The organism is Tardiphaga sp. P4_G1, assembly GCF_056401215.1.
Genome location: NZ_JBFUJU010000009.1, coordinates 1 through 50,324 on the forward strand (window position 1 = coordinate 1; position 50,324 = coordinate 50,324).

A 50,324-nucleotide genomic window follows, 5' to 3' on the forward strand; every position below is an offset into this window, starting at 1 on the left:
CCGATATCGAGAAAACGCTGGCCGACATCGATGCCGGCTGCGACTGCAAGCGCTTGAGCTGTCATGGGATCAGACCTGTATGCGGGCAACCGGAGTGCCCTTGCGACTGTTCGATCAGACAAAACAGGCGAGATGCCCATGCCGGGTTACGGCCGATTGGGCCTGGAATCTAACGGGCTATCTCCGCCTGCCGTCACTATGCGCGTGACAGATCGCCAGATACAGGAATCTCAACGTTGGAGTCTCCGTCAAGCCAAGCACTCCGGGATTCCGGGTTCGCACTTCAGCGGCTCCGCCGCTTCCGTGCGCCCCACACTGTCATTCCGGGGCGGCTGCGCGCCTTCGCGCAGGCGAACCCGGAATCCCAGCATGAGAGTCTCCGACCACGCCAAACATGTCGGGATTCCGGGTTCGCGCTATGCCGGGCTTCGCCGGCGACGCACGCCCCGGAATGACGAGCGCGGGGCAGTAGACAGTCGAGCTCTCCGCTGCCCCCCGCACCAGGAATCGAAAGTAAACGAGTCCTGAATCCCGGGGAAAATAAGGTTCGAGACTCCCTTGCCAGAATCGCTTGATGGTTATCGGGCGATGAGAATGATCGACAATATCCGCAGCGACGGGGTGCAGGTGGCACTCACGGTCGCCCTGATGGCCGCCTGTGCGGTCAATCTGCTGCTGCTTTACGCGTGGCTGTAAGCGCATGCGCCGGTTTGGCGCGCGCGGGAGTAGCCCTTGCCGGACAACTCTGATATCTGACTGCGCGACGCGGGCAGGCGACTGGTCCGGACGTCCCATTTCGATCTTGGGAAATAAATTAACCCATTGATCTTATTGCCGGTTTAGCTCAGCGGTAGAGCAGCGGTTTTGTAAACCGAAGGTCGGGAGTTCAATCCTCTCAACCGGCACCATCCTATCAAGGACTTAGCGAACGGTAATATTTGAGGTGTCCCTCAACTGTCCCTCACACACCAGGAATGGCGCAAATGCCAAGACATCCTCTTCCAGAGTGCGCCCGCTGTCGGCGTCCAATGAGCTTCGACGCACGCACCGGCAAATTTGTATGCCTGAAATGCGAAGCAAGCGAAGCGTGAGGTGACCTTAGAAAGCGAAAGCCCCGTCGGGGAAACGGGGCTTTCTACTGTCTAGGAGATGTGGGCTCGGGGATCACCCACGCTAGGTAGACGCAGGATTTCAGGAAAGGTTCATGCCTGCGACGAAATGGCCTTACGGCTGGGCGACGGGTGCCCATCCCAGTCTCCGCTCTCTCGACGATGCCAAAGTGTCTCCAAGCGGCCTGCTGACGTCTTAGGGCGGGTGGCCGTGGGGAGGTTCGCCGAAGGCGGACGGGCGTCCGATAAATTAGTTGGCTTTGCCGAGAACCGGCTCGATTGCGAGCGCCGTTTCCGGCGTGATGGAAAGCTGGTCTGCCCTTTGCCGATACTCGGCAGACAGGGTCTTCAGTCGGTCAATAGTCAGGTTGTCGCCCACTGCGCGAGCAAGCCGGTCGGCTCTCTCTGCCTTATCGCGCAAACTAATGATGTCGGTCATTGGTGTTCCCCCATTTGCCAATACAATTTGAGGCAAATGGTTCCGTTCCGCTGCGTCGGCAGAGACTAAAATCATGGTTAGTAAAGTCTGAACGTTCAGGGATAGGCAAAAGGCCCTGCTGAGGKGGTCAGCAAGGCCTTTCGCGCCGGGAGCCCAGGAGGCTCGACCGTCAGAGATTCCTAAATAGGCGCGCGCGGTCTGACTGCAAGATGGGGCCGGGCTCCAGCCGAAACGGAGGGGCTTACAAAAACCAGATGACGGCGGCGCCAAAGGCAAGCTGCCCGACAATAAGAATGACGGCTCCCGTCACCCACCACTTCTCCTGATGCGCAATCGGATTGGTGTCTGTGTTGCTGAAGTAATCCAGCAAAAGCCGGTCATCGCGCATGTTCGCCCCCATCGTTGAAGGCGATGGAATCTGCGTCGCGGGAATCCGTCAAGTCATCGGATGGCGTGTGATCTCTTCGTCACAGCAACGCGGCAGAGGCCGGCTCGTTCTGTTCAATCCGCATCGTCGCTCAACCTTTCGCGATTCTGAAAAAGCAACAGCGCCATGTCGCAACTGCGAGTCCATGGGCTCGGGTTACCCCTGACTCAACGCGCAGAAAAAAACGCGCGGCTCTAATCACTTATCGGCATAGCGATAAATAGCTGCCTGAAAACAGGGGCTTGGAAGCGTGTTTCGTAAATGAATTATGAATTTCTTTTTTCGCTGGATCGAATTTGAAACGGCACCGTCACGTTGCGATTCTGCGCGTTGATTCAAAATCTTGACGTATCGCCAAGAAAATCACGACACCATCGGGGCCGCACAAGCGAGGCATTTGCGAGGCACCTGAAAAATGATTCCGTTGCGAGAAATCATTTCCGCTGTAAGCCTTAAGTCATTGGCGGCAAATGATTTGCCCAGCGCCGCTACAGTCTAACTATCAAAACATCAGCGATGGTGCGCGATGTCGTTTCGCGCCACGGGAGAACTACGAGTGGACACCAAAGATCCGGCGCGGCGACCGTTGTTCACAGGCCAAAATCGACGAGCCCGAGGTTATCCACGCTAATTCACAGCCTAAGTCATTGATTTCTGGTGGTGTGAATAACGGGGGCCGAATTGCCCACATGGGCCTGCGATACTTTTTCCGGGTATAATCCGGGAATCGGCGTGTCGCACGACCGCGGCACTCTATAAAAAATATCGGGCGACGTTCTGACAAACGCCGCCCGACCGCCTGGAAGAGAATCTGGATATCTCCGCCCGAACAGCGAGATTGTCCGCTCTCCCCAGGCTCCCTGTCAACCTTGCGAGATGCCGTTTCTCGCCACGGAGAACCTGTGCCATGTCGGATAAGTTATCAGTGAGTTTTCTGGGCGCGAGTATCAGCGCTGAAGGGTTGTGGGCCATCGGCGCCACCATCCTCATTGTGATTATCGTGGCGGCGGTGAGCAAGCGGCGCGTTTGACTGCGACAGGCTGTCACTGAACTACATTTTGAACATAGACGGCGGCGCGGATATGCGTCACTTGGGATGCCTCAGCACTGGAGGCGCCTATGAAGTACACCACCGTTTCAAACCGCATAAACAAGATTGCAACCGTTCACCTGTCCACTTGCTCCTTCATCGGGAGCAAACCGGATGCGCAATCATCCAGTGCAGAGCGTCGCGGATTTGATGATGGTTTCGAGGCATTGGCTTTTGCCCAAACCGAACGGCCGGAGAACTTCGGTTGCTGCGGCCACTGCTTGAAGGGGCTACCGTTTCGCTTGGCTTCCAGATGATGTGGCAGCTTTGGGAGCGGTGAGGGCATCCAGCCTCCAGCATCGTAATATGTCTTCGCGATTGAATGTCTGGTCGCCTGTGTAAGCAGTGTCCCAATAGTCGCCGTTGATACTGAGCTTGAGAAGCTGCAAGCGCGTCTCTTTGTGATACCAATCCTGAACCTCAGCAAGGAACGGGCTTCCGTCCTTGGGCATCTCAGCTAACCTTCCCTCTGCCTGCATGCGGGGGATAGGCTGGGCTTCTGCGCGGTCGTTGATATCGGTCATCGTTTGAGCTGCGCCGATGACGGCGTCCAACTTTGCAAAAGCAGTCAGCTCCTTACCAGACAAGTGCCCGATATTGGTCTTGCGGAATACCTCGAAGGCGTCGCGAATATCTTGAAGGTGATTCATACTATCGGCCCTCTGCTTTGGCGATAGCGCCATTTAGGAGTGACTTTACGGTCTCTCCATCGGCTATGGCCGGAAGTCCGACTATGCGAAAGACGGCTACGTAGCCACAGGCCCCGTTCATCTCAGTGCCGTTAAGCTCCCAACCACGCGGAAGAGTCCAACTCTTCGCGGCGCGCCAAATTGCTTCGTCGTGAATGAAGATGTCGAAGGCAACCTTGCAATCATCCCAAGGCGTGGTGGCTTGTACGTTTTCCAAATCCTCTCTTTCTCTTATGCGTTGTTCTCGAAAACCATGGCCTTGAGGATGGCATGCGCCTCCCAAGGTGTGCTGTAGCTGACGTTGGCAACAATCCATGAAGCCACGTTCTCGGGCGTCAATTGCTCCGGCCATTCGCGAACGCCAAAGTCCGCCGCATAGGCGGGATTGCGCATCGACTTGTAAACTTCGGCATTGAAGGTTTTGGCGCCGACGCTGATGGCTTTTGCCATTGCGGCGCGGTGTGCAGAATTATTGTTCATTTGATTTGGCTTTCCTAGACCACTGAATCATGTGCCTAGGAATAATAGCCGTCAACCGAAATCGGAAAAATAAATGGGGTGCGGCCAACTAGCTGTCTAGGAAAGTGGCAGGCACCCCGGTCCCTGTGTAAGGACACCGGAATCTCTCACAGCATGTGAACCCTGACAAGCACCGTGTAGACACACTCACGCAAGCCTCAAACCCATAGCGTTGAATGATACTGTACATCTGCTTTCCGCTATTTGCCCTGCTGATACTCTACGCGGTCAAAGCAAGACAAAACGGCGTGCGCGGCTGGGAAGTGGTCGGGAGGGTGATCCTTGGCAGCCTCCTCATCATCCTGGTGATGTTCGGGCTGCTGATGTGGGGCTTTTGGGACGGACACTGATTTTGATTGCCTCCTAATGCCCTGACACGCGTGTTGAACGGCAGCCCGCCAAAACTATGCTGCCTTCAACAGGAGGGCGCATGGCCACCACAGATATCATCACAGCATTTAAAGCTCTTCCCCTCGAACAGCAGACTTCCACCTATCAGCACATCACCGCTGCGTTCAGCGCGGCTAAGGACGCTCGACGGATGGAGCTGGAGGCAGAGATCCGCCAACTTGGCTTCCGGCCGGGGGATGCAGCCAAGAAGCCGCCCGCTGCGGTAAAGTATCGCTCACGGAAGGACACCACGAAAACATGGGCGGGCAGAGGTGCGGAGCCAACCTGGTTGAAAACAGAGATGGCGGAAAGCGGCCTCAAGCTTGAGGACTACCGCGCTACTTAGGAGGACGTTTGAACAGGTCATTCATGGGAAGATACTTGGTCGGCTGATTTTTTGGGAAACCGCTTATCCCTTTGCGAAACCGCCCGACATACATGCCGTCATCGTCTCGCAGCGCGCCCCATTTCAATTCGGGATGCTTCTTGAGGATGGCGGTAACGTCCTTTCGCAATTTGTCCCATTGATTGCTGGAGAGAATGCGGGTCTTTCCTGCGCCGAGATAAATCGAGCAATAGAACATGTGCCACCCCCGGAATCCCGCAAGGTGAGTCACGCGAATCCGGGGCACAACGAATCTGGGGTTGTCCCCGACTCGCATAGCGTGTGGCCGATAAGGTGGGCCTGGGGAGCCGCAGCCGGGCTTATCGTTTCGGGAGCTTGCCAGACTTTTGCATCTGCAGCGCCTCGGCTTTCATGGCGTCAAAGCACCGCGTGGCTTCTCTTTCGACGGCGGCGTCGACTGCGGCAGATTTCTCTTTCCGTATCTCGGTGATCGGAAGCGTCTGCGCGATGCCTTCGGAATAACACTCGCAGTAATGTAGGACGATAATGTCAGGAAGGCGATTTAAGGTAGGCTGACTGACCTTGCCCCGCATACAGGAGGCGACCGCGCCCTTTATAAAGTCGTCCCTATCGGAACCGGTTAAATACTCCGCTTTAACCTCCGACGCTATGGACAGCGTCAGTATCGTTGTACCGAGTATGACGGGGAAGCCACTCATAGTCGCCCCTTGTCCTGCACGCCGGCGATCATTTTCGGCGCACGCTTCAGTTAACAACCGTGGGCAGCATGTCAGAGATTAATTGGTTCAGGAAGCGGGCGGGGGCATGGAAAAACACCGTGCGCTAACTTGCAAACCGACCATTGGACATCATCTATTGGGTACTCCCAGAAGCGACGCCTAGAGCGCCCATAGCCCTGTCTCATTGGCTTTAGAGACGCATTGCCATGCCTACGACCATCACCCGCTTTCCTCATTGGACCGCGGAGGAAGAACAGATGCTCCGCTCGATGGCGGACGCAGGTAAGAGCCTGACGTTGATGACCGTGAAGTTGAAGCGACCTATCAGCATCATCAAGCGAAGAGCCCAGGATTTGGGTATCCCCCTCGCTAAATGTCAGCGAGAACGAGCGTAAGCAAAAGCCGCCCCGTCACAGGGCGGCTTTTTCATTTCGTTTCCAACAATGCGTTTGCCGGATGGTCCGGCGGAAAGCGCGCCGGGAAGGGTGATGTCCCTTCATCGAAGGTGACGATGATGTGGGGATTGATGCCAACCGCGAAGCTGGCAAGCTCCTCCGCCGCGTCGTACTGCGCCTCGGTGGGAAACTCCTTCTCGCACATGATGCCGACGCGGGCTTCATGGATGGTTTCGAGAGGATAGAGGCTGGCCACTGTGCCGTCGCAATGGATGAAGTGAGTGTATCGCCCACGGTTATTCGCAAGCTGAAAGCTGATGCGTTCAATCATTTGAGGTGTCTCGCTGTGTGAGTGAGACCTCATGCTGATTCAGATAATCGTATACCGCAACGGACATTGCGCTGCATCACAAGTCGCGTGAGCGCGCGCGGAACCAAAACAACGGCTGCGATATATTTGAGAAAAGAAGGAGGTCGTCATGTCTATGGAAGAGGTGTTCTCCCGAGTTACCGTAGCACCGCCGTTGGTTGTTGACGCCTTTGGCAACCGAGCCATTCTGGAAATGGAAATGGCCCTTACCAAAGCGTGCGAGGTCTTGCCGCGCGAGCTGGACAATCACAAGAACCGCTGCTTCATCGCCAAGAAAATACTTAAGCGCGTGAACGCGGGTGAGTACACGTTCGGCGGAATGGTCTCTGCCGGTATGGCGGCTGTCGAGGAGCTACGTCGGAAACACGATCAGGTCTAAGAGAAATCTGTTGAGGTATACGATTGTTGCCCGCATGATTCATTCAAGGCCGGTGACATGCACCTCATCGGCCCGTCGTTTACTGCCGGTGCATCGACAACTAACAGAAAGAAGGTGCAGTGGATGACGGCACAAATTTTCAATTAGAGAAGCCTACGGCAGATTTCACGATGGTCTGCAACGCGCTTTTGCGCGACAAATCAATAAGCCTGCGGGCAAAAGGTCTTTACGGCCTCATGTTCTCCAAACCTGACGGATGGATCTTTCACGAAGCCGCGCTTCTTACGGAATCGACGGAAGGCCGTGACGCGTTGCGCGCAGCAATGAGGGAATTGCTTGTCCGTGGATGGGTTCAGAAGTGCCGACCACGCCAAGGTGGCATGTTCGTTGGTACCATCTATCGGATGATGCTTACCACTGACTGGAAAACCGTCGACGGTTTAACCGGCGACGGCAAATCCACTACTAGTAATACTGATCTTATCAAAACAGACACAGTAAGCCCCTCTGTATCTCCCCAATCAACGAAAGTCCCCAAGCGTGGATCAACGCCTCTCACAAGTATTGCAGTCCTTCTCGAAGACCTTACCGAAATCCCTGACGAACTCCGACGACGAGCCGGCGTCCTCGCCAACATCGATGACGAGTGGGCACGCTTCCGTAATCACCACATCAGCATGCGCTCCAAGCACACACGCCTTGACCTCTGCTGGGACACCTGGTGCCGTAACGCGACCAAGTTCGCCGCAAGAAGCTCTGCTCCTCGTTCAGCAGCAACCGGACAAGGCGGCACTGGCAGCCGTGACGTCATGGCTTCCGCCAAGCGTGCAGCACTGGCTGAACTCACTGGACAGTGCCCCGAAGGACTTCGAGGGCAGGCTGCTTTCACCGATTGCCCCACCGGCGATCACACCCGAGCTGCAGGAGGGCCTCAAGCAATCGGTATGGGTGCTGGCGCAAACCACCAAACCCAGCCGGGACAACATGCCGGAGCTGATGGATCTCATTCAAACGCTGCTGACCGGGCACAAATGGAGGACATTTGGGGGCGAGGAGAACGTCAAGATGAACCTCAAGGTATGGTGTGAGGCTGTAGGTGACTTCCCGATCTACGCGGTGTCCAAGGCCGTCCGTTGGTCGATATTGGGGGAGGCAAAGGAGCCGAGCGTGGCGGAGTTTGTTCGCAGCGTCCGCCAAGCCTGTGGTCACCACGTCCTAGAACGCAAACGTGAACTGATGAGGTTGGCAGGCTAGTTGGCCCGCGGAACTCTTGCTTGGGAACCGCATTATTTGGGCTGAAAAACTGGAGGTGTGTCATGTCCACGAGACGAGACGATGCCCTGAACAACCAGTCCGAAAAAGGCCCCACCGAAAAGTCCGGAGGGAAGTCGGAAGGCTCCGGCAAAAAGATAAAAGATGAAGTGGATGAGCGCTCCAAGGGGTGGCGGAATTCGAGTTTGAACCCTCCCAAATGATTACGGAACGAATTTGCTATCGGGTACTTCAATCCTAGCAGAAGTGGCCTGTTATTCGCCCACCCCGGGAGGCCCGATGCCAACAGTGTTGATTGTCGAGGACGAAGTCCTCATCCGGGATTTCGTCAGCGAAGAGCTGATGGACGCGGGCTTTGAAGTTATCCAGGTTGGCTCTGCTGATTAGGCCATTGCGGTCCTCGAAGCACGCCAGGACGTCCATCTCGTCTTCACGGATATCGATATGCCCGGCTCCATGAACGGGCTGAAGCTCGCTGCCGCCGTTCGCGACCGGTGGCCGCCGGTCCATATCATCATCACGACCGGCAAGGAGAGGCCGATGACAATTCCGGCCAATGCGCTGTTTATCCCTAAGCCCTATCTCGGCAAGAACATCGTCACTGCGATGCGGACATTCGAGAACATGGGCTAGCGCTCCGGCCATGGAGAGGGAGTCTCAATCGGTGGCCTTGCTACCTGTTCGACGATCTCTCCACAGTTTGGGCACTCAAATGTCCTGAGTTCAGCGCCCGCAGCCATTGGCGACCGTCGCATCAAATAAGTGCGCGTCGAGCATTTTGCGCAGTCCGGGCGGGTAATATGGTCGGTGTTCGGAAGCATTGCTGTGTCTCGGGCATTGCGCGAATTTACACCTGCAGAGCACCGAAACCACCAAAACTTTTGCCCCTTAAGTAATGCGCCTTCAGTCCCTTGGGATTCTGGTTGACTCCAGCGTTCTCTTTTTGTTCTATCGGCCATCATCAGGAATGGGCTCATGGGACTCGACCACATCAAGGCCGAGATCGCGCGCATGCGTGTGCAGATCAAGCGGCAGCAGAAAGACATCTCATCCCTTCAGAAGGCCGGCATCAGTAGCACGTCTGCCGTCGCCCTTCTGGAGCGGATGCAGGACAAGGTCGATGGGCTTTGCCAGGAGCGCGACCGGCTGAACGGCGAGGAGCGGCTGAAGCAGCGGACCTATCCCAACGGCAAAGCCATCCGGGGCGTACCAGACCATCGCAGGATGTGATGGACAACCTCCGGCGGTTTCCGGCGCCTTGGGTGGCGGAAGAAGATAGGGACTGCTTCCGCGTGAAGGATGCCAATGGCTTCATGATCTGCGTCGTCCTGCACAGGGAAGACCTTCACGCTCGTAACTACCAATACGCCAACGAGTCCCTGTCACGTGACGAGGCCCGGCGGATTGCTAAGGGCATCTCGCGCTTGCCTGAGCTGATGAGGCGCCCGCCCTACTAGGGAACCCGCTGACAGCGTTGGCGTTATGCTTTCATTTCAGGTGCGAAAGATGACGAACAAGGTTGCATGGTCTGAGGACCAGCTCGCCAAATTGAAATCCATGGCAGAGGCGGGGGCTTCTCCTGTACGAGTGGCGGCAGCACTGAACCGCAACACGGCGTCGGTCAGGGTTATGGGCCGCAAGATCGGCGTTACCTTCAAGGGTGTGCGCGAAGCCAAGAGAGAGCGGGACGCTAAGATTGCTGCTGCTCAGCAAGCGGAAGTTCGTGTCGCGGAACGTTTCTAATAACCACACATTCCATCAGCGAGGCTGCACCCCAACGTGGCTTCGAAACGGCCCGTCGCATTGGAGTCCTCCGGTGCGGCGGGCTTTTTTGTTGATCAGTGAGTGTTGGTGTCTTTCCACTTCTCCAAGTCCGGCTTTGGCGTATCAGGCAGGCTCGGGTCAGTGGTATTCTGAGCGTTCTGTTTCCAGGGCTCGTTACTCTGTGATTGCTTACCCCAGTCCTGCTTATCGCGGTCGTCATCGCTTGGCGGGTTTGTTTTCTCGGCGCTCATGGTCTGTCCTTTCATCTATATGTTCGTAACCTCCGGTTTAATCGTGTGTTCCCCGTTTGGGCGGAACGAATCCAATTTGTGCCGTTTGAATAGGCATGAGAAACAACCCTGGCCAACTGGTTCACCTCGCTGTCCTCATGGAAGAGGCGATTCAGATTGCATGGGATTATCTGGAACGGGCAGGCGAGATCGAGGACGCAGAGTTCTGCTCGCACATTCTACTCCGCTCGGTTGAAACCATGATCGGGCAGGGGGTAAGGAGCCGCCTGCTGCTCTCAAACAGAGCCATTACTCAATACTTGGAAGCTCTCGAAGCGCGCACGCTTCAAGCGGCCTCGTAGAAGGGTCATGACGATGGTGATGGGTGGAAATCAAATATATCTCAGGCGCCAGCAGACGGGCGTTGGATGGCTCGTCGATAAGTGGCTGGCTTATTGTCAGGCCGAGAAATGTCGACGGTCGAACCGACGGCTGCAAAAGAAGTAAAAGGCGACGACAACTTGGGACTTGGCGTCCTCGTCATTTTCCTGCTGGTGCTTGGCTTGCCCTTATTGCTCTTGTGATATTTAGAGCCAGGCCACTGACAGCAAAAAAATTGCGGTCGCTATAAGCGCCACAACCGTCGCCGCCGCAATCGTCATTGAAAGCACGCGCATGCCGTAACGAAGCGGATGCGCACCCGATCATCAAGAGCGTATTGCCAGGATCAGATATGCAGAGCAGAATCGGTCAATGGTGGACAGACACGCACGACCAGCGACTAGAGGCGGAACTCGCCGCCGCGCTGGCCGTCCAGCTGGCAGCGGTCGCCACGGTGAGCCTACGGTTACTGTTCGAATCCCTGTGAGCCTGACTGAGAAGGTCAACGCATTAGTTTCGGCCAAGGGCCGGAAGCTTCCACTCATCATTGTTGGAAAACCAAGCGAAGCCGCCGTGATTGGGCCGTAAATTTATTCTCGGCTTGGATCTGGGGACGACTCTGGGGGTTGCCAGAGTATTCACGGATGGAGGTCTTGATGCCCAGACAATTCGGCTTGAAAGCAACATCGGCAGTCGCACGGTCGGCGTCGCCGGCATCATCAATCGCTTTGCGGGACCGGATTGCGTCGGGGTGTGCATTGAGGAGCCGTTCTCTGGGCAGTTCTCAAGCGTCAAAGCCCTCTTACCCATGCTTGGAGCTGCCGTACTCGCCTGCGAGTTGGCGGGGCTCCCGTGGTCGGCGATCCATCTCGCTCGATTGAAGATCCACGCGACCGGCAAAGGCAACGCAAAAAAGCCGGATATGCAGGCTGCGGCTAAAGCCAGATGGGGGGCCGATCTTAAAGAAGACGAGGCAGATGCCGCTTGGGCTGGGGCCTACGCACTTGATTGCGCTCTTTTCGACGACGGATTACGTTCGAGCGCATAGGTCATGCGTCGCGGGAACGTCTATCGAGTAGCCTGTATGTTCGGCATTGAAAATTCCATCGCCTTTTACGGCAAAATGCTTGAAGACTACGACGATTTTTACGAACAGTCTGGCTCCCCCAGGCATGCTATCAATTGTATTCTCTCAGCATATCATATGGCTGAGTGGATATGGGGTGATTGGCTACAAACAGATTACGACACATGGGCCGCGCTTGGAATAAAAGACAAGGCCTCGTTCCTGTCGTGGGTAGATAGGTCTGAGCCATATTTCTCAATCGTGCAGGACATCGCTAACGGTAGTAAGCATTTTGCTCCGAAGCTCGCGAAAACGACGCCTCCCTCAGTTTTTACTCAGTTCGATACCGAAGGAAAGCGACACGAAAGGTACGTTCTGGATGTGAAAGTAAATGAAACGTGGTGGCTTGAAGCTATCGACGTGGTTCAGCAGATTGTCGGCTTCTGGACCAAATTCTTCAAAGACTACCGACCAAATACTGTGCTTCCGAAATCCAGAAATCCTATTCGTGAATTACCATATTAGTGCGTGCCAGAAATCTTTATATCCTTCCACCAGCGCCGCAGCGCTTGATAAACAAGGTCGGCAGTGAACACGATGCCGGTCTCGGCCTTCAATTTCTCGATAATCTCAATTAAGTCAGGCCTGTTCTTGGTATTGATGAACACGCCGGTTCGTTTTTTGTCAGCCACTTACCGACCTTCCTGTTTTTTCGCATATCGGTCGCGCACCTCTTCCTGGATATCGCGCAGCTTTTGGGCCGCGCGTTTCCAGGCAAGGTACGTGTCATGCTCAAGCTGATGTGCAGCGATGAGCATGTCTTGGTCGGCCTTCTCCATGGCGATGGGAGCAGCCACTAGAACGGGATTTCGTCGTCGAAGGGAGCAGCCCCGCCAGCGCTACCCAGCGCGCCGTCGATTGCGTTTCCATTAAGCGCCTGGAATTCAGGCGACTGACCGATGGTTTCCTTTGTCTTGTCGCTCAGGCCATCAAACACCGTGGCATCGAACTCGCCGGGGTCTAGGCTAAGATAGACCTGCTTGTTCGTCAGGGTTGGTGCCTGCATGCCTGCAATCAAGCGGCTGATTCCATTGATAACCCGGTACTCGCCGTCTTCAACGATGGTGAGGATTGCAGGCTTGCCCAGCATATTCTGAAGGTCGAAAGCTTCGAATTCTTCATCGCTGAACGCTTTGCCGCGCCAGCTCTCCATGAAAGGGCGCAGGTTGCCCTTAGCACTGGAGCTGAGGGTGAACGTCTTTCCAATGGACATAGGACGTCCATCATCAAGCTTAGTGTCCTCGCCGTGCAGCTCGAAGCGCATCGCAATCTTGCGTTTGGGATTGGCGGGCTTGCCCTGATAAGTGCCTTGCTGGGTGCCAAGGTCGATAAGGGAGTAGAGGACGGCCGGATGCGGGCCTTCCGGAACTGGTTTGAAATTGCCTGCTGACTTTTGTGGTTTCATGAACCTCTCTTTCTATTGGTGATTTCGATAAAGCGCTGAAATTCAGTCTCCAACTCCTCGCTTGTCGGCTCTGGGTGGCGTTCGTCCAGCCACTCGTCCAGTCCGTCCATGCGTATACAGTGGTCTTCGTAGTCTCGTTTACCCCTACTCATTGTTTGTCTCCTGTTGTGTTCTCAGATTCGCATGAGGAAATATTCCTGTAAAGCAGAAAATATCTTTACAAGGAATAAAAGCCGTGTCAGCTTGGCTTCAACAACAGGAGATAACGACCATGAAACTCACACTTACTATCGCAGCGGGCTTGATGCTTGGCTGGTTTGGAATGGGCGCATGCATCGCCCATGCAATCGTCAATCAATAGAAAGCGAGGGAATTGAAAAAACCAAACATCTGCAATGAGGCTCCGGCCGTTGCGAACATCGTAGATCCCTCCATCAACAAGGTTGTTAAAGAGGCGACCCAGCGCGTATTTGAGTCTGTCATTCGGCTCGACCGTCTCGGGCAAATCGCAGAAGACATCACAGCCCTACTGACCGCCGAGCTGAAAAACGCGAGCTTCATGACTGTCCAACTTGAGTTGGCGGAAGCTCAGCGCGAGAAACTGATGGAGTTTGTCAGCCGCGCGACGACAACGGCAAAAGACCGTTACGTGGGAAACCTCAAAACTGACCAACGCACGAAGGATACCGTGGAATTGGTCGAAGGCGCCATGAAGTCGGTCGTTGAGGAGGCACTTTCTGCTATCGGACAAGAAATCAACCGTGGCGCCATTATCTCGTCCACGGCAGTGAGTGCAAACGCCAAAAAAGAGGACTTCAACAGCATTGAGTTGAATTACTCCAAGGCGGCTGGCGACATCACCATCCCTACCAAGGGGATCTTCATCAGCACTAACTGTGTCCAGGTCATTCAGGATAGCTGCAAGGTCGATGTCGTGAACCCCGAGACCGGCGAAATCATCGAAGGTCAAGGCTTCGATGGGAGCGCCCGATGAATGGCACGCGACCGTCTACCGTTCTTCGCCAGTGACCGTTGCCCCCAAATCGGTAATGACGGCCCTCACGACATCGCCAGCCGCGCCGCAGCCAACCGGGCCTACAAACTTGTAAAGGCGCCGGTTGCTGAGCGGGCGCGACTGTGGATGGAGCAACACCCCACAATCTACGCCGCGTTCGTCCTGGCTGCGTTTGACGAAGCCGCCTACACCAAGCGTGGCAGTGCCAAGTTCATCGCAGAGTGTCTGCGGCGGCGCCGTGACCTGCTGGCCGGTAAGCCGTTCAAAATTCCGAATGCGTACGTGACCTATATGGCGCTGCGCTTCATGGAAGAGCACCCGGCACATGCCGGGCTGTTTAAAACAACCAAGAGAAAGTGAGGGATGTGTGTGCATTCAAGATTATTGGCCCTGGTGTCTACCGGAATCGCAATGGCGAAATCGTTGAAATCGTAAGGAACGCAAGCAAAGGGGTGTATCCACCTAGAGAGTGGCCATGGGTCAACAAGGAGTTCTCCGATACGGAAGATCTCTCTTAGGTGTTTCACACGGACGGCACTTTTCTCCCCAGTCGTAGTGTATCCCACAATGACATTGTCGAGCGTGTCGCTAGCAAAATGGGTTTGCGTGTTAAGCGCAAACAACAAAAACCAACCAAGAGGGAGAAAACCCCCATGTCTAAGACGACCAACAAATACTTCGTCGGCCAGCTCGACAAGGTAAAGCGCGGCTCCGCATTCCGCATCTTCCGGCAGCGCAAGAGCCTGCTCGGCAACATCATCGATGAGGTGTCCACCAAAACTGGCTTCAAGCGCATGAAGACTGGCTATCGCAAGGTCGGCCCATTCATGTACAGCCAGGCGGCAGTCCGCGCAGATAAGCGGTTCTGGGAGGGCAAGGGCGCACGGTAGTGTTCGCGTTCTCGAACGACCCGTTCAAGCCTCTGACCGAGATTGAACGGGTTTTTGCAAATGCTCAGTACCTCAGGACGAGTGGGCGTGTTGTCATCGACGGGCAGGTCTACGTCACCTTCCAGACGGCTATTCGCCTGCTGACTGTAGGTGAGGATCTCGGACAAAGGCTCTGGCAGACTGAAGGATGGCGCACGGAGAAATGGCCTATACCCGGCGACCGGCCAATCAACGTCTACGCGTTGCAGGACGTCCGGCGCACTGCAAAAAAAATGCGCGTGGTCGGTGCGACGATTTCCCAAAGCAACTAAATCCCAATAGACGTATTATATGCGGTGGTCGGGTGATGGGGTTGCGTTATGCGTGCGGTCATTGCCGGTATCGTATTGCTGTGGGCCGGGCAGGCGTCGGCTCAACCCATCCTCGCCCGTGAACCACTCACCCTGAACCCCTTCGCCGTGGTCTACGTCCAGAGCGGCACCTGTGGCTTCGGCAAGGTAATGAAGGTCGTCGGCTCCTTGAGGGGTGTGCAGCGCAAACGAACCTGCATTTCCGTGATCTCGGCCCATGCAGAGTTCTAATCCGCCGCGCCGACGGATTGCCCCCATCGCAGTGTTGGCCGCCTGGCTGATCGCGGTCACGGCTGTGGGCGTTTTCTTAGTAAGACTATAGGGCACGTTGAGCCGTACCATGCTTCCCGTTAGAGTGGCTTCGGGGGAAGCATCATGAAGCACATTTGGATCGCACTGTGCTTGGCCGCTGGTCCAGCTCACGCCGATTTCTTCGATGGCAATGATTTGCATGATATGTGCCAGAAGATGCCCGTTCGCGTAGATGGCTATGTTGCCGGGGTCTACGATAGGAGTGGGGCATCCGCAGTGCTCTCTGATTTCTGGGCGCCCAACCCGGAGAGCAAGGCACAGCTTCGAAAAGTCATCGTTCCCTTCTGCGTGCCTGACGGTGTCCGACTTAGCCAGCTCCGCGATGTCACATGTAAGTACCTCGCAGACTTTCCTCAAAAACGGCACATGCCGGGCAGTCTCATTGTTGTCTCGGCAGTTGGCGACGCATTTCCCTGTAAATAGTCAGGTAAGAATATAAGCCTCATAAATCCGCCGCAATCCGTTCCGATTATGTTCCTAACGGAATGGAGGCGGCGATGGGTGAGCAGATCGGAGATTTACTGAGCCATGTGCCGGCGCTCCGGCGCGCATATGGAAAGTGGCCAAGCCTGGCTTATCTCATCTTCGCCACGGTGTTGACGCGACGGCGGGCGTTGTTGGGCGGTTCCGCGGTCGGCGCGGTAATCTATTGGCTGGTGACGGTCATCACGCGCTAACGCTATGCGTCAACCGGCGTTGACCAGAATCTGCGAACGGATTACTACGTTCACAAGCACTACAGCCCACCAGGCTATGGACACCGGGCGGGCTGCAGATCTTACCCCTGATGGAGGGGGGCAGTACGGGATCGGGTGACAACTGTCACCTATTCGGTATCGTCCGGCTGATGGTCCACATCAGGCTTCTCCTTTCTCTCCGGGTTTTTTGGAACGCTCCCTCGCTTTGCAGGGGAAGGGGCCTTCCGAAGCGTTGGCTTTCTGAGCGACGGCAGTTTCTTGACTGCCGTCGTTTTCTTTGGTGGCTTCAGAAGCACGAGTGGCTTCTTTGCATCGGGGTACCAGGCCGTCAGTCCCCAAGTGCCCTGCGGCAACCGGTGGAAGACGTTAGGCTGGGTGCGTAGCAGAGCACGCATGCCGACCAGCGCCACCTCGGCGTCTTTTGCCTCGAATACGTAACCGCCCGCCTTTAGCGCTTCGTAGATCTCGCGTGGCGTAGCTGGACCCAAATTCTGCGCTTTGCGCATTTCCAGATAGCTGCGCATCGCGGGCGTCTGCTTCTGTCCGTAGAAGGTGTCGTCCGAGATCTGCGTCACCTTGTTGGCACCCGCACTAATGGTGTTCTCGGCATAGCGCGGCGGATACCCGGCCTCCTTGCACAGTGCGTTGATCGTCCGCTCGCAGTCAGCAGCCGTCGATAGCGCTTCCTCACGGCGGCGCTCGAAGGCTGAGATGGCGGGATCGAACTCACTGGGCATCTGAAAAGGGCTTCCTCAAATCAAGGTAACTGTCCGCACCGTACATGGGACTCGAACTACACCACAAGGGCCGGATAAGAAGATTCTCGAAAACAAATCTCAGGCAAAGCTACCGCTTTTGTTCTTTTCGAGAAGTGACTGTGCCGCAGTGGTTTCTCGCATCTAGTAAACTTACAGTTTACATTTGCTGCCGGGGATAACCCGGTCGCCGGGGCGTAATTTGTAGGATTTAATCTATCCAGTTGGCTGGCAAAAACGCGAATCGGCGGAATCTGGGACCGAAAATCAAGTCTAGACGCGGCGTCGGGAGCCCTGATTCGTGATCAGGGTGCATTGTACTACTGGCCGGTGTTTCGCGTGAAGGTCGCTACTTGGAGAGCGAGAAAATAGGCTCCCGATCGAGGGTTAAACCCCTCTAGAGTTTAGGCCTAAACCTAGATCCAGACTTAAACCTCCGGGTCTTATTTTAATATGTAGCGCCGTCGTCTAGGCCGGACTGAGAACGCTAGCCATTCGCAGTTTGCGTAAGCCATTGAAATGGTTGGTTACAGATAGATCCGGAACGATCGTGTGGCTCTAGATAATTTCCTATTATCTGAAGTATAGTATTCATCAGAACTGTTAGAGACCTCGCACGTTTCCCAAGTGGTAAGCCTCATCGGGTGAGGCTGAGGAATAGTTTTTCTAAGGATTCCACCAATGACTCAATTAACGCCTGAGAAGGCGCCGGGAGACTTGCGCCCAAAATTCGGCATCGGCCTCGTCGCGCTGTTGTCGAGGTCTGACGTTGTCGCAACTCACTTCGGGCAGGAGAGGGGCTACAAGCTGATGAGGCTGGCTATCCTGTGCATGACCGCGATTGCATTGGGCGTGCCGGGTCTATTCTTGCTGAAAGTCTGGCTACACTCGTAGAGATGCAGGGATCTGTATCCCGGTCGGTATGAGTCAGGGCGGCTAGAAGCGAGATGGTGGTTTATGGAGCGGATTAAGAGGGAAGAGTCATTCCGCCGGTCTTACTGGCCTGTGGTCGTCTATTTTGAAGACCTAGAAGATATCGTGTCTGCCATGGAGAACGTTGGCAAAGAGGTCAGCATCGCGAATGACGACTACAAATTTGCGTCACTTAGCGAGGCAAAAGAGGTGCTCGGCAAGAAGGTACAAACGCGCCTCGCAATTACATGCTCTTATCCCTCCGCGGAAGTGTCTTTTAAAAAGGAAGAGTCAGTTCTCTATGTGACCCGCGGCGAAAAAGCCGCCCATCTTCGTCTCGAGCTAGATTCAATCGTGGCGCGCTGCCAGAGAAAAGGCAGGCGGTTATACAGCATTTGGATTGGATCGTTCGCAAGCGCTTTAGCTTTCTCTCTTTCTGGATTTAATGGCCAACTGAGCAGCCCTTGGGATTTGGTCGCGATCATAGTCATGATCATTTCAGCATTGTGGCTCATATGGGCGAGCTACATTAGGTTGATGAGGAACTCCGTCGTCAGGTTTGAGCGGCGGTCTGAGAGGCGTGGGTTTGTCGAACGAAATAGCGACCAGATTGGCATGATTATCGTCTCCACAATAATTGGCGGCCTTCTGACGTTCGGAGGTCTGAAGTTCAAAGAGACATTCTTTCCTTCGGCGCCGACCACTGCATCATCCCCCAGCACCAAATAGTTGCCAGTACGCCCTTAGGTGTGAGCAAGATGGTGGAGCCTCGTCCAAGCGGTCACACCGCACGGGGAAGTCCGATATCGGGAAACGGCCATCGGCTAGGTAGACATCCCGGCATAGGCTAGCCAACTAGCGAAGGGCGGTTGGATTGGGACAAGGCCACCGTGTCCAGCAACGGAGCTAAGGAGAGGGCGCCAGGAGCAGCTTTGGCCGTTTGTCCTTGYCGCCGTCCTCAACAAAAAGGCCCCACACCGGGGCCTTTGTTCATTCTAGGCTTAGTTCTTCTCTTCAATCGAAGTGAAGATGTTCTTGGTCTCCGGGCTGCGTTGGCCTGCCTCGAAGCTAATGGCGCCAACGCCAAACACGGCGGCGACTACGATTACGAAGATGAGCATTGTAGGGTCTTCTCATTGATTTCTATCCGCCTTGGGGGCGTGCAGGGATCATGAGCCAGCGGCACAAACTTGTCACGGCTTAGATGCGTGTTCGCGGTTTGAGTTCAAAGAGGCCTGGTGAAAGCTTCATGTCGAACCGAGACAAATAGGTCATACCGAGCAAGCCGTCGATACCTGGGCCGAATGTGTCCGTACTTCCAATTGCGATCAACAACGGGACGTTGGCAGCGGTCGCGTCGCCCACTCGAATCGTTTGAGCATAACCGCTCGCTTGCTTCATGCGGCCACCCACCGTTTTGACGTCAACCAAATCGGTGGCGTCAGGGGTAATACGAGCGCGGGCGGCCATTTCAGGCGTCATTGAGACAGTGCTTGCTCCGGAATCGATAATCATAGTCGCCCGGACACCGTTAATTATTACTTCGACTACATTCGAAGGCGGAATAACGACACGCGCCGAGCCCGTAGCGTAAGTCGCAGCACACTTCCCGCGTTGTGAGTAATCCGAAATTAGCCTTGCGATTTGCTGTGTCTGACGCTCTTTCACGTTGTAGGAAATGAAAGTTTCGAGCGGAGCTATAGCGTCACACGGCTTGCCAAGCTTGTCGTACATCAGTGACACTTGGTAGAATTGCGATCCGGCCACGTTCGAAAGATCGGTGAACAGTTCAAGGGTGCTTTTATAATCCGCCAACGCCAGTTTGTACTCTTTGGATAGCTCATAAGCATTCCCGCGCCAAAATCGATAGTGCGGACTCCCTGCGTCTGTTTGCACTAACAGGTCAGCGACGCGAATGGCTTCCTTATGGTCACCGATGCGATTGTAGGCGGAGAGCGCTAACTGCAGCATGGTCTCTGAGGCGGCGCAGCCATGGTGATAGGCCTCGGCCGCCAACGCACTTTCTCTCGGATAGCCCGCAGCCTCCATCGCTTTAACAAGGCCATCAAAGGCAATCGAATCGCAGGGCTCACGGCGCAATTGAGCGAGATAGCGAGAGGACTGACCGTACGACTCAAACGAGCGTGGTAGTGATATTCCCATGCTCTGGTAATAGCTCTTGTTCGGATCGAACATGTCGGAAATTGTGTAGAAGTAATAGCCGGCGAAAATCAGTGCGCCAACACCGGCTGATATTGCTGCGGCTATGACGAAGCCCCAATTCCGCTTTTCTGGTGGCTGTGTGTATCTATCAGCCCGAAAATCGGGTCTGAATTCTGCTCCCCGAAGAGGGTTATTGGAATTTGGTCCGCCTGCAACCGTCATGTTTTGCCCCTCAACTTCAGATAAATTACCAGCAAACATGCTCGTGACAAGCTTGGCGAGAAAATATGATTAGCGGAGAAATTAATCCTGATACTGCTTGATCAGCTTGCGTGGTTTGTGTGCATAATCAGCGGGTGAACAGCGGAAAATCAGTGGCGAAGCGACCGGATGGGATGCCGGTCATTAAAAGCGGGCTGGTCCCTTTGTCCCTTTAAAGCGGTTCTATGACTTTCGGCTTGGCAATGGGCTTCGAATTGCGTCCCCCAGAGACAAAGCACACTTCGACGCCTCCGCCTGCCTGACCGAACATTGGCACAACTGCGCCGCATGCGACCCGCACCGGGTCCGGTTCCAGCTTCCATACGAACACTGCGGGAAACAAGCTAGGCAATGCGTTGCGGGCCACAGCGGCAAAGCCCGTCGGGTTCATCCTTAGTTCAGACGATGGATTCGCAAATGTGTCCTTATCATACGACCCGGACACGCGGTTTATCTTCAAGCTCGTTGGCCATGGCTCGTAGCGATAAAAGGTCTCTCGATGACGAGTGACAACGGAGAAGGGTAGATGACCGTAGGCTGGAGGCGGCGTAGTCGTAGTTCTCGGTCGGAGGCCAGGCCGCGTAGGAGGAGCAGGTGGGATCGGCTTTCCTGTCAGGATCATCGCTAGGGCGATGCTGCTACGATCCACATCCAGTGGGTTGAGTTTGGCCGCGCGCAACGGTGAAGGCGGGTTGAGCCATTTATCGTAGAGACTGATTACTGTCAGCCTGCGGGCTTGAGTAGAGATTCCAGGCTGAAGTGCTCCCCAGGTACTGTCCCAAAAATCGCGCAAGTCCGCGTCCAGCTTGTCGTCAAATACCAGAGCGACCTGACATCCCACGACAAGGCACACCTCGCTGTGAGTTTCGTGCTCGATTACTCCTACTTGAACCGCTGCATATATTTCTGGCTCAGCGCCAAAGCGAGATTGCTGTTCCTTGGTCAGGCGGTAGATGGTCATTCTCGCTCCGACTATTCGGCTTGATCAAAGGTTACCTATTGTGAGCATAATTAGGCAGTGAACGTAAAGCCCGCCCGCAAGGCCGGACGTCCGTCCGATTATCTCCCTGAGTTTGCTGACCAGGCCGCGAAGCTCTGCCGCCTTGGTGCCACGGATGCGGAAATTGCGGACTTTTTCGAGAAAGATGAGCGGACCATCAACCGCTGGAAGATTGACCATCCCGAGTTTTGTCAGGCCCTAAAAGACGGCAAGCTTGTTTCCGATATGGACGTGGCCGACCGGCTGCACCAACGCGCTCTCGGCTTTGAGTTCGAAGAGGCCCAAGCCCATAAGCTAAAGACCGTCGAGTACAAGGACGGCAAGCGCCTCAAGGAAACCGAACGGCTTGAAATCATAATGGTGAAGCGGGTGGTCCCGCCGGACACAACCGCCTGCATCTTCTGGCTCAAGAACCGCCGCAAGGTCGAATGGCGTGAACGGCAGGAAGCTCCGCAGAAGGGAGAGGATGACGCCAATGAGGTCATCACCCTGGAGATAAGCGACAAGTAACCGGGTGGCAAAGGTCTATCGCCGCCCGAAGCTCTACCCCAAGCAGACGGCTGCCTTCTTTGAGCCGCTCGATGCTCAGGGCAACCCAGCCCGCTATTCATGGATTGAGGGTAGCACCAAAAGCGGCAAGACCGTTTCCTGTATGGCGTGGCTGGTTGAACAGGCCATGCTCAAGGGGAAGGAGGGCAGGGAGTTTTGGTGGGTCGCACCAGTGTCCGGCACTGCCAAGATTGCCTTCGGTCGCATAAAGCGCGGTCTCAAGGGCAAGAAGATCGTCAACCACACCGATATGACCATCACCATCGGTAACGGTGCCGTCCTTCGCTTCAAATCTGCCGAGAAGCCGGACAACCTTTACGGGGAAGATGTCTGGGCCTGCGTGATGGACGAAGCCTCACGCATGCGGCAGGAGGCTTTCTACGCCGTCCGCTCCAYGCTCACGGCCACTCGTGGGCCGGTTCGCATAATCGGGAACGTCAAAGGCCGCAAGAACTGGTTCTTCCTGGGCTGCCGTAAGGCTGAAGGCGGAGAACCAAACCACAGCTACCACAAGATCACTGCACTCGATGCCGTGAATGCCGGCGTCTTCCCAATGGAGGAGTTGGATGATGCAAAGGCCGCATTGCCAGAGGCAGTCTTCAACGAGCTGTATTTCTGCATCGCCAGCGACGACGGCGGCAATCCATTCGGCTTGAAATATATCCGCTCCAACATTGCAGAGATGTCCAAGAAGCAGACCGTCGCATTTGGCGGCGACTTGGCGAAATCCGTTGACTGGACCGTCTTGCATGGCCTCGATGAAGACGGCTGCACATCAGAACATCACCGGTTCCAGATGCCATGGAAGGCGACCATGGACCGCATCCGTCTTATCTGCGGCTACACCACAGCCCATCTGGACAGCACGGGTGTCGGTGACCCTATCGTGGAACAGCTGCAGGGGGGTAATGAGGAGACCTCCAACTTCCGCGGCTATAAGTTCACCCAGGCCAGCAAGCAAATGCTCATGGAAGGATTAGCAGTTGCCATCCAGCAAAATGAGATTCAGTATCCTGACGGAGTGATCGTGTCCGAGCTGGAGAGCTTTGAGTACGAATACACCCGCACTGGTGTTCGCTACACCGCGCCGGAAGGTCAGCACGACGACTGTGTGATGGCTCTGGCACTGGCCGTGTACGCGAGGAATCACAGGGGCGCCCAACCGCAAGGAATGCTGCTGTAGTTTGAGACTTTGGAATTTCCGCAAGAAGGCCTTACCTGCACCGGGCTCTTCAGCGTTCTTCGTCACCGGGCTGTCCATCTCCGTCACCCGCACCATCAAGACATACGCGACCGAGGGGTATGAGCAGAACCCCATCGTATACGCCTGCATCTCCCGCATTGCCGAGGCATGCTCCAGCGTAAAGCTCGAAGTCCACAAGATGGATGCCGAGGGCAACAAGAAAGTCCAGACCGCTCACAAGCTGTTGGATCTGCTCAAGCGGCCCAATCCCACGCAGACTTGGATTGAGTTTTGCGAAGAGATGGTCGCCTGGCGCAAGATTGCGGGTGAGGTCTTCATCCTGCGCTTGCCGGAGAAAGGACCAGCTGCCGAGCTGTACCTGCTCAATCCCTCCGACATGGACATTGAGAAGGACAGCAACGGCAGTGCCGTGCCTCTGGCTTACATCTATGGCACCGGAGAGAAGCGGCGCCGGTTCCCGGTCAATGTCGTCACCGGGGAAAGCCAGGTGCTGCACGTCAAGACCTTCAACCCGTCCGACCCCTTCCGTGGCCTGCCACCCCTGAAAGCTGCGGCCCGTGCCGTGGATACCCACAATCACGGTGCGCAGTGGAATTCCAACCTTCTGCTCAACGGTGCCCGGCCATCCGGCATCATCGAGTTTGCCGGGACCGTCGCCGATAACGTGCTTTCCCAGCTGCGGGAGTTCTTCAAGAAGGCTTGGACCGGCGTGATGAATGCCGGAAACGTGCCCATGTTGACCGGCGGAGCGAAGTTCACGGCACTGTCCCACACCCCGAAGGATATGGACTTCAAGGAAAGCATGGGTGAGGCGGCAAAGAACACGGCGCTCGTCCTCGGCGTGCCGCTGCCTCTCGTCACCATGGAAGCCTCCACCTTCGCCAACATGGAAAGCGCGGAGGAGCGGCTATGGATAGATACGGTCATGCCGCTGCTGAACATGTTCATGGCGTCGCTGACCAACTTCCTGATGCCGCTGTACGGCACCGGCAGCACGGCGACAGAGGTCTTAGCTTATAATTCCGACAGTGTGCCTGCTCTGGAAGCCCGCAGAGAGCGTTTGTTCAAGCGGATGGGGCAGGCCATCAAAGACACACTGATAACTCCCGATGAAGGCCGGGCAGAGTGCGGGTTTGAAGAGAAGGGCGGTCCTGCAGCTGGTCTGCTCGTATCCGGCACCATGAAGAGCCTGGAGCACATCAACGACAAGCCGCCTGCACCCGTGGCAATCCCGCCCAAGGACATCGGCAAAAGCCTGAAGGCCCTCGGCTACACCGATGAGGAAGTCACCGGCATCCTTGCGGAGCAGTTCGGTGCGTGAGCATCAAAGCCGCCCTTGAGAAGAGCCGCTGGGAAGCCCTGATGGAGTCGGTGGAGGGGCCATACGCCTCCGCCGTCTTCGATGAGAAAAACCGCTACATCGCCGAATCCGCGACAGTCTTCCGCAGCACATCGAGGCTTGAGGACAAACTCTTCGATTATCACCGCGCCGCAATGGCCGAGATTGCCATGCGCTATCAGGGCATCGCCATCCGTATCGCGCTCGTAGAGGCGGTCAAGCAGGTCAAAGCCCTCCAGGCCAAAGCGGATTGGGACAAGCTGTGGCTGTATCTGCTCCGTAAGTGGACGACGGACTACGGATTCCAAGCCGCCAAGGAGACTGCACAGACCACCCGCGACGATATGCAGAAGATCATCGACACTGCGCTGTCGCACGACAACGAGTTCAACCCGGTTGCCGTTGCCACCTCATTGCTGCAGGCCCGCGACCTGTCTGCCCCGCGTGCCGAGACAATAGCTCGCACTGAAACCCACAACGCCATGATGTTCGCCAGCGTGGAGGGTGCCAACAGCGTTGCCCGGGAAGATGGGCTTGTGCTGAACAAAAAGTGGGTGCCGGTGCAGGACGGCCGGTCTCGCGAAGATCACGCCGCGATGGCCTCTCACCCGGCAATACCTATGGGTAGCGATTTCAACGTGGGCGGCACAAAGATGTCTCGGCCTGGAGACCCTAGAGGCGGAGCGAAGAATTGCATTCGGTGTCGCTGCACATTGGTGTTTGAGGTCGTTGAATAATTTCTTGCGCGGTTTTTATGTTTGTGAGTCTAATGCATCAACGAAAGAACTCCGATTGAGCTTGAAGACGAAGCACTTTGAAGTAGCAGCCGAGTTGAAGGCGGTCGGCGACGGTTCTACTGGCGAGTTTGAGGGCTACGGCTCGATTTTCGGTAACATCGACTCCTACCGCGATATTGTTGCGAAAGGCGCTTTCGTTGAGAGCCTCAAATCGAAGAAGCCCGTTCTTCTTTGGCAGCACGACTGGAAGCAGCCTATCGGCATTTACACCGAGGCGCGTGAGGACGAGCGCGGGCTTTACGTCAAGGGCAAGCTTGCGATGGGTGTCCAGCGAGGCAAGGAAGCCCACGAGCTTCTGCTGATGGATGCCATCAAGGGAATGTCTATCGGTTACCGCACCATAGAAGATCAGTTTGATGCGAAGACCGGCATAACCACGCTCAAGAAGCTGGATCTCATGGAAGTGTCCCTTGTGACGTTCCCTGCGAATGACCGTGCCAACGTGACGGGTGTGAAAAGCGCGCCGGACACCATCCGCGAATTTGAAGAGTTTCTGCGAGAGGCAGGAAAATACAGCCGTGAGGAAGCGAAGTTGATCGCCTCCAAAGGCTTCCGTGCAATCGAGATCCACCGAGAGGGTGGTGATGAGGCATTGGCACTGGACGCGCTTACGAGCGCAGTAGAAAAACTAAGGAAAGCCACAATGAGTGGAACCAGATGAAATCAAAAAGCTGACCGGTTCGGTTGAGCAAATCACCAAGAACTTCGATGAACTGAAGAACGCTAACGAGCTTGCCCAGAAGGGCGCAACTGCTGCGAAGGAAGAGGTCAACAAGCTCGCTGAAAAACTTGGTGGCCAGCTCGAAGCCATCCAGCTTAAGCAAGGCCAGATTGAAGCCGCAATGCAACGCCCCGGCGTTGGTGCTGGCGATGACGCAGCCAAAGCCCGCAAGGAAATGGAAAGCAAGGCCCTCAAGGCCTACCTGACCGGCGGTGACCGCGGCTACGCCAACCTGTCTCCGGAAGAGCAGAAAGCTCTTTCCACTGACAGCAACCCGGACGGCGGTTACTTCGTAGGCACCGAGAACGCAGGCATCATCAACGGTCGCATCTTTGAGACCTCTCCGATGCGCCGGATTGCGAACGTTCGCGCCAGCTCCATGAAGAGCATCACGTTCGACCTGGACGATGATGAAGCTGATGCGACTTGGGAAGGTGAAGGCACCTCTAGCGGTTCCAACGTCACCCCCGGCACCGGCCAGATCGAAATCGCCGCCAAAAAGATCACTGCCGAGCCTTCCATCACTGAGGAAGACTTGATGGACAGTGCGCTTGACGTCGAAGCCTGGCTGAATGGCAAGGTTGCCGAGAAGATGGGTCGCAAGGAAAACACCGCCTTCGTCAACGGCAACGGCGTTATCCAGCCGCGCGGGTTCCTGACCTATGGCAACTGGTCTGTGGCTGGCGCTTACGAGCGCAACAAGCTGGAGCAAATCGCTGGTGGCAGCACCTCTGCCATCACCGAAGCAGCTCTCATCGATCTGCAAGGCTCCCTGAAGGAAGACTACCAGGCTCGTGCCACCTTCGCGATGAACCGTGCAGTGTTGACCCACATCATGAAGAACGCAGGAACGAACAACTACCGCTTCCTGAATCTTCAGCCAGCCGTTGGTCCCTCGGGCCAAGTGTTGGGCGCTGTGATGACGCTGCTGGAGAAGCCGGTCGTGCTGTTCGCCGACATGCCGACCATCAGCTCCAACACGCTGCCGGTTGCCTACGGTGATTTCAGCCGTGCCTACACCATCCTCGACCGTGTTGGCATCTCCGTGCTGCGTGACCCGTTCACCAGCAAGGGGCGCGTCAAGTTCCGTAGCATGAAGCGCACAGGTGGGGCGGTCACCAACTTCGACGCCCTCAAGCTGCTCCGTGCGAGCGTCAGCTAAGATCAACAACAGAAAGTCACGTCTATGCAGTTCGATATGCACAACAACGTGTTGATGGCGATGGCGCGTAACACCGCTGCGATCTCCTCGAATACGACCACCGTGGGGATCATCATCGATACCCTGGGATACGAGTCTCTTGAATTCGTACCGTTCTCCGGCGCCCGCACTGACGGCAGCTATCTGCCGTTGATCGAGGAAAGCGACGATTCCGGCATGTCCGGCGCCAACGCCGTCGATGATGAAGATCTGCTTGGCACAGAGGCGGCTGCGACCATTGCAGCCGCCAACACCGTCAAGCGCATCGGTTATCGCGGCGGTAAGCGCTACGTGCGCCTGTCCTTCGTCAGCACCGGGGTTTCCTCCGGTGCCACGCTCGGCGCGGTCGCCATCCTGGGTAAGGCGATGGTTCGCCCGACGCCCGCAAACTAAAACCGGGCGGCTCCGGCCGCCCACCTAATTGAAAGATACAGCAATGGTTCAAATCAGAATGCTCGGTAACAAGACCGGGTCGCCTGACGGCCACTCCGTCAAGCACTACGAGAAGGGCGAGGAATACGATGTGCCGGAAGGTCTGGCCAAGGTATTCATCGAAGACGACAAGGTTGCAGAGCTGGTAGAGGCCAAGGCCGAGAAGGTCGCCAAGCCTGCGACTGAGAAGGCAGTTCCTGCGGCTCCCAAGAATAAGGCCGAGAAGGTCGCCGAGAACAAGACCGTCTAGTGAACCGTCGTTCTCCCGTCCTCGTCAGCGCACCGGCCTCTGAGCCGGTTACGCTGTCGGAGGCCAAGGCATTCGTAAAACAGGACGGGAATGACGACGACGCCCTCATAACCTCCCTGATTGCGACGGCCCGCCGTGCCTGTGAGGAGTTTACGAAGCGGGCATTCATCACGCAGACCTGGAAACTCGTCCTCGACCGCTTTCCGCTAGATGAAGATGCCGACGAGCTGGAGTTCATGCTTGGCCTGGCTAGCCCGCGCGCCATCCAACTTTCCCGGCAACCAATCCAGTCCATCACCTCGATCAAGACCACGGACACCACGAATTCCCAGACAACTGTTGCACCCGCGACATACTCCCTCGATCAATCGGGTGGCCGCGTTCTGCTCAACGATGGGTACAGCTGGCCCTCAAATCTCCGCGCGGATGCCGCGGTAGAGATCACGACCGTCAACGGCTACGGCGATGCAGCCGCGGTGCCGGAGCCCATCAAGCAGGCCATACTGCAATACGTCGGCACCATGTATTGCAGCCGCCAATGCGGCAGCTTGCCGGACGGCGCCAAGGATCTTCTCGGCCCGTACATGGCCGCCGAGGCCTTCGGCGCATGGTAGCCTGCAAGTGCGGCGATGATTTCGTCTCCAGGGCGAACAACCGCGTCACCATCCAGTCAGCGACCGTAACACCGGACGATGCCGGCGGACGGGATGAGGTGTGGGTAGATTCATCGACCGTGTGGGCGGTCATGGAGCCCATGGGCGGCAAAGAGGTGTTCCTCAGCTCGCAGCTTCAAAGCCGCGTGGATGAACGCATCACCATCCGCTATCAGGCTGCTCTGTCTGACACGACCGTTGCCGCCAAGAGCCGGGTCAAATTCGGCTCCCGCATCATGAACATCCGGTTCGTGAAGAACCTCGCCGATGACATGAAGACGGAAGGAAAGGTCTTCCAGCAGCTCCTCTGCGTAGATGGGGAGCCATCCTGATGGCCGTCCGCAATGCCGACAAGCTCATCAGCCAGCTCAACAAGCTGAAGCTGGAAGCTCGTGCAGGCATCGGCAGGGCTCTCGCCGCATCCGTTGTCGAGATGCATGCGTACGCCGCACAGAAGATCCAGAGCGGCGGACGGAGTGGGCGGGTCTATCGTCGGCGGTCTATCACCCACCAGGCGTCGGCGCCCGGTGAGTTTCCGAAATCCGACAGTGGGCAGCTCGTCGCCTCACTCTATTTCCGGGTGGCGGCGGATAAGCTCTCCGCATTCTTCGGCACCAAGCTCAGTTATGGGCGATACCTCGAATACGGCACCTCCCGCATGCCTGCTCGGCCATGGCTAGCACCGACGTTGAAGGCGAATGCGGAGAATGCTCGCCGCCGCGTAATGGAGGCGGTATCGGAAGCGATACGCAGAGGGCAGGGCCGTGGATAGCGCGCTCCCCGTCGTCCAGGCTGTCATTGTTACGCTGAATGCTGTGCCTGCTATCAACACGCTAGTTGCCGGGCGCATTTACACCGATGTGCCACAGAAGGCGACGTTTCCCTATGTGGCGTTGAGCATCAACAGCGCGCCCTTCGCTGCGAACGACTTCAGCGGACAAGCGCATGGTCTCCGTGTGCAGGCATTCAGCCAGAAGGCGACAACGAAAGAGGTCATGCAGCTTCGCAAGCTCTGCCTCGACGCGCTCGACCGGCAAGAGGCGAGTATCTCGCTCGCCAGCGGCACGCTCGTCAAGTGCGAGTACCTCAGCAGCGACACACCATTTCAGGAAGACGACGGCAAAACATGGCAGGCCGTTGGCGAGCTGGAAGTAATCGTTGTTTGAAGTTGCGCAGATGAAAAATCTGCGAGACGATGAATCATAAAGAAAGTCTCAGATAGTGGCCGCACAAAAAGGACGTAACGTACTTCTCAAGTATAACAGCACTGGTTCTACATATGTCGCCGTAGGTGGCGCGCGTGAAGTAACGCTCACCATCAACAACGAGCCGGTAGACATCACCAACTCCGACGATGCCGGTATCCGCAAGCTGCTCGAAGGCGCCGGTGTAACTTCGGTGAGCATCAAGCTTCAAGGCGTCTACGTCGAAGATGCAGCAATCAGCGCCATTCGCGTCGATGCTCTCACCAACGCTCACCGTAACTACCAGTTCGTGATGCCCGGTACCGTGGCAAAGACCTACCAAGGCAGCTTCATGGTCGCATCTTTCGAGGAAGCCGGTTCTTACAACGGCTCCGCAACCGACAGCCTCACGTTTGAGAGCGCTGGCGCAGTAACCCTCAGCTAGAAAGGCAGTCCATGTTTATCAAGAAGCTCATCCTCTCTACCTCGGCACTCGTCGCCCTGGCTGGCTCCGCAGCCGCACAGGTCGCCAACGTCACACCGACCGACCTCACGCCTGCCGGGTTCAACACCACCCTCAACATGGCGACAGCTCCTAGCCCGTCGTACATCCCGAATGATGGCGAGTCGCTGATCGTCGCACGTACCGCCGCCGCCGCTGTCACCCTGACCATCCGCACCAAGGCGACCACCATGAGCCAAGCAGGTTACGGCTCCGTGACCCTGACCGACCAAGTTGTGGTCATCCCGTCCGGCACGACTTTCGTGATGGGGCCGTTCCCGCCGGGCCGTTGGAACGACACGCAGTTCGGTACGATTAAGGTGGACGCCAGCGCGCCTATCAGCCTGACCACCTTGCGGGTGCCCCAATAATGGATAACCCGCTCCGCAATGAAGTGAAGGTCACGCTGGATGGCAAGGAATACACGATGCGCGCGACCTTCGAGGCTATCTGCGCCATCGAAAGCGATCTGCGCATGAATCTCGTGCCCATCATCGGGAACATCAGTCAGCACAATATCGGTGTTCGCCAGTGTGCCGTTGTCATCTTTCACGGCCTTCGCGGCTATGGGGATAACGGGATGACCCTGAGTGAGGTCGGCGACCTCGTAATGATGGAAGGGGCGGGCGCTGTTGCTAACGCGATTACGGACTTCCTCAACAAAGGTATGGATGGCGTGAAGGTGGGAAAGTCCGTCGAGGTGGAGAAGGCCCCGGTCTAACCACGCTGCCATGGGAGGACATCATGGCGTCCGCCCTTGGTGTGTTGAAGTGGACTCCCGCCGTATTCTGGAAGGCCACCATGTTTGAGTACACCGTCGCCATGAAGGGGCACTTGCTTTCAAAGGGTATCAAGCTCGATGGCCCCGTAGACCGAAGTGAGTTCCTGGAAATGGTGCGCGAAGACGAAGCGCGCGAACGTGAAAAGAGAAAGCGAGGAACCTGAGTTTCGGTCCACCCCTCCTAATTGAAGTCAAGGCGACCGACCAAGGGTTCAGCGCTGCCATCGTCAAAGCGCAGTCACAAATCAAGCGCTTCGAGAGCGAGACTAATTCCAGCCTCGTCTCCATCAACAACTCCCTCGGGCGCCTGCGTGGTCAGATTCTTGGCGTCGCGTCTGTCTGGACGGCCTTCAGCATGGGCAAGGGCGTCGTCGATGCCGGCGTGCAGATGCAGGCTCTTACCTCAAAGATGGGCGCCGCGACCGGGAGCGCACAAATCGCCGCTGCCTCGATGCGGTTTGTCCGCGAAGAGGCTGAACGGCTGGGGCTGGACTTCCGGTCATCCGCGGATGGCTTCGCGAGCTTCGCCGCGTCGGCTCTCCGCTCCGGTCTAACCTTCCAGGAGACAAAGGACATCTTCACGGGCGTAAGCGAGGCGGCGGCGGGGATGCGCCTGTCTGCCGAGCGGACAGCCCTCGTGTTCCAAGCACTCTCACAGATGGCCAGTAAGGGCACCGTGAGCATGGAAGAGCTGAAGCAGCAGCTCGGGGAAAGCCTGCCAGGCGCGTTGCAGGTGTTCGCGAAGGCCATGGGTGTCTCGAACGACCAATTCATCAAGATGATCGAAAACGGGCAGGTGACGACCCGTGACCTCATCAAACTCGGCCAGGGGCTTAAAAACGAGTTCGGGGCTGCCGCTGAGGAGGCCGCAAAGGGCGCTCAGGCCGCTTTCAATCGGTTTGGCAATGCTCTCTTCGACCTGAAGAACAAGATCGCTGAGGGCGGCTTCCTGGACTCCGTGACCGATGGAGTAAAGAAGCTCACCGACCTTCTCAATGATCCGCAGACTCGGGACGGCCTCATAGCGTTCGCAAGCGGCCTCGGGCAAATCGCAACGGCGGCGATGTCGGCGGCGTCAGCGGTGGGTCGCTTCTTCCAAACCTCTGACGACCGTGCTGCCGCGATGTTGGAGCTTGCCAAGGAAGGGAAGTCCGCCACCCCCGACGCCGTGGCCGATAAGGTCAACACCATCCAGCTCCGCCGCGACGCCATCAATGCGCCGTTCAATGCCGCAGCCTATGGCATCACCCCGGCACAACAGGCGGGAAGCCCCAGCTACACCCTCGGTAAGACCAGCAACCCCGGCATCTCTGCAGCCGCCACACGCGCCGCTGAAGCCCGCGAGAGGATGCGCCAACAGTTACAGTCTCAGAGCGCAGGTCTCATCAATGAGACCGACGTCAACAAGGTGGACAGCGCCAAGGCGACGGCGGCGCTGAATAAGCGGTACGAGGAAGAGCAGGCCCTTCTTGAAAAGGCCCTCGCGAAGAAAGCCATCACCGACCAGGAGTTCAAAGAGGAATCCCTCAAGGTCGAGCTGGACTACCAGGCGCGTATGGCGGAGATCCGTCAGCAGTATCGCGACGAGATGCTGTCGGAGGAGCAAGCCGCCGCTGAGGGCTTCCTCGGCATCCGCACCGACCTTCAGGACCGCACGTCGGCGGAACAGGGTTCGAGCTTCCGTCAGGCCATCTCCCAGGCAGCTGAACACAATCGTGCATTCTTCATGCTGGAGAAAGCCGCCGCACTTGCCCGCGCGCTTCTCGCAGCCCGGCAAACTGTCGTCGATGCATACCGCTGGGGTAACACCCTCGGAGGGCCGGTAGGTGGCGCCGTGGCGGCTGGTGTGGCAGCGGCGGCCCAGGCTGTGAACATCGCAGCGATAGCGTCCACCTCCTTCGGGGGCGGAGGCGGCGGTGTGTCATCCAGCGGAGGGGGTGGTGGCGGCGGCATCGGTGACAACGGCTCTTCGTCGGATGGCGGCAATGTGGGGGCCGCGCAGAACAAGAGCATCACAGTCCATCTCACCGGCGCCGACTTGACGCTGCTGAGCAAAAACCAGATTCGGCAACTCTTCGAGCGCCTGAACGATGCCGGGGCCGATGGCAGTCAACTCACGTTTGTGTCTGCGTAATGCCTACCAGCGCCGCCCGCCTCGGATTTGAGAACCTGTTGGAGAACGGGACCGTCGTTGCATCCAGTGAGGCCGCAGGATTCCCGGTCGCGAACGTCTATGACTGGCGCCCAAGCGATTTCTTCAAGCCTGCATCCATCGCCTCCGCCGTTAACATCACCCTGACGCTCTCGGTGGCGGACGGCGCCGACTATTTCGCCTTTTACAACCACAACCTCCACCTCACCGGCGGGACCATCAAGCTGCAATGGTGGAACGGCTCTTCGTGGGTGGACTGCTTCGGCGCCATCACGCCAACCGACAACAGCCCGCGCTTCATCAGCTTCACGGCTCAGTCGTCCACGCAGTGGCGGGTGGTCATCACGGCCACCAGCATCTTCTCCATCGCGTGCATCAGCTTTGGCACGCAGCTCGCCCTTGAGTACGGCATGTACCTCAACTGGACGCCGCCGGTGCTGGCCCGCGATACGAAGGTCATCAACAGCCAGTCGGACTCCGGCAACTTCCTCGGTCGCAGCATTATCTCGACCGGCATCAAGTCCAGCATCATTTTACAGGGCGCAAGCGATGCGTGGGTGCGGGCGAGCTGGATGCCTTTTGTGCGGCACGCCGAGCAGAAGCCCTTTTTCTTCATCCCCAACATCACAGCCTATCCGCTGGAAGCCGTGTTTTGCTGGGTCGAAGGGCAGGTGCCCGTTCCTGCGCACACCAATTATGGCTTCATGGGTGTGACAGTCCCCATCAAGGGGATGATTGAGTGAGCTTCGACACTCTCCGCGTGAAGGTCGGTCGTCGCCCGCTCACCGTCGTCGAGCTGGTGCTGGACTCGTGTGCGAATACTTTCGGAGTGGCCCCATGCACGGCGGTCGGCAGCGGTGATGCGAAGTGCTTCAATACCTTAAGCACCTGTAAGGACACACCCAACTTCAATAAGACGACCAAAACCTACAAGTTATGCTCGGAAAATGCGTTCCTGCCGGTGGGTGAGAATATCTACCCGTGCATCGAGAGCGTGGACATTGCTGCCACACAGCTCAACCCGAAAGGCGTTTCAGTCAATGCCTCGGTGAGTGTGGTGATGAATGATTTCCCCGACCATGATCGGGGGATAGACCCTTATGTGACAGGGCGGACCTATAACCCGATGCAGCGCGGCTCCTTTTTCGGAAAACTTCGCGCTCGCAACGCCTTCATGCGCAACCGGGTTATCAAGGTCTACACCGGCTACATCGACAATGACCGCACCGTTTACACCCAAACGCGCACCTATTTCATCGACCGGATGGAAGGGCCGGATGCGAACGGCAAGGTCAAACTCATCGGGCGTGGCATCATCTCGTTCGTCTCCGATGATAAAATCACGGTCCCTGTCCAAACGACCGCCTCGCTGGCAACGGGAATAACCAATGCGTCCGGCTCCCTCACGCTACAGCCGGCGGGAGTGGGTGCGAAATTCGCTGCAAGCGGTCGCATTCGCATTGATAATGAGGCCATCCAATACAGCTCGAAGGCCGGTGATGTCCTAACCCTGAGTGTGCGCGGAGATAGCTCGGCGGCGGCGGCGCACGCGGCGAACGTCGCGGTTCAACAGGTCTACAGCTACACCRCTGGCACCACGCGGACCATCACAGAGTTGCTATACGACATCCTCACGAACTATGGGCAGGTGGACCCTACATATATTGACCTAACCGACTGGAACGCTGAGGCGACGGCGGCGGGACTGAGCGGCAGCGCCCCAGACCAAGCCAAAGGCTTTGTAGCTGGCCTTATCAGCGAGCCAACGGGGGTGGGCAAGATTGTGAAAGAGCTTTGCCAGTTCTACGGCGTGTTCCTCTGGTGGGATGAAGTCGCTGCAAAGCTCCGGTTTAAAGCGGTTGGACCATACGGCGGGACAGTGCCAGTGCTGGACGAAAGCAGCAACATCCTTCAAAACTCGCTCTCGGTGAAGGATTTAGAAAAAGAGCGACTTACCGGGTTCGCCTACTTTTATGACCAACGCTCGTATGTGTTGAGTTCGGTGCAGCGCTCCGATTGCCAGTTCTACAAGCTCACCGTCGATGCAAACGCGGAATCGGCGACGCAGTATGATGAGTCAGCAACCAGCACCCTCATATCTCGCTTTGGATATGCGACTGTCGCCTACGGCACCTTCAACACCGTGACCGACGTTCATAGCCGGCTACTCGCATGGTTCGGTTTCACTCCGCGTGAGTTCTCCTTCATGCTCGATGCGAAAGACTCTGACAAAAAGACGGGCGACCTCATCGACATCTCCACGCGCCTTGTCCAGGCGGCGGATGGGTCGAAGGCGGCAGTTCGCTGTATCATCACGGAAGCGCAGGAAGTCGAGCCTGGCTCGCAATGGCGCTACAAGGCCCAACAGATCAAGCCCCTCTAAGAAATCGTTGCCAGCGAATCCGTTTGCAGTTCTAATGAGGCAACGAAAGATAACGGATATGAAATTCCGAATTGGTCTCGCAGCACTATCTGCACTCCTGCCGCTTGCAGCTCATGCTGCAGAAGCAGATAAGCAATCCATCTACCAGATCAGCAGCACAGCGCCCCTGACGGTCAGCACGACCGCCAGCGTCCGCAGTCAGGTGTTTCCGAACACCACGGGAGGCGTCCGCATTGCCCCAAAGGTGGATGTTCACTGTAAGGCTGGCGACGCAACGGTGGTAGCAACGATCAGCGACACCATTTTCTTCGCGTTCGCCGCGGAATATATGAAAATCCAACCGACCGATGGCAATTACGTGGCCTGCCTTGCGGACGCCGCTGCCGGATTGGTGTGGGTCGATCCGATCAAGCCATAATGGTACGCGCGGGCTCTCCTGGACGAATGGGGCCTACGGGCTCCAGGCGGCGTCGTTCAACTGTCTGGACTGCCGACTTCATCAACGGCGAGACCTTACCGGCCGGGATAACGTTCAGTCGCACAAGTGGCGCTAACCGTACCAATGCATCGAAGGTGCTGGAATGGATGGGAAGCGATGTCCCGCGCTTCGACTATTATCCAGACACCGGGTTGCCGCGGGGGCTCCTCATCGAAGGGGCCTCGACCAACATTTTCACGAACTCCGCCGAATTCAGCAACTCCAACTGGGTCAAGTCCGGCATCACGGTCACTGATGACAGTAAACTTGCACCCGATGGGACCAACGGCGGGGATACCGTTACAACGACCACATCGAATGCCACAGTCAGCCACCCCTTCTTCAATGCAGGTAACCAGGCCTACGTCGTCACAGGGTGGCTTGCGAGAGCTGCGGGTAGCGCCGCCATTTCGTTCTCGGTCGGAGCAAGCTCTCTCACACCGACCTTGGCGGCAGATCTCAGCAATCGTTACACGGTCGTCGATGCGACGGTGACGGGGACATATACCTGCACAGGTGGCGCCTACACGGTCAACATACCCGGCGTTACAGGCCATGGACTCGCGACCGGCGAATATATGAAGTTTAACCCCACCAGTGGCGCCGGGGTTGGTGTGCAAATGCAAGTTACGGCTTCGGATGCGAACAATCTCACATTCACCAACGGCAGCGCTACCTCATCTGGAAACTGCACCATTTATGCCAGACAGGCCCGTGTGGCCGTGGCGAACAACACCGACGCAGCTTACGTCTGGGGTTTCCAGGCTGACGCGACGACCTTCCCGACATCATACATTCCAGCGCCTGTGAACTCGGTGACCCGTACGCAGGACAACGTATCCATCCCAGACCTTTCCACCATTGGGTATCCCGGAAGAGGCACCGTATATCTCGAAGTAGAGCCGATGTACGGCTCATCCAGCCCGAGCTATTCCGGGCTGTGTGACTTTACTGACGGAACGAATGGCAACCGTTGCGGCGTCTACAAGGGCGCCAACAGCAACGTCCTCAACTTCGAAGTTCTATCCGGGGGGGCGGTCCAGGCATCCATAACAACCGGCAATAGCATCAACTTCGGGGCGGTGAACAAGGTCGCCATCTCCTTCGATACCAACTACTTCGCCATCTGCTTGAACGGTGGAACCCCAGTTACCGACCTGTCCGGCACGGTGCCGACCGTAACAAAGCTCAACCTTTTCAACTCATGGAACGGCAACAATCCTGCGTGGGCTCGGATTCCCAAGTTCTCGTTTGATAGTACGGTGAAGACTCCCGCGCAATTACAAGGAATGACGGCATGACCTGGAGCGAAACCATATTTCTAAAGGCCGTTGACCAGGAAGCGTTTGAACTTGCGATGCCGGCGGAATGGCTCTCATCCCCGTACACGCATGAGCGCTCCCTTGATGTCGTCGGCCATGACGGCGTCCTGACTGGCTACTGCGCAAACCTGAGCCTGCGGGAAGGGCAGGAACTCCCGGCGAGCGTCGCCGCCCTGGTCATTCCCAAGCCTGCCGTGGTGAAGCGGGACTTCGCATAATGACAAAATCCACCTGGCACGTTGATAAAAAGGTGAATGTCGGCTTCTTGGTCGGCATGGCGATGCAAACCTTCGCCTTCATCTGGTGGGCGGCCTCGTACACAGCATCGAACGACGCCATGAATCTTCGCCAGAACGATGACATCCGCGACCTCAAGGTTGCTGCAGCCTCGTTGAGCGACATGAAGGCCGATGTGGCCGTCATCAAGTCCAGCATGGGGGACATCAAACTGAAGCTCGACAAGATCCGATGAAGCACTTCAAGCCATCGGAGTTTGACAGCCCTGACGCGCCGGGAAGCGGCGCCAACATGGACCCGTCATTCCTGGCGAAGCTGGACGATGCCAGAGGCCGTTGTGATTTTCCGTGGAGGGTATCGGCAGGTTTTCGCACTAAGGCGCATAACAAGAAATTGGGAGGCGCCGCGAACAGCTTCCACCTGACCGGGGAGGCCGCAGACATTGCCTGCCGTGATAGCGAGCGCCGCTACCATATAGTGGCTGCGGCAATCCGGGCGGGGATAAAAGGCATCGAAGTCTGCGACGGCCACATCCATCTCGATAACCGGGACAAGCTCACGCTGTGGTCCGACAAGAGCAAATAGTGGACAGTCACGCAGGCTCGTGAGAACTTGCTGATGCCCGCCGCGCAGCTCCTGTTGTAAGCGCTGTTAGACGGGTAGGCCAATTGGGGGTCTTAGCCGCTCACTCTATGGGGCGGCTTTTTTGTCGCATCACTCATCCACACATTTGCCGAAGATGCAGGGTTAGCTCAACATGGGAGCGACCCCATGCGCAGTATCATCATCCTCGCCCTTGCGGCGACAGTCTTGCTATCCGCCGGTCACATACGGCAGCAGCCGTTGATGTTGCCGACTGGACCGCTGCCTGCTGTGAACGTTCCTTGACAGGTTCCGTTGCGCGACTCACCATATCCTCAATGAAAGGGTATGGAGTTGGACTGGTCTGAGTTTTTCAAAAGCCGTGTCGTTTGGACGAACATTCTGAGTATTGCTTCGGTCATCCTCGTAAACTTCGGGGTGACATTGTCCCCCGAGCAACAAGCCGAAGTGCTGACCGCCGTTGTGACGCTGTCCAACGTTCTGTCTCTCGCTTTCAAGGCCACACCTAAGCAGTCTTAGTGAAAGACCTCATTGATGCGCTCCGGCGTCTTCTTGAGCTTGCTGCTGCGTATATCGCCGGCTTTGCCAAGGGGAAGTCAGAGAGCAGGGCAGATCGGGCTGAAACCGATCTTTCTGCATATCGGCAGCGTGAGAAGGACGACCGTGAAATTGATGGTCTGTCTGACGATGATCTCGACCGCGAGCTGCGCGACCCGCCCAAGTGAATGCTCCTGGTCGGTGAAGTGTCCGTCATTAGAGATTGTTGAACTGCTGCCCTACGGCGCTGATGCTGCCCGGAATCAGAAAATCCGCAGGGTGAAAGAGGCCTGTGCCCTCCAGAACCGCGGTTACCTGCGACATTGCGAATAGGAACAAGCCGCCGGTTCCCATGTTGTAAGGGAAACGGAGGTTCCCATGCTTACGGACGATCAACTGACGGTCTTGCGGGAAATCGATAACGCTTTCGCCTTTGATGATACAGCCAAGGCTGAAGAGCTGGTGCTGGACGGCTATGTCCAGAAGGACGGCGATCTTTATCAGCTTACGCCGAAGGGCGAGAAGAGCCTGTTAGACAACGGCGTCTGCGCATAGAAGTGGCCCCCATTGCGGGGGCCACACGTTAGAAGGGGATAGCGTCGCTCATTTCGCTGTCCGATGTCGGGCGTTGCCGCTCGACCGCAGGGGTGTCGTCATTCTCGGCATAGAACGCCGTTTCCCAGAGCCAATTGGCAGCCTGCGAGGCGTGTGATGCCGCATTGAAGACTGCGGTATTGTCATTGCCCAGAACCTCCAGCCAGTGCCCGATGTAGGCCGCCGACCGGAAGGTTGCCGGGATGCCGAGCCGGGCTGAAAGAAACGCACTTCCAAGCTCTGCAATCAGCTCTTCGTGAGCGTATCCGTTCTTGCCGAACTTGCTGTTCAGCTTCCGGCCGATTCGGGATTGATGGCCGGTAGCATGAACCAGCTCGTGGTTTGATACGCCCCAGTAAGCTGCTTCATCGACGAAGCTTCCGAAGGGAGGAAGAACAATCTCATCTCTCTGCGGATAGTACGCGGCCTTGTTGCCACCGTGAACGATCTTCACGCCGGAGCCCTTCTGCAGGAGAAGAGCCTGGTCGTGAGCCACTTCCTGTTCGACCGGCGGCGGAGCCTCCACGTAGTTCGGAGGCAGCTTATCGAGCTGAGCAAGGTTGAAGACCGCATAGGGCTTCATGACCGTGCTTTTCTTGACCTGACCGTCTTCCTCCTTCTCGACACGCTTCACGAAAACCACCTGAGTGGATTTCTCGCCCTTACGGACGGTCGCGCCGATGGAGTTGGCTTGCTGAAAGGTGCACCAGCCGTGTGAGCTGTATCCCTTGTCCATGGCCTCCATGTAGAGAATGAGGACATTTATTCCGGAATACATGCGGCCGGAAACAGCGTTTGCCGGAAGCGTTGTAAGGCCTCTGGTGCCGTCTTTCCAAGGTCTTGCCCAAGGGGCCACTCCTTCCTTCAGTTCTGTGATGATGCGTTGAGTTACAGACGCGTAGAGATCAGCCGCGCGCATATGCGTTGCTCCTTTGAAAGGTGATGATTGGGATGTTTCGCAGTTGAACTGCGGTTTCAGTCTGCGCGTGATTGAAAGGGTCGTAAAACAAAATCGGGATGCGCTCTCACGCCCCCTAAAGCCCCGCGATCACTCAGGCCAGTTTCTACGCCTTCGATAGGTTGGACGTGTCCAATCAACGGAGGCGGGTTAACATGGTAGGAATGATAGTTGCTGTTACCTTCGGCGTCGTGAGGCTCGTATGGGCTATCATCATCGCGTTGTTCGACGTTGCGAAGTATGGATGGCATCTCTTCAGAGAGCATAAGGGGCCAACCACACACGGCGATGCATCGTGGGCGACAGATAAGGAATTGAAAGCGAGTGGCGCGCTAGATCCACGCGGCTTTCTCCTGTGCTTCACCGAATCCGGCAAGCGCGTGTTTGGCAGGAAGAACCGGGGTTCAATCGTGATCGCTGGACCGGGGCAGGGAAAGTCTCAGAATGTCCTGGCGAACTTCAAGGCAAAAGCTCTCGTGCATTACGAGAAGCGGGAGCACCTGTTCGTCCACGATATCTCCAATGAGCTGTGGGAGCACGGCAAGCCGACGCTCGAAGCACTGGGCTACAGCTGCGAGAAGATTGACCTGGTCAATCCGTCCGCAGGCGTGACCTACGATGTGCAGTCCTATCTCGACTTCAAAAGCATCCACTACAAGACAAGTCTGAAAGCTCTCACTCACGGGCTCATTGCGCCGGAGCCGGGCTCTCGGCAGCCGCACTTCGTGGATTTTGCCCGTATCATGCTTGAGGACGTTCTGACCCTCAACCAGATCGAGGGCGGGAAACGAAGTGTCCCTGAATGTGTCGATGAGCTGATGAGCAAGAAGAAGCGGGAAGCTCTGTTCAAGCGGATGGAGGCGGCCCCTCACGACTTCAATGCGATGGAGATCTTCAGTCGCATGAAAGGTGACGAGGGTATCGGCATGGAATCTACCACGCTCCGCAAGCTTGATCCGTGGACACTCGACGCGATCCGCGAGGTGTCTAAGGTCGAGCGGACGGCAGAAAAGCCCTGTGGCTGGAATTTCGATGAGATGCTGACCAGCGAGAAGCCATGCGCAATCTTCGTTCGGACTGGTTTGGCTCCGGGCGGCGGTGACTTTGCGCGGGCGGTGTTTGTAAACCTCATCAACTCCATCCGTCGTCAGTGGGACGTAACCGGGATGGAAAATCCTCGGGGCGTGCAGGCTTTCGTGGATGAGTTTGCCAGGCTAGGCACCTGTACCGCGGTCATCGATGGCCACAACGAACTTCGGAAGGCCGGGTATAGCCAGTGGATCGGCGTACTGAGCCTGGCTGCGATGGAGGAGCTTTACGGCAAGGGCGCCAAAACCCTGTTCAACGGCTGTGACCACATCATCCTTCCCGGTAATCAGGATATGGAGGTCAATGAAACCTACAGTCGGATGATCGGAGACATGACCATCGAAAGCGGCTCACATAGCCAGTCCGCGCACGGGGAAAGCAGCGGAAAGAACGAACAAGCCCGGCGCCGGGTTAAGGCGGACGAACTGCGGCGGGCCAAAGCCGGATCGTCCTTCGTCGTTGTGGACAATCTCTCGGTGAAGGGGCTGGCCACGTTCTACATGAAGCGGGGTAAACCCATCCTACGCTAGTGCCGGATGCTGGGCGCGGGGGCTTCGAGCAATTCAATCAGCTCGGAGTGTCCCATGTGCTCCAGAATCTCCTTTGCCTCAGCCGCGGAAAGCTCGTCGTTCTCGTAAGCATCCAGCACCTGGCCGGGTGTGAGGCCTTCAAGGTCGTCCTTGACCATCTCGTTTAGGAAGACCTCGGCATTATCGAAATCCTGAAGCTGGCCATTGATGCGCTCATGCAGGTCAATGGAGCGCTCGATGCCGGCCACTTTCTGCTCCAGCTCGAAGACCTTCTGCCCGGCGTAGTTGGCATGCACGTTGGCATCCCGGAAGTTCGCCGCCTTAACTGCCTCCGAATATTCGGCCTTGGACTTCTCGGCCTCCGCCCGGATGGCTTTCTCGATGCCGGGGGTGACGATGTGCAGCGGCCCAAGCTTGAAATTGATGCCGCGCCGGAAACCCATGAAGTGGGTCTGCTCATACTGGAGCTTGGCAGTTTCCGTGCGGGTGAGGGCGTCCTCATGAGCGTCCTTAGCCAGCTCGGCTTTCTGCCGGGCGGTCTGGGCTTCTCCGCGCCAGTAGGTGTAATCGGCCTGGAGCTTTACGGCTTCCCTACGCTTGTGATCGAGAATCCTGAGTTCACGGAGATCCTGCTTGGCGTTCTCCAGCCTTTTCGACACGGGGAGGGACATGGCTTCTTCGCCGTCGTCGGCGTCCTCTGCGAGGGTTTCTTCCTCGTCAGGGATAGGCTCGTCATCCTGCTCCTCAAATTCGTTTGAGGGGGCGTCTGGGGGCACCATATTCCGCTCGTCCGCAACATGGTTTTGCTCGCCACTGTCCATGCCTTGTAGAGCGTCATGCTGGTCGTTTTGCGGAGTGGTTTGCTCGCCCGCCTGATTGTCGTTGACGTACCGCTCTTCCTCCAGCCTTTGCGCCTTCTTCTCGGCAGCTTCCTGGAAGCTGATGCTGGCATCGATGCCGAGGGCGTGCAGCTCCTTGTTGCAGACGTTTTCCCACAGCGCCTTAATCCGGTCGGAACTGTCGCGGTCGGTGGTTCTAAAGACCCGTTTGCCGGTCGAAATATCGGCATCGACATATATGAAATGCGCGTGCGGATTATTTTTTCCCCAATCCTGAATCGTGAAGTAAAACGGCGCTCGTCCGTCACTGAGCTGGAAACCAAAGCTGCGGATGGTGTCCACAGCTTGGTCCATGGTCATCTCGCGGGGAATGGAGATGACTAGCTTATCGATGATGCGCCCGTTTTTGCGGATGCTGTCCTCGCGCTCATTTAGGAAGCGCTGAGCGGCGTGGTAATGTAGCGGCATCCGCTCAGCGTAGCGATATACCGTGGCTTTCTCACGCGATATATAACGCACGTGCGCGGCAGCAGTGTACGCCTGCGCCTGCGTCGATTTCCCGACGAACGAATGCTTGATGAATGGTATCGCCATGTTGCCACAGTATGCGGAGCTTTAGAGTTGTGGTCATCCACAACTCATATGGTCTCCTATTCCCATGGCACTGATAACAGACGTTGCAGGAATGCACCGATGGCACCAAGAGGCAGTGAGGTGTACGAAGTGCTCATCGCCGGCGGCCCCACCATCCGAGGGTAGGTGGGGCCGGCACCGCTTTTGGCTCTTGCGGTAGTGTATCGATGAAAGCGCGCAGGTCTTTAGCAAGACTGCCAGCGTCAACTGCGATGTGCTTCAGCCGGGATAGACGATCTTGTTCGTAGGGGCGGCCAATCGCCCTTAGCTCTTCGACATAATTCGGTATGTTAACGCAATTTTGCACAACATCATTCGAGAGTTTTGCAGCGGTTGCTATATAAAGTTCAAGTTGGACTGCCTGAGCAGCAAGTATGGTACTGTTCCTTACGGTGGCTTCTATAAGCGAGCGAATGATTGCCGCTTCCGATTTGTCTTGCTCTTCCGCCCACCGTTCGACGTATTTCCATATTTCGTCAGGCACCTTGATCGAACGTCGATCCTGAACATTGCCGGTGTTCGTCCCCCGCGCCCGTTTTGCCATGTGTACCCCAGAATCAGCCCACAAAATAATATCAAATAATCATGTCGTGTTCTGGATGTTTCGGCTTTCGTGAACATGCCTAAAGGGGCGCCGTCCCTTGGCATTCCGCGGGAGATTGCAATGTCCGTAGCTCGCCTTGCCCAAAGTGCCCAAACCCGAAACGTCGCTGTTGAGGATCGACCAGCTGGTACGGTCGACTTCCTCCCTGAACGGATCGACCACGTCGCCCTTAAGATACTTACCGAAGCCGCCCACCCTGTGGTCGTCTGCGGCAAGGTCTTCCAATCCGCGCTTGAGCGAGTGGATATCTCCAAGGTGACGGGAGAGACGGTCGTGTACCGGGGTGTCGTCGCTTATGACGCCCTTTCACACCGGGTCGAGCGCCAGTCCTGGCGCTTCAAGGTCAGGGACGGAAAAGCCGTCATTGACGAGACCTTTCCTGTCAAAATCTACATCTGAAGGAGGGAGATATGTCCAAGCATCTTGTCATTCGTCGTGACGTTCCGGTGAGGCGGGTTATGCAAGCCCTCACTCTTTGGAAGGCGGCAAACGACCTCGCTCGCGGGTTGGGTCGGGGAAAACTCCGTCCAAGTGTAGATATGCTCTCTGCTGATGCTCAGCGGCTGCGATCCTATCGCCCAACCTATACGACTTCGGCTGGGTACACGACCTACGAACTCAAGCGCCTCTATGCCAACCGAAAGGGAAAGCTGAGAGCAGAATATGTGGGTCGGTGGCGGAACCCGGGCACCGGCAGAATGGAAACCGGTGGATGGGTCTACGGTATCGTCAACGGTTTGCCCGTTGAGTTGCGTCGCCTGTGAAAGGACGGCGGCCTTCGGGCCGCCCACTTCCATGAAGCTCATCGAAGCCGTCCTGAAGCTAGCCACTCAGCTCTTCATCTTCTTCGTCACGCTGGCGGTTCGCATAATCTCGGCAATCGTCGGGGCGCTCTGGCAAGCCTGGCTTAACAGGTCGCCCCGCCATGCCTTCCAAAGCCCTCTGGCGCGGGGTGTTCGGCCCCGCCCCAAACCCCATAATCAGCGCAGGAAACGGAAGCATGGCAGCGGACGTAAAAGCGCCTGGCACTAAGGAGGGGGCGGCTACTTTGGTCGCCGCTGTCTTCCTCTTCAATTGGGCATCGGCGGAGTACCTGAACTACCCCTTTGTATGGTGCTGGGGCCGACATCTCGGCCCGGTATTCGAACCGTGGCTTTTCCCGATTCACTTCATAGCCTTAGCGTATTTCGTTCTTGCTGTTGTGAGTCAGAACATCATCAAAATCGCAGGCGCGATGTTGGTAGTCATCATCGCCTTCGGACTCCCGATGTATCTCGAAATCCTTTTTCGCCTCGGAAAAAATTGCAGCTAGACCATTGCGCGGACTCGCGCGAATCTTATGTCCGGAGAACGAGAGTGAGCGAAGAGCACGAGAGCATGCGCGGACAAGTCGCCCTTGAATATGGCTTCAAACTCTACCGCGATTACGCGGAGAAGGAGGCTGCTGCTTTCATCCGGCGCGATCTCTCCACGCTGAAGCGTTGGCGCCGGGCAGGCAAGGTGCGCTTCGTTAAAGCCGGTGACGATGGCGTTCGCTACATGGGCTTTCATATTGCCGATATGATTTTATTGGGGACAGCACCATGGCCGGACGATACGGCGCCCGCGAATTTAAACTTGGCCCTTACTGGCTCGGACAGCGAGCCGGGAGCAAAGCCTGGTATCGATGCTGGCAAGAAGGACGCTCTCCCCAACGCGTCAGCCTCGGCACAGCGGATTTTGAAGAAGCAAAACAGCGGCTGACGGACTGGTTCATTCTCCAGTCCAAGCCGGAGCGTCCTGCTGACGAAGTTTTACTTGCTGAAGTCATCGCTCGCTATTGGGACGCGCGCGGCCAACACACATCGAACGCCTCAAGCACCAAAACTCACTGCAACTATTGGCTTGAGCATTTCGGTGATGCGTCGGTTGACCATGCGACATCGTTCGTCGAGCAGGAGCGCTTTAAAACCGCTTTGCTGGAGTCCGGTAAGGCACCCCAGACCGTCAACAACATTATCAGCACAGGACGCGCTGCGGTTCGTCTGGCGTGGAAGAAAGGGGAGCTGAAGTCCGCGCCGCCGTTCTCCCTGGCTGAGGTTGGTGAGCAGGAGCCCATGGGGCGCCCGCTCACCATCGAGGAAGGCCGGAGGCTGCTGGTCGAGCTGCCGCCCCATGTCTGGCTGCTGAACGTCCTGCTCATCGGCACGCTGGCCCGACCGAGCGCCATCATGCAGCTGGAGTGGTCCCAGGTCGATTTTGAGCATGACCTCATCAACCTGAACAAAGCCGGCCGTCGCCAGAACAAGAAACGGCGTCCGGTTGTGAAGATGCCCAAGTTCGTGCGGGACATTCTTTGGCCCCTGCGCGGGGAAGGGCGGGTCATCCGGTTCCGCGGGGAGCCGGTGAGGTCGGTCAGGACGGCATGGGGGGAGGCGAAGGTGCGGGCCAAGCTGGACGAGGAAGTAACCCTTTACTCATGGCGCCACACGCTCTCCCGGCAGATGCGGATTGCGGGGGTCCAGAAGTGGGAGGTCCAGGGGCAGTTGGGCCATGGCGGGGGCACCACAGAAAGGTATGCGGAGTTCTCCCCTGATTTTCAGAAGGAGGCCACGGCGGTCATCTCGGCATACTGGAAGAAGCTGGGTGTCCCTCAACTGTCCTTCAAATATCCGTCCCGCAAGAAGCGTAAAGCCCTTTTACGCCCTCGAATGCAGCCTGCTAAAACGCTAAGTGTATGAGAACGCTGTTAAATCGTCGATGTGCTAAGGTTTTGTAAACCGAAGGTCGGGAGTTCAATCCTCTCAACCGGCACCACCATTTCAATAATTTGGCCAAAACGGTCTTTTCGCACCGGCTCGCCATCGGTGGGTTCAACCTATGAACGTTGTTCCAAGGTAGCCCGGACTTTTGCGAGGACCTCCTGATAATCGGCCTCCCGCTTGTCCTGCATTTCCTGCTGCCGTGCCTTGAATGATGCCACGCGATTCCGGATGTCTTCGCGGAGATCAGTCAGCTTCATCGGCTGCGCAGGTTCCGGGACGATCTGCTTCGGATTTTCAGCGGATTTCATCTCGGCGTCTACCGCAACGGTCAACTTCGCAGCCAGCTCGGGCTGGTTGCCCGAGACCTCTTTTACAAATGCCAATGTCTCCGCGATTAAACGATCGCGCTCTTCGACCCAACTCATGGCGTCATCATTTAGATTGAGCGACGTTAGTGCAAGCGCGTCAGCGGGTTAAGCCTAACGGGGCACAGTGCAGAATCTGGCTCCGTCGTCGTGTCAGCGACAATGCATCTCCAAGCGGCCTGCTGACGCCTTTGGGCGGCTGGCTGTGGGAGGTTCGCCGAAGGCGAACGGGTGTCAAATAAACAGACAGGCTGCGAACGAGGCCGTCAGGCCGAAGAGTAGGGCGCCTGCGCAGAGGGCGCGCTCCAAAACCTCGCGTGCGTGATGTCGCTCGAAACACTGCCGGCTGAAATACTGGTGAGTGAAGTGGTCTTCCATCTCCGCCTCCCTGAACGGGGATAGAGAATCCTTCATGTGATTCGCCGTCAAGCGGCGTGTGTGCTAAACTGTTAAATAAGCCCCGCGGCGAGTTGAACCAATTTGCCGTTCGCGCGACCAAAGCGCGTCTCAATGAGTAAGGGGAATCGCATGACTTTTCGCGAATCCATCACCCGGCTTTTCGGCAGCACCTCAACGCCCGAATCTGAAGAGCGCGCCAGGCGACTGAACGCGTCCATGGATGAGTTTGTGCGGCTACTGCATACCAATGGCTACGACAGCAAAAGCCCCACCACCCCTAGAGAGGTGGCAGGACTTTCGGAACGTCCATCCTGCGCTCAGGACGCTCAGTCTTCCAACGAAGGATTGTGAGAGTCGTTCCTAGGTCACTGCCGGCGGTACCGCGATCGGCTTGCCCGTGTCCTCTTCGGTGCTGCACGGCTGAATAGTGTAGCCGTCCTCCAGCACCGTCTTGCCGTCCACAACATCAACGAGTCCGGCTTCGTCGGCATGTTGCCAGACGTCCTCCTCGGTCGGGAATTCCTGGCTGAGCTTCTGGTCGTCTTCGAATAGCGCGTAGGGCATGTGCCACCTCCGGCGCAGCAACGCGGCAGAGGTTGAGTAGTTCGATCGCAGTGGCCAATCTGCCCACCCGTCAACCGGCCTGTGGAACCTTAATCAGAAGCAGGGATACGCCCGGCCGTCCTGGCCGCGATAGGCCGCCGCCGATTGCTTGCAGCGGGCGGCGACGGGACCGTCGTAATAGGCGAAGGTGCCCGGCTGCAGACCCGGACCGTAATTGTGCCCGAACTGGATCCGGTAGGGCTGGCCGGGGGCGGCAAAGACGAAGGTTTCGGCGCTGTGATGATGCTTCCAGTGGCGCGCGAAAGCAGGGGTCGCGACCAGCGTCGACAGGATGATGGCTGCACTGAGGAACTTCATCGGGGCTCTCCGGACATGACGACTGCAGATGTCTGGGACAACGGCTGAAGGGATCAGACCACGTTGCGACGGCGATGCGCAAGATGTGCGCGGCGCGCGTGCGGCGGCGTTCAACCGGGATCAGATCGCCGTGCGAGCCCGTTGCGTTAACGAATCCACGCTGCGATCCCGCGCATTTGAACTTCGCCTGATGCTTGCGCGTTAGGCTTACCGGCAGTTTAGACCGCGCCCTTAACCCATCCTGCCAGGCGTTCGAATATCGTACCGCCGAGATGCAGGACATGGCCATGCGAACCCTTTCAGCACTGCTTTTTGTGATTGCGACCACGCTTCCGGCTGCAGCCGCCGATGGTTTCAACATCGTCGTGCCCGGTCGTCCCGGCGTGCCGATCATCATCAACGGCGTCGATGCGTCCTATCGCGTGATCGAAGGCGATTGGGGCTTGCAGCGCGGCATTCATATTCAACCGACAGTCTATGGCGGTCGTTACGTCGATCCGGTTCCGAATGTCGGCCACTACTATCCGAGCCTCGGCCACAAGCCCGGCTACGGGCGCCTCGAGATCGAGCCGCCGGCCAATCGCAAATTGCCACAGCCGGCCGAGAGCTTCCACGAGCACTGGTCGGCGAAATCCGCGCCGATGGAGCGGCATAATGAAGTGCCGTTCAATCCACCTGAGGTCATCGTCGCACCGCCGGAATTCCGACGCTGACCGACCAATCACCAACACCAAAAAAAGACACCCGACAGGAGAGAGTATTCATGCGTAACGTGATTTCAAAATGGGTTGCGGCATTTGCCGTTGTCACCGCCACTGCCAGCGCAGCGCCTGCAATGGCCTGCGGCGGCGGCCTGTTCACCTCAAACGGCTGCTCGCCTTGCGGCCAGGCCTATGTCAGCCCCTGCGGCTATGGCGCCGGTTATGAGCGGCTGCCCGATCCGACGCCGGTGACGCGTCAGTATTATTACGCCAATCAGGGCCCGACCTTCAGCGGCCCGGGCATGTTCGCGCCGGTTCCGACCTATCAGGAAACCGCGATCGGCTGGCGCGGCTATGGCCAGGGTTACGGTCAAGGTTACGGCTATCGTCGCGGCTATTACGGCGGCCCCTATGCCAATCCGGTGAACTACTCCTATGGTCCGGCCTATCGCGCGCCGGCGATCTACAGCTATCCGTCGCGCAGCCAGTATCGTGCGCGCCCGAGCTATCGCTACGGCTACAGCATGCAGCCGCGCACGCGTTACGGCACTACGCAGCGCAGCTATGTGGCGCGCACCGGTTATCATCAGGCACATCGCTACGGCGCGCCGAAGGTGATGTATGCGCCGCGCGCCGCAGCACCGCAGCGTGGTTATCACCAGTCGCAGCAGCATCGCCGCGCGTACTGATCTGATCGAACGACGAACGCCCGCTCGCAGCAATGCGGGCGGGCGTTTTCGTTTTGGATAGAGGGATTCTTGTTTTGACGCGTTTTCTTGACGCGAACCGGGACCACTTCGCTCGAAAACGCTCTAGCCCATGAGTCCGAGCTTGCTGGCGCCGACATAGAGCGCAAGCACGGCGGCGTTCGACACGTTGAGGCTCTTGATCTCGCCGGGCATGTCGAGCCGGGCGACGATGCTGCAGGTTTCCCGCGTCAGCCGCCGCAATCCGCTGCCTTCGGCGCCAAGTACCAGCGCCAGCGGTTGCTGCAGCGGGATCGCGCTGATGTTCTCGGTGCCCTCGCTGTCGAGACCGACGGTCATGAAACCGAGGTCGTTCAATTCGTTCAGCGCCCGCGCCAGATTCGGCACCGTGATCATCGGCACCAGTTCCAGCGCGCCCGAGGCGGATTTCGCGAGGACACCGGTGGCTTCCGGGCTGTGCCGCGCCGTGGTGATGATCGCCTTGACTG

General features: G+C 57.0%; 77 protein-coding genes and 1 tRNA gene (1 of these 78 running past the window's edge). 56 read left to right on the plus strand and 22 right to left on the minus strand.

What is annotated here, in order from left to right; translation table 11 throughout:
• Positions 1–833 precede the first annotated feature (833 nt).
• Positions 834–908, plus strand: a tRNA-Thr gene (locus AC1DUY_RS21305).
• A gap of 451 nt (positions 909–1,359) precedes the next feature.
• Here AC1DUY_RS21305 and AC1DUY_RS21310 read toward each other — a convergent pair.
• Entirely contained in the window at positions 1,360–1,548 is a 189-nt protein-coding gene (locus AC1DUY_RS21310; protein WP_478116830.1) for a hypothetical protein, read from the minus strand.
• 241 nt (positions 1,549–1,789) lie between these two features.
• A complete protein-coding gene (locus AC1DUY_RS21315) occupies positions 1,790–1,936 on the minus strand; it encodes a hypothetical protein (RefSeq protein ID WP_478116832.1) in 147 nt (48 codons plus the stop codon).
• A gap of 946 nt (positions 1,937–2,882) precedes the next feature.
• Between AC1DUY_RS21315 and AC1DUY_RS21320 the strand changes: the two genes are divergently transcribed.
• Positions 2,883–3,005 carry a hypothetical protein gene (locus AC1DUY_RS21320; protein ID WP_478116834.1) on the plus strand — a complete coding sequence of 41 codons (123 nt, stop codon included), beginning with the start codon at positions 2,883–2,885 and terminating at the stop codon, positions 3,003–3,005.
• Positions 3,006–3,094: 89 nt separating this feature from the next.
• Complete coding sequence (locus tag AC1DUY_RS21325) at positions 3,095–3,322, plus strand: hypothetical protein (protein WP_478116836.1); 228 nt, start codon at positions 3,095–3,097, stop codon at positions 3,320–3,322.
• Here the strand turns inward: AC1DUY_RS21325 and AC1DUY_RS21330 are convergent.
• On the minus strand, positions 3,296–3,715 hold the full coding sequence (locus AC1DUY_RS21330; protein ID WP_478116838.1) for a hypothetical protein: 420 nt from the start codon (positions 3,713–3,715) through the stop codon (positions 3,296–3,298). The genes AC1DUY_RS21325 and AC1DUY_RS21330 overlap by 27 nt on opposite strands.
• A gap of 270 nt (positions 3,716–3,985) precedes the next feature.
• Positions 3,986–4,234, minus strand: a complete 249-nt coding sequence (locus AC1DUY_RS21335) for a hypothetical protein (RefSeq protein ID WP_478116840.1) — start codon at positions 4,232–4,234, stop codon at positions 3,986–3,988.
• 215 nt (positions 4,235–4,449) lie between these two features.
• On the opposite strand from AC1DUY_RS21335, the gene AC1DUY_RS21340 reads away from it, so the two are divergent.
• Together AC1DUY_RS21340 and AC1DUY_RS21345 are read left to right on the plus strand one after the other, a co-directional pair.
• Positions 4,450–4,623, plus strand: a complete 174-nt coding sequence (locus AC1DUY_RS21340; RefSeq protein WP_478116842.1) for a hypothetical protein — start codon at positions 4,450–4,452, stop codon at positions 4,621–4,623.
• An 80-nt stretch (positions 4,624–4,703) separates the two neighbouring features.
• Positions 4,704–5,009: an H-NS family nucleoid-associated regulatory protein gene (locus tag AC1DUY_RS21345; RefSeq protein WP_478116844.1), complete on the plus strand. Its 306-nt coding sequence runs from the start codon at positions 4,704–4,706 to the stop codon at positions 5,007–5,009.
• Here the strand turns inward: AC1DUY_RS21345 and AC1DUY_RS21350 are convergent.
• The 3 genes from AC1DUY_RS21350 to AC1DUY_RS21360 all read right to left on the minus strand — a co-directional run bounded on the left by AC1DUY_RS21350 (position 5,002) and on the right by AC1DUY_RS21360 (position 6,475).
• Complete coding sequence (locus tag AC1DUY_RS21350) at positions 5,002–5,247, minus strand: hypothetical protein (protein WP_478116846.1); 246 nt, start codon at positions 5,245–5,247, stop codon at positions 5,002–5,004. The genes AC1DUY_RS21345 and AC1DUY_RS21350 overlap by 8 nt on opposite strands.
• 121 nt (positions 5,248–5,368) lie before the next feature.
• The gene (locus AC1DUY_RS21355; protein ID WP_478116848.1) at positions 5,369–5,728 is read right to left on the minus strand and encodes a hypothetical protein; all 360 of its coding nucleotides are present in this window, start codon (positions 5,726–5,728) and stop codon (positions 5,369–5,371) included.
• Between the two features lie 447 nt (positions 5,729–6,175).
• Entirely contained in the window at positions 6,176–6,475 is a 300-nt protein-coding gene (locus AC1DUY_RS21360) for a hypothetical protein (protein ID WP_478116850.1), read from the minus strand.
• 148 nt (positions 6,476–6,623) lie between these two features.
• Here AC1DUY_RS21360 and AC1DUY_RS21365 point away from each other — a divergent pair, with 148 nt between their 5' ends.
• The 5 genes from AC1DUY_RS21365 (at position 6,624) to AC1DUY_RS21385 (ending at position 9,908) form a co-directional block, all read left to right on the plus strand.
• Positions 6,624–6,893 carry a hypothetical protein gene (locus AC1DUY_RS21365; RefSeq protein ID WP_478116852.1) on the plus strand — a complete coding sequence of 90 codons (270 nt, stop codon included), beginning with the start codon at positions 6,624–6,626 and terminating at the stop codon, positions 6,891–6,893.
• A gap of 699 nt (positions 6,894–7,592) precedes the next feature.
• Complete coding sequence (locus AC1DUY_RS21370) at positions 7,593–8,147, plus strand: hypothetical protein (protein ID WP_478116854.1); 555 nt, start codon at positions 7,593–7,595, stop codon at positions 8,145–8,147.
• 408 nt (positions 8,148–8,555) lie between these two features.
• Complete coding sequence (locus tag AC1DUY_RS21375; protein WP_478117255.1) at positions 8,556–8,798, plus strand: response regulator; 243 nt, start codon at positions 8,556–8,558, stop codon at positions 8,796–8,798.
• Between the two features lie 342 nt (positions 8,799–9,140).
• On the plus strand, positions 9,141–9,395 hold the full coding sequence (locus AC1DUY_RS21380) for a hypothetical protein (protein WP_478116856.1): 255 nt from the start codon (positions 9,141–9,143) through the stop codon (positions 9,393–9,395).
• A 276-nt stretch (positions 9,396–9,671) separates the two neighbouring features.
• On the plus strand, positions 9,672–9,908 hold the full coding sequence (locus AC1DUY_RS21385) for a hypothetical protein (protein ID WP_478116858.1): 237 nt from the start codon (positions 9,672–9,674) through the stop codon (positions 9,906–9,908).
• A 95-nt stretch (positions 9,909–10,003) separates the two neighbouring features.
• Here the strand turns inward: AC1DUY_RS21385 and AC1DUY_RS21390 are convergent, their stop codons facing one another.
• Positions 10,004–10,180 carry a hypothetical protein gene (locus AC1DUY_RS21390; protein WP_439071669.1) on the minus strand — a complete coding sequence of 59 codons (177 nt, stop codon included), beginning with the start codon at positions 10,178–10,180 and terminating at the stop codon, positions 10,004–10,006.
• Positions 10,181–10,275: 95 nt separating this feature from the next.
• Here AC1DUY_RS21390 and AC1DUY_RS21395 point away from each other — a divergent pair, with 95 nt between their 5' ends.
• From AC1DUY_RS21395 to AC1DUY_RS21405, 3 genes are all read left to right on the plus strand, one after another.
• Entirely contained in the window at positions 10,276–10,521 is a 246-nt protein-coding gene (locus AC1DUY_RS21395; protein ID WP_478116860.1) for a hypothetical protein, read from the plus strand.
• Positions 10,522–11,117: 596 nt separating this feature from the next.
• Positions 11,118–11,588, plus strand: coding sequence for a hypothetical protein (locus tag AC1DUY_RS21400; protein ID WP_478116862.1), 471 nt, complete (start codon positions 11,118–11,120; stop codon positions 11,586–11,588).
• Between the two features lie 36 nt (positions 11,589–11,624).
• Positions 11,625–12,131 (plus strand): hypothetical protein, encoded by a 507-nt coding sequence (locus AC1DUY_RS21405; protein WP_478116864.1) that lies wholly within the window; start codon positions 11,625–11,627, stop codon positions 12,129–12,131.
• Here AC1DUY_RS21405 and AC1DUY_RS21410 read toward each other — a convergent pair.
• From AC1DUY_RS21410 to AC1DUY_RS21420, 3 genes are read right to left on the minus strand one after another with little or no spacing between them, the layout of a single operon-like run.
• Positions 12,128–12,298: a hypothetical protein gene (locus tag AC1DUY_RS21410; RefSeq protein ID WP_478116866.1), complete on the minus strand. Its 171-nt coding sequence runs from the start codon at positions 12,296–12,298 to the stop codon at positions 12,128–12,130. The two genes, AC1DUY_RS21405 and AC1DUY_RS21410, sit on opposite strands and share 4 nt — an antisense overlap.
• A complete protein-coding gene (locus AC1DUY_RS21415) occupies positions 12,299–12,463 on the minus strand; it encodes a hypothetical protein (protein ID WP_478116868.1) in 165 nt (54 codons plus the stop codon).
• Complete coding sequence (locus AC1DUY_RS21420) at positions 12,463–13,071, minus strand: phage replication initiation protein, NGO0469 family (RefSeq protein WP_478116870.1); 609 nt, start codon at positions 13,069–13,071, stop codon at positions 12,463–12,465. Before AC1DUY_RS21420 ends, AC1DUY_RS21415 begins: the two co-directional genes overlap by 1 nt.
• Positions 13,072–13,444: 373 nt before the next feature.
• Here AC1DUY_RS21420 and AC1DUY_RS21425 point away from each other — a divergent pair, with 373 nt between their 5' ends.
• From AC1DUY_RS21425 to AC1DUY_RS21440, 4 genes are all read left to right on the plus strand, one after another.
• The gene (locus AC1DUY_RS21425) at positions 13,445–14,065 is read left to right on the plus strand and encodes a hypothetical protein (RefSeq protein WP_478116872.1); all 621 of its coding nucleotides are present in this window, start codon (positions 13,445–13,447) and stop codon (positions 14,063–14,065) included.
• Complete coding sequence (locus AC1DUY_RS21430; RefSeq protein WP_478116873.1) at positions 14,066–14,446, plus strand: hypothetical protein; 381 nt, start codon at positions 14,066–14,068, stop codon at positions 14,444–14,446. It begins immediately after the preceding gene.
• A gap of 293 nt (positions 14,447–14,739) precedes the next feature.
• The gene (locus AC1DUY_RS21435) at positions 14,740–14,976 is read left to right on the plus strand and encodes a hypothetical protein (RefSeq protein WP_478116875.1); all 237 of its coding nucleotides are present in this window, start codon (positions 14,740–14,742) and stop codon (positions 14,974–14,976) included.
• The gene (locus AC1DUY_RS21440; RefSeq protein ID WP_478116877.1) at positions 14,976–15,287 is read left to right on the plus strand and encodes a hypothetical protein; all 312 of its coding nucleotides are present in this window, start codon (positions 14,976–14,978) and stop codon (positions 15,285–15,287) included. Before AC1DUY_RS21435 ends, AC1DUY_RS21440 begins: the two co-directional genes overlap by 1 nt.
• A 15-nt stretch (positions 15,288–15,302) precedes the next feature.
• On the opposite strand, the gene AC1DUY_RS21445 is transcribed toward AC1DUY_RS21440, so the two are convergent.
• The gene (locus AC1DUY_RS21445) at positions 15,303–15,779 is read right to left on the minus strand and encodes a hypothetical protein (RefSeq protein ID WP_478117272.1); all 477 of its coding nucleotides are present in this window, start codon (positions 15,777–15,779) and stop codon (positions 15,303–15,305) included.
• Between the two features lie 15 nt (positions 15,780–15,794).
• Here AC1DUY_RS21445 and AC1DUY_RS21450 point away from each other — a divergent pair, with 15 nt between their 5' ends.
• Entirely contained in the window at positions 15,795–16,061 is a 267-nt protein-coding gene (locus tag AC1DUY_RS21450) for a Rap1a/Tai family immunity protein (protein ID WP_478117257.1), read from the plus strand.
• Between the two features lie 74 nt (positions 16,062–16,135).
• Positions 16,136–16,315 (plus strand): hypothetical protein, encoded by a 180-nt coding sequence (locus AC1DUY_RS21455; RefSeq protein WP_478116879.1) that lies wholly within the window; start codon positions 16,136–16,138, stop codon positions 16,313–16,315.
• A gap of 149 nt (positions 16,316–16,464) precedes the next feature.
• Here the strand turns inward: AC1DUY_RS21455 and AC1DUY_RS21460 are convergent, their stop codons facing one another.
• Entirely contained in the window at positions 16,465–17,073 is a 609-nt protein-coding gene (locus AC1DUY_RS21460) for a hypothetical protein (RefSeq protein WP_478116881.1), read from the minus strand.
• Positions 17,074–17,772: 699 nt separating this feature from the next.
• On the opposite strand from AC1DUY_RS21460, the gene AC1DUY_RS21465 reads away from it, so the two are divergent.
• Together AC1DUY_RS21465 and AC1DUY_RS21470 are read left to right on the plus strand one after the other, a co-directional pair.
• Positions 17,773–17,985 carry a hypothetical protein gene (locus tag AC1DUY_RS21465; RefSeq protein WP_478116883.1) on the plus strand — a complete coding sequence of 71 codons (213 nt, stop codon included), beginning with the start codon at positions 17,773–17,775 and terminating at the stop codon, positions 17,983–17,985.
• Positions 17,986–18,048: 63 nt separating this feature from the next.
• Positions 18,049–18,732, plus strand: coding sequence for a hypothetical protein (locus AC1DUY_RS21470; protein ID WP_478116885.1), 684 nt, complete (start codon positions 18,049–18,051; stop codon positions 18,730–18,732).
• Positions 18,733–19,203: 471 nt separating this feature from the next.
• On the opposite strand, the gene AC1DUY_RS21475 is transcribed toward AC1DUY_RS21470, so the two are convergent.
• Together AC1DUY_RS21475 and AC1DUY_RS21480 are read right to left on the minus strand one after the other, a co-directional pair.
• Positions 19,204–20,427, minus strand: a complete 1,224-nt coding sequence (locus tag AC1DUY_RS21475) for an aspartyl protease family protein (protein ID WP_478116887.1) — start codon at positions 20,425–20,427, stop codon at positions 19,204–19,206.
• 172 nt (positions 20,428–20,599) lie between these two features.
• Positions 20,600–21,388: a hypothetical protein gene (locus tag AC1DUY_RS21480; RefSeq protein ID WP_478116889.1), complete on the minus strand. Its 789-nt coding sequence runs from the start codon at positions 21,386–21,388 to the stop codon at positions 20,600–20,602.
• 57 nt (positions 21,389–21,445) lie between these two features.
• Between AC1DUY_RS21480 and AC1DUY_RS21485 the strand changes: the two genes are divergently transcribed.
• From AC1DUY_RS21485 to AC1DUY_RS21610, 26 genes are all read left to right on the plus strand, one after another.
• On the plus strand, positions 21,446–21,937 hold the full coding sequence (locus AC1DUY_RS21485) for a helix-turn-helix domain-containing protein (protein ID WP_478116891.1): 492 nt from the start codon (positions 21,446–21,448) through the stop codon (positions 21,935–21,937).
• Positions 21,938–21,941: 4 nt separating this feature from the next.
• Positions 21,942–23,159 (plus strand): hypothetical protein, encoded by a 1,218-nt coding sequence (locus AC1DUY_RS21490; RefSeq protein ID WP_478116893.1) that lies wholly within the window; start codon positions 21,942–21,944, stop codon positions 23,157–23,159.
• 1 nt (position 23,160) lies between these two features.
• Entirely contained in the window at positions 23,161–24,501 is a 1,341-nt protein-coding gene (locus tag AC1DUY_RS21495; RefSeq protein WP_478116895.1) for a phage portal protein, read from the plus strand.
• Positions 24,498–25,256 carry a phage minor head protein gene (locus AC1DUY_RS21500; protein ID WP_478116897.1) on the plus strand — a complete coding sequence of 253 codons (759 nt, stop codon included), beginning with the start codon at positions 24,498–24,500 and terminating at the stop codon, positions 25,254–25,256. The genes AC1DUY_RS21495 and AC1DUY_RS21500 overlap by 4 nt, the downstream gene beginning before the upstream one ends.
• A gap of 55 nt (positions 25,257–25,311) precedes the next feature.
• Positions 25,312–25,977 carry an HK97 family phage prohead protease gene (locus AC1DUY_RS21505; RefSeq protein WP_478116899.1) on the plus strand — a complete coding sequence of 222 codons (666 nt, stop codon included), beginning with the start codon at positions 25,312–25,314 and terminating at the stop codon, positions 25,975–25,977.
• On the plus strand, positions 25,964–27,199 hold the full coding sequence (locus AC1DUY_RS21510) for a phage major capsid protein (RefSeq protein WP_478116901.1): 1,236 nt from the start codon (positions 25,964–25,966) through the stop codon (positions 27,197–27,199). Before AC1DUY_RS21505 ends, AC1DUY_RS21510 begins: the two co-directional genes overlap by 14 nt.
• Positions 27,200–27,223: 24 nt before the next feature.
• Positions 27,224–27,631, plus strand: a complete 408-nt coding sequence (locus AC1DUY_RS21515) for a hypothetical protein (RefSeq protein WP_478116903.1) — start codon at positions 27,224–27,226, stop codon at positions 27,629–27,631.
• 43 nt (positions 27,632–27,674) lie between these two features.
• On the plus strand, positions 27,675–27,920 hold the full coding sequence (locus tag AC1DUY_RS21520) for a hypothetical protein (protein ID WP_478116905.1): 246 nt from the start codon (positions 27,675–27,677) through the stop codon (positions 27,918–27,920).
• Positions 27,920–28,534 (plus strand): head-tail connector protein, encoded by a 615-nt coding sequence (locus AC1DUY_RS21525; RefSeq protein ID WP_478116907.1) that lies wholly within the window; start codon positions 27,920–27,922, stop codon positions 28,532–28,534. Before AC1DUY_RS21520 ends, AC1DUY_RS21525 begins: the two co-directional genes overlap by 1 nt.
• Positions 28,528–28,905 carry a phage head closure protein gene (locus AC1DUY_RS21530; protein ID WP_478116909.1) on the plus strand — a complete coding sequence of 126 codons (378 nt, stop codon included), beginning with the start codon at positions 28,528–28,530 and terminating at the stop codon, positions 28,903–28,905. The genes AC1DUY_RS21525 and AC1DUY_RS21530 overlap by 7 nt, the downstream gene beginning before the upstream one ends.
• Complete coding sequence (locus AC1DUY_RS21535) at positions 28,905–29,345, plus strand: HK97-gp10 family putative phage morphogenesis protein (RefSeq protein ID WP_478116911.1); 441 nt, start codon at positions 28,905–28,907, stop codon at positions 29,343–29,345. The genes AC1DUY_RS21530 and AC1DUY_RS21535 overlap by 1 nt, the downstream gene beginning before the upstream one ends.
• Positions 29,338–29,739 (plus strand): DUF3168 domain-containing protein, encoded by a 402-nt coding sequence (locus AC1DUY_RS21540; protein ID WP_478116913.1) that lies wholly within the window; start codon positions 29,338–29,340, stop codon positions 29,737–29,739. The genes AC1DUY_RS21535 and AC1DUY_RS21540 overlap by 8 nt, the downstream gene beginning before the upstream one ends.
• A 55-nt stretch (positions 29,740–29,794) precedes the next feature.
• Positions 29,795–30,202, plus strand: a complete 408-nt coding sequence (locus tag AC1DUY_RS21545; RefSeq protein WP_478116915.1) for a phage major tail protein, TP901-1 family — start codon at positions 29,795–29,797, stop codon at positions 30,200–30,202.
• 11 nt (positions 30,203–30,213) lie between these two features.
• On the plus strand, positions 30,214–30,630 hold the full coding sequence (locus AC1DUY_RS21550) for a hypothetical protein (RefSeq protein ID WP_478116917.1): 417 nt from the start codon (positions 30,214–30,216) through the stop codon (positions 30,628–30,630).
• The gene (locus AC1DUY_RS21555) at positions 30,630–30,980 is read left to right on the plus strand and encodes a GTA-gp10 family protein (protein ID WP_478116919.1); all 351 of its coding nucleotides are present in this window, start codon (positions 30,630–30,632) and stop codon (positions 30,978–30,980) included. Before AC1DUY_RS21550 ends, AC1DUY_RS21555 begins: the two co-directional genes overlap by 1 nt.
• Positions 30,981–30,985: 5 nt before the next feature.
• Positions 30,986–31,204 (plus strand): phage tail assembly chaperone, encoded by a 219-nt coding sequence (locus AC1DUY_RS21560; protein ID WP_478117259.1) that lies wholly within the window; start codon positions 30,986–30,988, stop codon positions 31,202–31,204.
• Positions 31,205–31,395: 191 nt separating this feature from the next.
• Positions 31,396–33,174 carry a tape measure protein gene (locus AC1DUY_RS21565; protein WP_478116921.1) on the plus strand — a complete coding sequence of 593 codons (1,779 nt, stop codon included), beginning with the start codon at positions 31,396–31,398 and terminating at the stop codon, positions 33,172–33,174.
• On the plus strand, positions 33,174–33,935 hold the full coding sequence (locus AC1DUY_RS21570) for a hypothetical protein (protein WP_478116923.1): 762 nt from the start codon (positions 33,174–33,176) through the stop codon (positions 33,933–33,935). The genes AC1DUY_RS21565 and AC1DUY_RS21570 overlap by 1 nt, the downstream gene beginning before the upstream one ends.
• Positions 33,932–35,575: a hypothetical protein gene (locus AC1DUY_RS21575; RefSeq protein WP_478116925.1), complete on the plus strand. Its 1,644-nt coding sequence runs from the start codon at positions 33,932–33,934 to the stop codon at positions 35,573–35,575. The genes AC1DUY_RS21570 and AC1DUY_RS21575 overlap by 4 nt, the downstream gene beginning before the upstream one ends.
• Positions 35,576–35,633: 58 nt before the next feature.
• The gene (locus tag AC1DUY_RS21580) at positions 35,634–35,993 is read left to right on the plus strand and encodes a hypothetical protein (protein WP_478116927.1); all 360 of its coding nucleotides are present in this window, start codon (positions 35,634–35,636) and stop codon (positions 35,991–35,993) included.
• 167 nt (positions 35,994–36,160) lie between these two features.
• Complete coding sequence (locus AC1DUY_RS21585) at positions 36,161–37,354, plus strand: phage head spike fiber domain-containing protein (RefSeq protein WP_478116929.1); 1,194 nt, start codon at positions 36,161–36,163, stop codon at positions 37,352–37,354.
• Positions 37,351–37,593: a hypothetical protein gene (locus AC1DUY_RS21590; protein ID WP_478116931.1), complete on the plus strand. Its 243-nt coding sequence runs from the start codon at positions 37,351–37,353 to the stop codon at positions 37,591–37,593. Before AC1DUY_RS21585 ends, AC1DUY_RS21590 begins: the two co-directional genes overlap by 4 nt.
• Entirely contained in the window at positions 37,593–37,847 is a 255-nt protein-coding gene (locus AC1DUY_RS21595; RefSeq protein ID WP_478116933.1) for a hypothetical protein, read from the plus strand. Before AC1DUY_RS21590 ends, AC1DUY_RS21595 begins: the two co-directional genes overlap by 1 nt.
• Positions 37,844–38,197, plus strand: coding sequence for a D-Ala-D-Ala carboxypeptidase family metallohydrolase (locus AC1DUY_RS21600; protein WP_478116935.1), 354 nt, complete (start codon positions 37,844–37,846; stop codon positions 38,195–38,197). The genes AC1DUY_RS21595 and AC1DUY_RS21600 overlap by 4 nt, the downstream gene beginning before the upstream one ends.
• Before the next feature lie 536 nt (positions 38,198–38,733).
• On the plus strand, positions 38,734–38,940 hold the full coding sequence (locus AC1DUY_RS21605; RefSeq protein ID WP_478116937.1) for a hypothetical protein: 207 nt from the start codon (positions 38,734–38,736) through the stop codon (positions 38,938–38,940).
• 190 nt (positions 38,941–39,130) lie between these two features.
• Entirely contained in the window at positions 39,131–39,307 is a 177-nt protein-coding gene (locus AC1DUY_RS21610; RefSeq protein ID WP_478116939.1) for a hypothetical protein, read from the plus strand.
• A gap of 28 nt (positions 39,308–39,335) precedes the next feature.
• Here the strand turns inward: AC1DUY_RS21610 and AC1DUY_RS21615 are convergent, their stop codons facing one another.
• Complete coding sequence (locus tag AC1DUY_RS21615) at positions 39,336–40,265, minus strand: ArdC family protein (RefSeq protein WP_478116941.1); 930 nt, start codon at positions 40,263–40,265, stop codon at positions 39,336–39,338.
• A 194-nt stretch (positions 40,266–40,459) separates the two neighbouring features.
• Between AC1DUY_RS21615 and AC1DUY_RS21620 the strand changes: the two genes are divergently transcribed.
• Positions 40,460–41,923, plus strand: coding sequence for a type IV secretory system conjugative DNA transfer family protein (locus AC1DUY_RS21620; RefSeq protein WP_478116943.1), 1,464 nt, complete (start codon positions 40,460–40,462; stop codon positions 41,921–41,923).
• On the opposite strand, the gene AC1DUY_RS21625 is transcribed toward AC1DUY_RS21620, so the two are convergent.
• Both AC1DUY_RS21625 and AC1DUY_RS21630 read right to left on the minus strand, forming a co-directional pair.
• Complete coding sequence (locus tag AC1DUY_RS21625) at positions 41,920–43,356, minus strand: hypothetical protein (RefSeq protein WP_478116945.1); 1,437 nt, start codon at positions 43,354–43,356, stop codon at positions 41,920–41,922. The genes AC1DUY_RS21620 and AC1DUY_RS21625 overlap by 4 nt on opposite strands.
• Positions 43,357–43,489: 133 nt before the next feature.
• Entirely contained in the window at positions 43,490–43,939 is a 450-nt protein-coding gene (locus AC1DUY_RS21630) for a hypothetical protein (RefSeq protein ID WP_478116947.1), read from the minus strand.
• 120 nt (positions 43,940–44,059) lie between these two features.
• On the opposite strand from AC1DUY_RS21630, the gene AC1DUY_RS21635 reads away from it, so the two are divergent.
• The 5 genes from AC1DUY_RS21635 to AC1DUY_RS21655 all read left to right on the plus strand — a co-directional run bounded on the left by AC1DUY_RS21635 (position 44,060) and on the right by AC1DUY_RS21655 (position 46,719).
• Positions 44,060–44,398 carry a hypothetical protein gene (locus AC1DUY_RS21635; protein ID WP_478116949.1) on the plus strand — a complete coding sequence of 113 codons (339 nt, stop codon included), beginning with the start codon at positions 44,060–44,062 and terminating at the stop codon, positions 44,396–44,398.
• A gap of 11 nt (positions 44,399–44,409) precedes the next feature.
• A complete protein-coding gene (locus tag AC1DUY_RS21640) occupies positions 44,410–44,763 on the plus strand; it encodes a hypothetical protein (protein ID WP_478116951.1) in 354 nt (117 codons plus the stop codon).
• Positions 44,764–44,999: 236 nt separating this feature from the next.
• Positions 45,000–45,311 (plus strand): hypothetical protein, encoded by a 312-nt coding sequence (locus tag AC1DUY_RS21645; RefSeq protein WP_478116953.1) that lies wholly within the window; start codon positions 45,000–45,002, stop codon positions 45,309–45,311.
• A gap of 44 nt (positions 45,312–45,355) precedes the next feature.
• Entirely contained in the window at positions 45,356–45,742 is a 387-nt protein-coding gene (locus AC1DUY_RS21650) for a hypothetical protein (protein ID WP_478116954.1), read from the plus strand.
• Positions 45,743–46,095: 353 nt separating this feature from the next.
• Entirely contained in the window at positions 46,096–46,719 is a 624-nt protein-coding gene (locus AC1DUY_RS21655; protein WP_478117261.1) for a tyrosine-type recombinase/integrase, read from the plus strand.
• A 137-nt stretch (positions 46,720–46,856) separates the two neighbouring features.
• On the opposite strand, the gene AC1DUY_RS21660 is transcribed toward AC1DUY_RS21655, so the two are convergent.
• Positions 46,857–47,168, minus strand: a complete 312-nt coding sequence (locus tag AC1DUY_RS21660) for a hypothetical protein (RefSeq protein WP_478116956.1) — start codon at positions 47,166–47,168, stop codon at positions 46,857–46,859.
• 468 nt (positions 47,169–47,636) lie between these two features.
• Here AC1DUY_RS21660 and AC1DUY_RS21665 point away from each other — a divergent pair, with 468 nt between their 5' ends.
• Complete coding sequence (locus tag AC1DUY_RS21665; protein ID WP_478116958.1) at positions 47,637–47,858, plus strand: hypothetical protein; 222 nt, start codon at positions 47,637–47,639, stop codon at positions 47,856–47,858.
• 9 nt (positions 47,859–47,867) lie between these two features.
• Here the strand turns inward: AC1DUY_RS21665 and AC1DUY_RS21670 are convergent, their stop codons facing one another.
• Both AC1DUY_RS21670 and AC1DUY_RS21675 read right to left on the minus strand, forming a co-directional pair.
• A complete protein-coding gene (locus tag AC1DUY_RS21670; RefSeq protein WP_089264883.1) occupies positions 47,868–48,071 on the minus strand; it encodes a hypothetical protein in 204 nt (67 codons plus the stop codon).
• Between the two features lie 93 nt (positions 48,072–48,164).
• Positions 48,165–48,428, minus strand: coding sequence for a hypothetical protein (locus tag AC1DUY_RS21675; protein WP_478116961.1), 264 nt, complete (start codon positions 48,426–48,428; stop codon positions 48,165–48,167).
• Between the two features lie 287 nt (positions 48,429–48,715).
• Here AC1DUY_RS21675 and AC1DUY_RS21680 point away from each other — a divergent pair, with 287 nt between their 5' ends.
• Together AC1DUY_RS21680 and AC1DUY_RS21685 are read left to right on the plus strand one after the other, a co-directional pair.
• On the plus strand, positions 48,716–49,141 hold the full coding sequence (locus tag AC1DUY_RS21680; RefSeq protein ID WP_093762178.1) for a hypothetical protein: 426 nt from the start codon (positions 48,716–48,718) through the stop codon (positions 49,139–49,141).
• A gap of 50 nt (positions 49,142–49,191) precedes the next feature.
• Positions 49,192–49,818, plus strand: a complete 627-nt coding sequence (locus tag AC1DUY_RS21685; protein WP_478116963.1) for a hypothetical protein — start codon at positions 49,192–49,194, stop codon at positions 49,816–49,818.
• A gap of 123 nt (positions 49,819–49,941) precedes the next feature.
• Here AC1DUY_RS21685 and rlmB read toward each other — a convergent pair whose 3' ends face one another.
• A protein-coding gene (gene rlmB / locus AC1DUY_RS21690; protein ID WP_478116965.1) for a 23S rRNA (guanosine(2251)-2'-O)-methyltransferase RlmB crosses the window boundary here: on the minus strand, positions 49,942–50,324 show its 3' end. The gene runs 469 nt beyond the window's last position; only the last 383 of its 852 coding nucleotides appear in the window; its start codon lies beyond the right edge, outside the window — the gene reads right to left on this strand; the stop codon is at positions 49,942–49,944.

Excerpts from the sequence above, each read along its gene's own strand:
- AC1DUY_RS21310 (WP_478116830.1), bottom strand. The coding sequence starts at position 1,548 with ATGACCGACATCATTAGTTTGCGCGATAAGGCAGAGAGAGCCGACCGG.
- AC1DUY_RS21315 (WP_478116832.1), bottom strand. The coding sequence starts at position 1,936 with ATGCGCGATGACCGGCTTTTGCTGGATTACTTCAGCAACACAGACACC.
- AC1DUY_RS21320 (WP_478116834.1), top strand. The coding sequence starts at position 2,883 with ATGTCGGATAAGTTATCAGTGAGTTTTCTGGGCGCGAGTATCAGCGCT.
- AC1DUY_RS21325 (WP_478116836.1), top strand. The coding sequence starts at position 3,095 with ATGAAGTACACCACCGTTTCAAACCGCATAAACAAGATTGCAACCGTT.
- AC1DUY_RS21330 (WP_478116838.1), bottom strand. The coding sequence starts at position 3,715 with ATGAATCACCTTCAAGATATTCGCGACGCCTTCGAGGTATTCCGCAAG.
- AC1DUY_RS21335 (WP_478116840.1), bottom strand. The coding sequence starts at position 4,234 with ATGAACAATAATTCTGCACACCGCGCCGCAATGGCAAAAGCCATCAGC.
- AC1DUY_RS21340 (WP_478116842.1), top strand. The coding sequence starts at position 4,450 with ATGATACTGTACATCTGCTTTCCGCTATTTGCCCTGCTGATACTCTAC.
- AC1DUY_RS21345 (WP_478116844.1), top strand. The coding sequence starts at position 4,704 with ATGGCCACCACAGATATCATCACAGCATTTAAAGCTCTTCCCCTCGAA.
- AC1DUY_RS21350 (WP_478116846.1), bottom strand. The coding sequence starts at position 5,247 with ATGTTCTATTGCTCGATTTATCTCGGCGCAGGAAAGACCCGCATTCTC.
- AC1DUY_RS21355 (WP_478116848.1), bottom strand. The coding sequence starts at position 5,728 with ATGAGTGGCTTCCCCGTCATACTCGGTACAACGATACTGACGCTGTCC.
- AC1DUY_RS21360 (WP_478116850.1), bottom strand. The coding sequence starts at position 6,475 with ATGATTGAACGCATCAGCTTTCAGCTTGCGAATAACCGTGGGCGATAC.
- AC1DUY_RS21365 (WP_478116852.1), top strand. The coding sequence starts at position 6,624 with ATGTCTATGGAAGAGGTGTTCTCCCGAGTTACCGTAGCACCGCCGTTG.
- AC1DUY_RS21380 (WP_478116856.1), top strand. The coding sequence starts at position 9,141 with ATGGGACTCGACCACATCAAGGCCGAGATCGCGCGCATGCGTGTGCAG.
- AC1DUY_RS21385 (WP_478116858.1), top strand. The coding sequence starts at position 9,672 with ATGACGAACAAGGTTGCATGGTCTGAGGACCAGCTCGCCAAATTGAAA.
- AC1DUY_RS21390 (WP_439071669.1), bottom strand. The coding sequence starts at position 10,180 with ATGAGCGCCGAGAAAACAAACCCGCCAAGCGATGACGACCGCGATAAG.
- AC1DUY_RS21395 (WP_478116860.1), top strand. The coding sequence starts at position 10,276 with ATGAGAAACAACCCTGGCCAACTGGTTCACCTCGCTGTCCTCATGGAA.
- AC1DUY_RS21405 (WP_478116864.1), top strand. The coding sequence starts at position 11,625 with ATGTTCGGCATTGAAAATTCCATCGCCTTTTACGGCAAAATGCTTGAA.
- AC1DUY_RS21420 (WP_478116870.1), bottom strand. The coding sequence starts at position 13,071 with ATGAAACCACAAAAGTCAGCAGGCAATTTCAAACCAGTTCCGGAAGGC.
- AC1DUY_RS21430 (WP_478116873.1), top strand. The coding sequence starts at position 14,066 with ATGGCACGCGACCGTCTACCGTTCTTCGCCAGTGACCGTTGCCCCCAA.
- AC1DUY_RS21435 (WP_478116875.1), top strand. The coding sequence starts at position 14,740 with ATGTCTAAGACGACCAACAAATACTTCGTCGGCCAGCTCGACAAGGTA.
- AC1DUY_RS21445 (WP_478117272.1), bottom strand. The coding sequence starts at position 15,779 with ATGCAAATCATTGCCATCGAAGAAATCGGCGTGAGCTGGACCAGCGGC.
- AC1DUY_RS21450 (WP_478117257.1), top strand. The coding sequence starts at position 15,795 with ATGCCCGTTCGCGTAGATGGCTATGTTGCCGGGGTCTACGATAGGAGT.
- AC1DUY_RS21455 (WP_478116879.1), top strand. The coding sequence starts at position 16,136 with ATGGGTGAGCAGATCGGAGATTTACTGAGCCATGTGCCGGCGCTCCGG.
- AC1DUY_RS21460 (WP_478116881.1), bottom strand. The coding sequence starts at position 17,073 with ATGCCCAGTGAGTTCGATCCCGCCATCTCAGCCTTCGAGCGCCGCCGT.
- AC1DUY_RS21465 (WP_478116883.1), top strand. The coding sequence starts at position 17,773 with ATGACTCAATTAACGCCTGAGAAGGCGCCGGGAGACTTGCGCCCAAAA.
- AC1DUY_RS21470 (WP_478116885.1), top strand. The coding sequence starts at position 18,049 with ATGGAGCGGATTAAGAGGGAAGAGTCATTCCGCCGGTCTTACTGGCCT.
- AC1DUY_RS21475 (WP_478116887.1), bottom strand. The coding sequence starts at position 20,427 with ATGTTTGCTGGTAATTTATCTGAAGTTGAGGGGCAAAACATGACGGTT.
- AC1DUY_RS21480 (WP_478116889.1), bottom strand. The coding sequence starts at position 21,388 with ATGACCATCTACCGCCTGACCAAGGAACAGCAATCTCGCTTTGGCGCT.
- AC1DUY_RS21515 (WP_478116903.1), top strand. The coding sequence starts at position 27,224 with ATGCAGTTCGATATGCACAACAACGTGTTGATGGCGATGGCGCGTAAC.
- AC1DUY_RS21520 (WP_478116905.1), top strand. The coding sequence starts at position 27,675 with ATGGTTCAAATCAGAATGCTCGGTAACAAGACCGGGTCGCCTGACGGC.
- AC1DUY_RS21530 (WP_478116909.1), top strand. The coding sequence starts at position 28,528 with ATGGTAGCCTGCAAGTGCGGCGATGATTTCGTCTCCAGGGCGAACAAC.
- AC1DUY_RS21535 (WP_478116911.1), top strand. The coding sequence starts at position 28,905 with ATGGCCGTCCGCAATGCCGACAAGCTCATCAGCCAGCTCAACAAGCTG.
- AC1DUY_RS21550 (WP_478116917.1), top strand. The coding sequence starts at position 30,214 with ATGTTTATCAAGAAGCTCATCCTCTCTACCTCGGCACTCGTCGCCCTG.
- AC1DUY_RS21555 (WP_478116919.1), top strand. The coding sequence starts at position 30,630 with ATGGATAACCCGCTCCGCAATGAAGTGAAGGTCACGCTGGATGGCAAG.
- AC1DUY_RS21565 (WP_478116921.1), top strand. The coding sequence starts at position 31,396 with ATGGGCAAGGGCGTCGTCGATGCCGGCGTGCAGATGCAGGCTCTTACC.
- AC1DUY_RS21570 (WP_478116923.1), top strand. The coding sequence starts at position 33,174 with ATGCCTACCAGCGCCGCCCGCCTCGGATTTGAGAACCTGTTGGAGAAC.
- AC1DUY_RS21580 (WP_478116927.1), top strand. The coding sequence starts at position 35,634 with ATGAAATTCCGAATTGGTCTCGCAGCACTATCTGCACTCCTGCCGCTT.
- AC1DUY_RS21585 (WP_478116929.1), top strand. The coding sequence starts at position 36,161 with ATGGGAAGCGATGTCCCGCGCTTCGACTATTATCCAGACACCGGGTTG.
- AC1DUY_RS21590 (WP_478116931.1), top strand. The coding sequence starts at position 37,351 with ATGACCTGGAGCGAAACCATATTTCTAAAGGCCGTTGACCAGGAAGCG.
- AC1DUY_RS21595 (WP_478116933.1), top strand. The coding sequence starts at position 37,593 with ATGACAAAATCCACCTGGCACGTTGATAAAAAGGTGAATGTCGGCTTC.
- AC1DUY_RS21600 (WP_478116935.1), top strand. The coding sequence starts at position 37,844 with ATGAAGCACTTCAAGCCATCGGAGTTTGACAGCCCTGACGCGCCGGGA.
- AC1DUY_RS21610 (WP_478116939.1), top strand. The coding sequence starts at position 39,131 with ATGCTTACGGACGATCAACTGACGGTCTTGCGGGAAATCGATAACGCT.
- AC1DUY_RS21615 (WP_478116941.1), bottom strand. The coding sequence starts at position 40,265 with ATGCGCGCGGCTGATCTCTACGCGTCTGTAACTCAACGCATCATCACA.
- AC1DUY_RS21620 (WP_478116943.1), top strand. The coding sequence starts at position 40,460 with ATGGTAGGAATGATAGTTGCTGTTACCTTCGGCGTCGTGAGGCTCGTA.
- AC1DUY_RS21625 (WP_478116945.1), bottom strand. The coding sequence starts at position 43,356 with ATGGCGATACCATTCATCAAGCATTCGTTCGTCGGGAAATCGACGCAG.
- AC1DUY_RS21630 (WP_478116947.1), bottom strand. The coding sequence starts at position 43,939 with ATGGCAAAACGGGCGCGGGGGACGAACACCGGCAATGTTCAGGATCGA.
- AC1DUY_RS21635 (WP_478116949.1), top strand. The coding sequence starts at position 44,060 with ATGTCCGTAGCTCGCCTTGCCCAAAGTGCCCAAACCCGAAACGTCGCT.
- AC1DUY_RS21640 (WP_478116951.1), top strand. The coding sequence starts at position 44,410 with ATGTCCAAGCATCTTGTCATTCGTCGTGACGTTCCGGTGAGGCGGGTT.
- AC1DUY_RS21645 (WP_478116953.1), top strand. The coding sequence starts at position 45,000 with ATGGCAGCGGACGTAAAAGCGCCTGGCACTAAGGAGGGGGCGGCTACT.
- AC1DUY_RS21655 (WP_478117261.1), top strand. The coding sequence starts at position 46,096 with ATGGGGCGCCCGCTCACCATCGAGGAAGGCCGGAGGCTGCTGGTCGAG.
- AC1DUY_RS21660 (WP_478116956.1), bottom strand. The coding sequence starts at position 47,168 with ATGAGTTGGGTCGAAGAGCGCGATCGTTTAATCGCGGAGACATTGGCA.
- AC1DUY_RS21665 (WP_478116958.1), top strand. The coding sequence starts at position 47,637 with ATGACTTTTCGCGAATCCATCACCCGGCTTTTCGGCAGCACCTCAACG.
- AC1DUY_RS21670 (WP_089264883.1), bottom strand. The coding sequence starts at position 48,071 with ATGCCCTACGCGCTATTCGAAGACGACCAGAAGCTCAGCCAGGAATTC.
- AC1DUY_RS21675 (WP_478116961.1), bottom strand. The coding sequence starts at position 48,428 with ATGAAGTTCCTCAGTGCAGCCATCATCCTGTCGACGCTGGTCGCGACC.
- AC1DUY_RS21680 (WP_093762178.1), top strand. The coding sequence starts at position 48,716 with ATGCGAACCCTTTCAGCACTGCTTTTTGTGATTGCGACCACGCTTCCG.
- AC1DUY_RS21685 (WP_478116963.1), top strand. The coding sequence starts at position 49,192 with ATGCGTAACGTGATTTCAAAATGGGTTGCGGCATTTGCCGTTGTCACC.